At 63.1% G+C, this 56,394-nt stretch carries 52 protein-coding genes and 8 pseudogenes (2 of these 60 running past the window's edge); 31 read left to right on the forward strand and 29 right to left on the reverse strand.

All coding sequences use genetic code 11. The annotated features are described in order from the left end of the window. Positions 1–219, reverse strand: partial view of an ABC transporter ATP-binding protein gene (locus P1Y20_RS15420; protein ID WP_304449596.1) — the 5' portion only. The gene continues 522 nt to the left of window position 1, outside the view; 219 of the gene's 741 nt are visible here — the first part of the coding sequence; its start codon is at positions 217–219; its stop codon lies off the left edge, out of view. A gap of 178 nt (positions 220–397) precedes the next feature. Between P1Y20_RS15420 and P1Y20_RS15425 the strand changes: the two genes are divergently transcribed. Continuing rightward, a complete protein-coding gene (locus P1Y20_RS15425) occupies positions 398–1,171 on the forward strand; it encodes an SDR family oxidoreductase (protein ID WP_304449597.1) in 774 nt (257 codons plus the stop codon). Here P1Y20_RS15425 and P1Y20_RS15430 read toward each other — a convergent pair. Further along, entirely contained in the window at positions 1,133–1,363 is a 231-nt protein-coding gene (locus P1Y20_RS15430) for a hypothetical protein (RefSeq protein WP_304449598.1), read from the reverse strand. The genes P1Y20_RS15425 and P1Y20_RS15430 overlap by 39 nt on opposite strands. A 208-nt stretch (positions 1,364–1,571) precedes the next feature. Between P1Y20_RS15430 and P1Y20_RS15435 the strand changes: the two genes are divergently transcribed. The 8 genes from P1Y20_RS15435 to P1Y20_RS15470 all read left to right on the forward strand — a co-directional run bounded on the left by P1Y20_RS15435 (position 1,572) and on the right by P1Y20_RS15470 (position 9,809). Further along, complete coding sequence (locus P1Y20_RS15435) at positions 1,572–2,576, forward strand: LLM class flavin-dependent oxidoreductase (protein WP_304449599.1); 1,005 nt, start codon at positions 1,572–1,574, stop codon at positions 2,574–2,576. 71 nt (positions 2,577–2,647) lie between these two features. Then, complete coding sequence (locus P1Y20_RS15440) at positions 2,648–3,316, forward strand: isochorismatase family protein (RefSeq protein ID WP_304449600.1); 669 nt, start codon at positions 2,648–2,650, stop codon at positions 3,314–3,316. Continuing rightward, entirely contained in the window at positions 3,313–4,704 is a 1,392-nt protein-coding gene (locus P1Y20_RS15445) for a dihydroorotase (protein WP_304449601.1), read from the forward strand. Before P1Y20_RS15440 ends, P1Y20_RS15445 begins: the two co-directional genes overlap by 4 nt. 142 nt (positions 4,705–4,846) lie before the next feature. Continuing rightward, the gene (locus P1Y20_RS15450; RefSeq protein ID WP_368662187.1) at positions 4,847–6,052 is read left to right on the forward strand and encodes a CaiB/BaiF CoA transferase family protein; all 1,206 of its coding nucleotides are present in this window, start codon (positions 4,847–4,849) and stop codon (positions 6,050–6,052) included. Further along, a complete protein-coding gene (locus tag P1Y20_RS15455) occupies positions 6,053–7,000 on the forward strand; it encodes a hydroxymethylglutaryl-CoA lyase (RefSeq protein WP_304449603.1) in 948 nt (315 codons plus the stop codon). Between the two features lie 61 nt (positions 7,001–7,061). After that, entirely contained in the window at positions 7,062–8,387 is a 1,326-nt protein-coding gene (locus tag P1Y20_RS15460; protein WP_304449604.1) for a 3-isopropylmalate dehydratase large subunit, read from the forward strand. Further along, entirely contained in the window at positions 8,384–8,902 is a 519-nt protein-coding gene (locus tag P1Y20_RS15465; RefSeq protein WP_304449605.1) for a 3-isopropylmalate dehydratase small subunit, read from the forward strand. The genes P1Y20_RS15460 and P1Y20_RS15465 overlap by 4 nt, the downstream gene beginning before the upstream one ends. Positions 8,903–9,041: 139 nt before the next feature. Next, positions 9,042–9,809 carry an SDR family NAD(P)-dependent oxidoreductase gene (locus P1Y20_RS15470; RefSeq protein WP_304449606.1) on the forward strand — a complete coding sequence of 256 codons (768 nt, stop codon included), beginning with the start codon at positions 9,042–9,044 and terminating at the stop codon, positions 9,807–9,809. A gap of 68 nt (positions 9,810–9,877) precedes the next feature. Here P1Y20_RS15470 and P1Y20_RS15475 read toward each other — a convergent pair. Continuing rightward, a pseudogene (locus P1Y20_RS15475) lies at positions 9,878–10,012 on the reverse strand (DUF7970 domain-containing protein); the annotation flags it as partial. A 620-nt stretch (positions 10,013–10,632) separates the two neighbouring features. After that, positions 10,633–10,890: pseudogene (locus tag P1Y20_RS15480) on the reverse strand (hypothetical protein); the annotation flags it as partial. Positions 10,891–11,046: 156 nt separating this feature from the next. Here P1Y20_RS15480 and P1Y20_RS15485 point away from each other — a divergent pair. Continuing rightward, positions 11,047–11,385 carry a DUF6788 family protein gene (locus P1Y20_RS15485; protein ID WP_304449609.1) on the forward strand — a complete coding sequence of 113 codons (339 nt, stop codon included), beginning with the start codon at positions 11,047–11,049 and terminating at the stop codon, positions 11,383–11,385. A 436-nt stretch (positions 11,386–11,821) separates the two neighbouring features. Further along, positions 11,822–12,250, forward strand: a pseudogene (locus P1Y20_RS15490) (cell division control protein Cdc6); the annotation flags it as partial. Positions 12,251–12,542: 292 nt separating this feature from the next. On the opposite strand, the pseudogene P1Y20_RS15495 reads toward P1Y20_RS15490, so the two are convergent. The 5 genes and pseudogenes from P1Y20_RS15495 to P1Y20_RS18795 all read right to left on the reverse strand — a co-directional run. Then, positions 12,543–12,953, reverse strand: a pseudogene (locus P1Y20_RS15495) (AAA family ATPase); the annotation flags it as partial. A gap of 273 nt (positions 12,954–13,226) precedes the next feature. Next, positions 13,227–14,033, reverse strand: a complete 807-nt coding sequence (locus P1Y20_RS15500; protein WP_304449612.1) for an ABC transporter permease — start codon at positions 14,031–14,033, stop codon at positions 13,227–13,229. Positions 14,034–14,062: 29 nt separating this feature from the next. Continuing rightward, positions 14,063–15,115 (reverse strand): ATP-binding cassette domain-containing protein, encoded by a 1,053-nt coding sequence (locus P1Y20_RS15505; RefSeq protein WP_304449613.1) that lies wholly within the window; start codon positions 15,113–15,115, stop codon positions 14,063–14,065. A 292-nt stretch (positions 15,116–15,407) separates the two neighbouring features. Then, a complete protein-coding gene (locus P1Y20_RS15510) occupies positions 15,408–15,788 on the reverse strand; it encodes a DUF1428 domain-containing protein (protein ID WP_304449614.1) in 381 nt (126 codons plus the stop codon). Between the two features lie 254 nt (positions 15,789–16,042). Further along, a pseudogene (locus P1Y20_RS18795) lies at positions 16,043–16,159 on the reverse strand (MBL fold metallo-hydrolase); the annotation flags it as partial. Between the two features lie 100 nt (positions 16,160–16,259). Between P1Y20_RS18795 and P1Y20_RS15515 the strand changes: the two are divergent. Continuing rightward, positions 16,260–16,622 (forward strand): hypothetical protein, encoded by a 363-nt coding sequence (locus P1Y20_RS15515; protein WP_304449615.1) that lies wholly within the window; start codon positions 16,260–16,262, stop codon positions 16,620–16,622. A 41-nt stretch (positions 16,623–16,663) separates the two neighbouring features. Here P1Y20_RS15515 and P1Y20_RS15520 read toward each other — a convergent pair whose 3' ends face one another. Together P1Y20_RS15520 and P1Y20_RS15525 are read right to left on the reverse strand one after the other, a co-directional pair. Next, on the reverse strand, positions 16,664–17,530 hold the full coding sequence (locus tag P1Y20_RS15520; RefSeq protein ID WP_304449616.1) for a beta-keto acid cleavage family enzyme: 867 nt from the start codon (positions 17,528–17,530) through the stop codon (positions 16,664–16,666). Between the two features lie 81 nt (positions 17,531–17,611). Continuing rightward, positions 17,612–18,397, reverse strand: coding sequence for an enoyl-CoA hydratase/isomerase family protein (locus P1Y20_RS15525; RefSeq protein ID WP_304449617.1), 786 nt, complete (start codon positions 18,395–18,397; stop codon positions 17,612–17,614). A 271-nt stretch (positions 18,398–18,668) separates the two neighbouring features. Between P1Y20_RS15525 and P1Y20_RS15530 the strand changes: the two genes are divergently transcribed. Further along, positions 18,669–18,860, forward strand: coding sequence for a hypothetical protein (locus tag P1Y20_RS15530; RefSeq protein WP_304449618.1), 192 nt, complete (start codon positions 18,669–18,671; stop codon positions 18,858–18,860). An 827-nt stretch (positions 18,861–19,687) separates the two neighbouring features. Continuing rightward, positions 19,688–20,431, forward strand: coding sequence for a DUF2270 domain-containing protein (locus tag P1Y20_RS15535; RefSeq protein ID WP_304449619.1), 744 nt, complete (start codon positions 19,688–19,690; stop codon positions 20,429–20,431). A gap of 550 nt (positions 20,432–20,981) precedes the next feature. On the opposite strand, the gene P1Y20_RS15540 is transcribed toward P1Y20_RS15535, so the two are convergent. Together P1Y20_RS15540 and P1Y20_RS15545 are read right to left on the reverse strand one after the other, a co-directional pair. After that, complete coding sequence (locus P1Y20_RS15540) at positions 20,982–22,334, reverse strand: mechanosensitive ion channel family protein (RefSeq protein WP_304449620.1); 1,353 nt, start codon at positions 22,332–22,334, stop codon at positions 20,982–20,984. A 223-nt stretch (positions 22,335–22,557) separates the two neighbouring features. Beyond that, positions 22,558–22,962, reverse strand: coding sequence for a CopG family ribbon-helix-helix protein (locus P1Y20_RS15545; RefSeq protein WP_304449621.1), 405 nt, complete (start codon positions 22,960–22,962; stop codon positions 22,558–22,560). Between the two features lie 105 nt (positions 22,963–23,067). Between P1Y20_RS15545 and P1Y20_RS15550 the strand changes: the two genes are divergently transcribed. Beyond that, positions 23,068–23,937 carry a sulfite exporter TauE/SafE family protein gene (locus tag P1Y20_RS15550; protein WP_304449622.1) on the forward strand — a complete coding sequence of 290 codons (870 nt, stop codon included), beginning with the start codon at positions 23,068–23,070 and terminating at the stop codon, positions 23,935–23,937. 489 nt (positions 23,938–24,426) lie between these two features. On the opposite strand, the gene P1Y20_RS15555 is transcribed toward P1Y20_RS15550, so the two are convergent. Continuing rightward, complete coding sequence (locus tag P1Y20_RS15555; protein ID WP_304449623.1) at positions 24,427–24,726, reverse strand: hypothetical protein; 300 nt, start codon at positions 24,724–24,726, stop codon at positions 24,427–24,429. Positions 24,727–24,789: 63 nt separating this feature from the next. After that, entirely contained in the window at positions 24,790–26,178 is a 1,389-nt protein-coding gene (locus tag P1Y20_RS15560) for an FAD-binding oxidoreductase (protein ID WP_304449624.1), read from the reverse strand. A gap of 139 nt (positions 26,179–26,317) precedes the next feature. Between P1Y20_RS15560 and P1Y20_RS15565 the strand changes: the two genes are divergently transcribed. Both P1Y20_RS15565 and P1Y20_RS15570 read left to right on the forward strand, forming a co-directional pair. Next, positions 26,318–26,455, forward strand: coding sequence for a hypothetical protein (locus P1Y20_RS15565; protein ID WP_304449625.1), 138 nt, complete (start codon positions 26,318–26,320; stop codon positions 26,453–26,455). A gap of 185 nt (positions 26,456–26,640) precedes the next feature. Further along, entirely contained in the window at positions 26,641–29,361 is a 2,721-nt protein-coding gene (locus P1Y20_RS15570; protein ID WP_304449626.1) for a PEP/pyruvate-binding domain-containing protein, read from the forward strand. A 542-nt stretch (positions 29,362–29,903) separates the two neighbouring features. Here the strand turns inward: P1Y20_RS15570 and P1Y20_RS15575 are convergent. Both P1Y20_RS15575 and P1Y20_RS15580 read right to left on the reverse strand, forming a co-directional pair. Continuing rightward, positions 29,904–30,326, reverse strand: a complete 423-nt coding sequence (locus P1Y20_RS15575; protein ID WP_304449627.1) for a hypothetical protein — start codon at positions 30,324–30,326, stop codon at positions 29,904–29,906. A gap of 339 nt (positions 30,327–30,665) precedes the next feature. Further along, positions 30,666–33,506, reverse strand: coding sequence for a M14 family zinc carboxypeptidase (locus P1Y20_RS15580; protein ID WP_368662184.1), 2,841 nt, complete (start codon positions 33,504–33,506; stop codon positions 30,666–30,668). Positions 33,507–33,954: 448 nt separating this feature from the next. On the opposite strand from P1Y20_RS15580, the gene P1Y20_RS18910 reads away from it, so the two are divergent. The 5 genes and pseudogenes from P1Y20_RS18910 to P1Y20_RS15600 all read left to right on the forward strand — a co-directional run bounded on the left by P1Y20_RS18910 (position 33,955) and on the right by P1Y20_RS15600 (position 35,854). Beyond that, entirely contained in the window at positions 33,955–34,092 is a 138-nt protein-coding gene (locus P1Y20_RS18910; RefSeq protein ID WP_465261621.1) for a DUF8118 domain-containing protein, read from the forward strand. Positions 34,093–34,168: 76 nt separating this feature from the next. Beyond that, positions 34,169–34,384 (forward strand): annotated as a pseudogene (locus tag P1Y20_RS15585) (DUF8069 family protein); the annotation flags it as partial. 406 nt (positions 34,385–34,790) lie between these two features. Continuing rightward, entirely contained in the window at positions 34,791–35,189 is a 399-nt protein-coding gene (locus tag P1Y20_RS15590; RefSeq protein WP_304449629.1) for a group I truncated hemoglobin, read from the forward strand. A 172-nt stretch (positions 35,190–35,361) separates the two neighbouring features. Continuing rightward, positions 35,362–35,535 (forward strand): annotated as a pseudogene (locus P1Y20_RS15595) (copper-containing nitrite reductase); the annotation flags it as partial. Between the two features lies 1 nt (position 35,536). Continuing rightward, positions 35,537–35,854, forward strand: a complete 318-nt coding sequence (locus P1Y20_RS15600; protein WP_304449631.1) for a CGCGG family putative rSAM-modified RiPP protein — start codon at positions 35,537–35,539, stop codon at positions 35,852–35,854. Positions 35,855–36,096: 242 nt separating this feature from the next. On the opposite strand, the gene P1Y20_RS15605 is transcribed toward P1Y20_RS15600, so the two are convergent. The 5 genes from P1Y20_RS15605 to P1Y20_RS15625 form a co-directional block, all read right to left on the reverse strand. Further along, on the reverse strand, positions 36,097–36,954 hold the full coding sequence (locus P1Y20_RS15605) for an MBL fold metallo-hydrolase (RefSeq protein WP_304449632.1): 858 nt from the start codon (positions 36,952–36,954) through the stop codon (positions 36,097–36,099). Between the two features lie 117 nt (positions 36,955–37,071). Beyond that, positions 37,072–37,920: a bile acid:sodium symporter family protein gene (locus tag P1Y20_RS15610; RefSeq protein WP_304449633.1), complete on the reverse strand. Its 849-nt coding sequence runs from the start codon at positions 37,918–37,920 to the stop codon at positions 37,072–37,074. 291 nt (positions 37,921–38,211) lie between these two features. Beyond that, positions 38,212–38,685: a redoxin domain-containing protein gene (locus P1Y20_RS15615; protein WP_304449634.1), complete on the reverse strand. Its 474-nt coding sequence runs from the start codon at positions 38,683–38,685 to the stop codon at positions 38,212–38,214. Positions 38,686–38,809: 124 nt separating this feature from the next. Next, a complete protein-coding gene (locus P1Y20_RS15620) occupies positions 38,810–39,469 on the reverse strand; it encodes a helix-turn-helix domain-containing protein (RefSeq protein ID WP_304449635.1) in 660 nt (219 codons plus the stop codon). A gap of 120 nt (positions 39,470–39,589) precedes the next feature. Next, positions 39,590–39,850, reverse strand: coding sequence for a DUF2249 domain-containing protein (locus P1Y20_RS15625; RefSeq protein ID WP_304449636.1), 261 nt, complete (start codon positions 39,848–39,850; stop codon positions 39,590–39,592). 151 nt (positions 39,851–40,001) lie between these two features. Between P1Y20_RS15625 and P1Y20_RS15630 the strand changes: the two genes are divergently transcribed. After that, positions 40,002–40,322 carry a CGCGG family putative rSAM-modified RiPP protein gene (locus P1Y20_RS15630; RefSeq protein WP_304449711.1) on the forward strand — a complete coding sequence of 107 codons (321 nt, stop codon included), beginning with the start codon at positions 40,002–40,004 and terminating at the stop codon, positions 40,320–40,322. Positions 40,323–40,456: 134 nt separating this feature from the next. Next, on the forward strand, positions 40,457–40,801 hold the full coding sequence (locus P1Y20_RS15635) for a hypothetical protein (protein ID WP_304449637.1): 345 nt from the start codon (positions 40,457–40,459) through the stop codon (positions 40,799–40,801). A 381-nt stretch (positions 40,802–41,182) separates the two neighbouring features. Here the strand turns inward: P1Y20_RS15635 and P1Y20_RS15640 are convergent, their stop codons facing one another. Both P1Y20_RS15640 and P1Y20_RS15645 read right to left on the reverse strand, forming a co-directional pair. Further along, entirely contained in the window at positions 41,183–41,488 is a 306-nt protein-coding gene (locus tag P1Y20_RS15640; protein ID WP_304449638.1) for a cupin domain-containing protein, read from the reverse strand. 2 nt (positions 41,489–41,490) lie between these two features. Then, positions 41,491–41,871 carry a cupin domain-containing protein gene (locus P1Y20_RS15645; protein WP_304449639.1) on the reverse strand — a complete coding sequence of 127 codons (381 nt, stop codon included), beginning with the start codon at positions 41,869–41,871 and terminating at the stop codon, positions 41,491–41,493. A 200-nt stretch (positions 41,872–42,071) separates the two neighbouring features. On the opposite strand from P1Y20_RS15645, the gene P1Y20_RS15650 reads away from it, so the two are divergent. Further along, positions 42,072–42,557 (forward strand): hypothetical protein, encoded by a 486-nt coding sequence (locus P1Y20_RS15650; RefSeq protein ID WP_304449640.1) that lies wholly within the window; start codon positions 42,072–42,074, stop codon positions 42,555–42,557. A 435-nt stretch (positions 42,558–42,992) separates the two neighbouring features. Here the strand turns inward: P1Y20_RS15650 and P1Y20_RS15655 are convergent, their stop codons facing one another. Genes P1Y20_RS15655 through P1Y20_RS15665 form a run of 3 tightly spaced genes read right to left on the reverse strand, consistent with a single transcriptional unit; the run spans position 42,993 to position 46,323 of the window. Next, positions 42,993–44,075 carry a sugar ABC transporter permease gene (locus P1Y20_RS15655; protein ID WP_304449641.1) on the reverse strand — a complete coding sequence of 361 codons (1,083 nt, stop codon included), beginning with the start codon at positions 44,073–44,075 and terminating at the stop codon, positions 42,993–42,995. After that, complete coding sequence (locus P1Y20_RS15660) at positions 44,072–45,037, reverse strand: carbohydrate ABC transporter permease (RefSeq protein ID WP_304449642.1); 966 nt, start codon at positions 45,035–45,037, stop codon at positions 44,072–44,074. Before P1Y20_RS15660 ends, P1Y20_RS15655 begins: the two co-directional genes overlap by 4 nt. 8 nt (positions 45,038–45,045) lie before the next feature. After that, complete coding sequence (locus P1Y20_RS15665) at positions 45,046–46,323, reverse strand: extracellular solute-binding protein (RefSeq protein WP_304449643.1); 1,278 nt, start codon at positions 46,321–46,323, stop codon at positions 45,046–45,048. 243 nt (positions 46,324–46,566) lie between these two features. On the opposite strand from P1Y20_RS15665, the gene P1Y20_RS15670 reads away from it, so the two are divergent. After that, positions 46,567–47,694, forward strand: a complete 1,128-nt coding sequence (locus P1Y20_RS15670; protein ID WP_304449644.1) for an ABC transporter ATP-binding protein — start codon at positions 46,567–46,569, stop codon at positions 47,692–47,694. Positions 47,695–47,742: 48 nt separating this feature from the next. Here the strand turns inward: P1Y20_RS15670 and P1Y20_RS15675 are convergent, their stop codons facing one another. Next, positions 47,743–49,818 (reverse strand): DUF7997 domain-containing protein, encoded by a 2,076-nt coding sequence (locus tag P1Y20_RS15675; protein WP_304449645.1) that lies wholly within the window; start codon positions 49,816–49,818, stop codon positions 47,743–47,745. A 104-nt stretch (positions 49,819–49,922) separates the two neighbouring features. On the opposite strand from P1Y20_RS15675, the gene P1Y20_RS15680 reads away from it, so the two are divergent. From P1Y20_RS15680 to P1Y20_RS15690, 3 genes are all read left to right on the forward strand, one after another. Next, a complete protein-coding gene (locus P1Y20_RS15680; RefSeq protein WP_304449646.1) occupies positions 49,923–52,079 on the forward strand; it encodes an alpha-amylase family glycosyl hydrolase in 2,157 nt (718 codons plus the stop codon). Positions 52,080–52,269: 190 nt separating this feature from the next. After that, a complete protein-coding gene (locus tag P1Y20_RS15685; protein ID WP_304449647.1) occupies positions 52,270–53,334 on the forward strand; it encodes a TrmB family transcriptional regulator in 1,065 nt (354 codons plus the stop codon). Beyond that, positions 53,331–53,753, forward strand: coding sequence for an acetyl-CoA hydrolase/transferase C-terminal domain-containing protein (locus P1Y20_RS15690; RefSeq protein WP_304449648.1), 423 nt, complete (start codon positions 53,331–53,333; stop codon positions 53,751–53,753). Before P1Y20_RS15685 ends, P1Y20_RS15690 begins: the two co-directional genes overlap by 4 nt. 767 nt (positions 53,754–54,520) lie before the next feature. Here P1Y20_RS15690 and P1Y20_RS15695 read toward each other — a convergent pair. Continuing rightward, entirely contained in the window at positions 54,521–54,991 is a 471-nt protein-coding gene (locus P1Y20_RS15695; RefSeq protein ID WP_304449649.1) for a metal-sulfur cluster assembly factor, read from the reverse strand. Between P1Y20_RS15695 and P1Y20_RS15700 the strand changes: the two are divergent. Further along, positions 54,989–55,219, forward strand: a pseudogene (locus P1Y20_RS15700) (SDR family oxidoreductase); the annotation flags it as partial. The gene P1Y20_RS15695 and the pseudogene P1Y20_RS15700 sit on opposite strands and share 3 nt — an antisense overlap. A gap of 36 nt (positions 55,220–55,255) precedes the next feature. Further along, positions 55,256–56,394, forward strand: the 5' portion of a protein-coding gene (locus tag P1Y20_RS15705; RefSeq protein WP_304449650.1) for an aldehyde ferredoxin oxidoreductase family protein. It continues 535 nt past the right edge of the window; 1,139 of the gene's 1,674 nt are visible here — the first part of the coding sequence; the start codon lies at positions 55,256–55,258; its stop codon lies beyond the right edge, outside the window.

A 56,394-nucleotide genomic window follows, 5' to 3' on the forward strand; every position in this document is an offset into this window, starting at 1 on the left:
GGAGGCGAGCCGCGTTACGTCTTCGCCGTCGAACGTCACCGTCCCCCCGTCTGGCTGGTAGAATCCGGTGACCGTGTTGAAGAACGTCGACTTTCCACTGCCGTTCGGCCCGATGATGCCCCGCACTTCGCCGTCCTTGACGGAGAGGGAGATACCGTCGTTCGCGACGAGCGCGCCGAACGTCTTGCGCAATCCGTCGGTCTCAAGAAGCGGTGCCATTGACCAGGGTGATGCAAGGTACCAACTTAAGCGTTGGTACACAGTTGCACGCACAGTCACTTCGCCTGGGGCGCGATTCACTCGACAGTGGAGAATCCCCTAACGATGCACAACGCATCCGCCTGCAGGCACTCCGCCGTGGCGAAACACACAACGTGTCTTACTGCGATGTGGTGGCATGGATCAGCTTCTGGGCGACCGGACGGCAGTCGTCACCGGCGCGACCAGCGGAATCGGGCGAGCCATCGCGCGACGGTTCGCCGCTCACGGCGCGGACGTCGTCGTCGCGGACCTGCGCGAACAGCCTCGTGAAGGGGGTGCGCCGACACACGAGCGTATCGCCGACGAGACCGACCGGCGGGCGCGGTTCGTCGAGTGCGACGTCCGCGACCCGACCGCCTTGGAGCAGGCGGTGGCGGCCGCCGACGGTTTCGGTGGTGTGGACGTGATGGTGAATAATGCGGGCGTCTTCCGCGCTGAATCATTCCTGACCGCCGACGAGGCGGAATTCGACCGCGTGTTCGAGACGAACGTGAAGGGGACGTACTTCGGATCGCAGGCAGCCGCCCGGCGGATGGTCAATCGGGGTGGCGGGAGCATTGTCAACCTCTCGTCGACCGCGGGGCTGTACGGCGTGGGCGACTACGTCGCGTACTCGGCGTCGAAGGGCGCGGTGCGACTCATGACCTACGCACTGGCCGACGCGCTCGGGTCCGACGGCGTCCGGGCGAACGTCGTCCACCCCGGCGTCGTTGAGACGGCGATGACCCGCGAGGACAGTCGAGTCGTGGGCACCGACGCGGGCGAGGCGTTCAGAGACCGCATCCCGCTCGGCGCGTTCGGCCGGCCCGAAGACGTCGCCGATGCGGCGCTGTACCTCGCGAGCGACCTTGCACGCTACGTCACGGGGGAGTCACTGGTCGTCGACGGCGGCATCCACTCGACAGGGTGAGTCCGTGTCGACGTTCTCACCGGTAGCTCCTCTTGAATGAACAGTGTCCGCGCGGTGCCGTTGCGGTGGACCCATCAGACCTGGAAGCAGGGAATCTCCCGCGAAGTCTAGCTCTCGGTCGCTTGCCGGTAGCGTCACATCCGCAACAACCTCGACGACAGTGCCGTCGTCGCAGGCGACTTCACTCTGCATCGTCCACCCTCGGTGACGCGGGCGTTCAGAACGGCCAGGTCTACGGTAGCGTGAGGCATGTATCGGAGTGCGGGGGTCGCTCGCAAAAGTGTAGCGGGGGCGCGACAGCTTTACCACCCCGTGAAGTGCACTCGTATGACATGGACTGGACGGCACGACCGAACCGTGAGAGGCGACCGACGAACGCGGCGGCTTTCCGGAGGCCGGCGTGACGACCGACGAAAATCGGACGGGGGTATTGTTCGCCCTGCGTGACGACCCAGCGCTGGCGGCGCGGGCGGAGGCGCTCGGCTACGACTCCGTGTGGGCGGCCGAGGGTCAGGGGATGACCGCGTTCGGGAAACTGGAGCGCTGGGCAGTCTACACCGATGAGATTCGTCTGGCGACGGGTATCGTCAACGTGTTCTCGCGGACGCCCGCGGCGGTGGCAGCCGCGACGGCGACGCTCGATCGGCACTCGGGCGAGCGAGCCGTCCTGGGCTTAGGGGTCGCTCACCCGGGCGTCGTCGAGACGTTCCACGGCGTGGAGTTCGACCGACCGCTCGCCCGAATGCACGAGTACGTCGAACTCGTCCGACGGTACCTCCGTGGGGAGGCGGCGGGGTTCGACGGTGAGTTCTATACCCCCGAGCGGACGAGTTTCTGGGCGGCGTTCGAACCCGAACGGGCGTCGGTCCCCATCTATAACGGGGCGCTCGGCCCGGCGAACGTCCGGCTGACCGGCGAGGTTGCCGACGGCTGGCTGCCGAACCTCTACCCCCACGGGCGCTTCGAGGAGGCGATGGGATGGCTCGCCGAGGGGGTGGACCGTGCTGACCGCGACCTTGAGGACATCGACGTGGCGATGTACGTGTTGACGTCGGTCCACGAGGACCCGTCCGTCGCATACGAGGCGGCGGCCTACCACGTGGCGTACTACCTCCGGGACGTCCCCGGCTACTACGGCCGGGTCGCCGAGGAGGCGGGATACGGGGCGGCGGTCGAGGCCGCCTGTGACGCCGAGACCACCGAGGAAGCCGCACGGCGTCTCCCCGAGACGTTCCTCGACGTCGTCGGCCTGGTGGGCACGCCAACATCGGTGCGCGAGCGACTCGAGGCCATCCGTGAGATGGGTGTCGACCTGCCCGTCGTTCGCGCGCCGGCGGGGACCGACGAGGCATGGGTCGAGCGGACGCTGGAGGCGTGCGCGCCGGGCGAGGCGAACACGCAGTAGCGTTCGACCCCCCTGGTGCGCAGGTGACGAAATTTTATACCGGTGGCCACCCCAGCCGTGTGTGAGAGATAATGACAGAGCGCATCTGGGAAGATCTGCTTTCCGAACGTGACAAGCAGGTCATCACAGCAGCCGGCTACGACAAGGAGGGTGCTTCCTCGTGGGAGTCCCGCGGCCTCGGGGAGAATCCGCTGGTCCTAGTCATCGACATGCAACGCCTTATCGTCGGCGACGACATCCCCATCCTCGAGGCAGTCGAGGAGTATCGGACAGCAATGGGCGAGGTCGCGTGGAGCGCCATCGACCACATCGAACCGTTTCTGGCGTTCGCCAGGGACCGGGGGCTGCGGGTGGTATACAGCCGGGTCGTCCCGTCGAGTTACGACGACCCCAACCACCCGGATCTCGACATCGTCGACCCAGTCGCTCCCGAGGCCGACGAGACAGTTATCGACAAGACATACGCAAGCGTCTTCTTCGACACCGAACTCGACGACCTGCTGCGTGATGGCGACCACGACTCGCTCATCGTCGTCGGCAACTCCACGAGCGGCTGCGTCCGTGCGACGGTCGTCGACGCGACCCAGTATGGTTACGGCGTCGTTCTGCCTCAGGAGTGCCTGTTCGACCGTATCGAGGCTTCGCACAAGGTCGGCCTGCTGGATATGTGGATGAAATACGCCGAGGTGCTAGAGACCGCCGAGGTCCGTGACTACGTCGACAGCCTGGTGTCCGCATGAGCCACGACCTCGTCATTACCGGCGGCACCGTCGTCACGCCCGAACACGGTACGTTCGAGGCCGACGTGGCCGCGACCGACGGCGTCGTCAGTGCCGTCGCGCGGCCGGGGAGCCTCAACGCCGACCGTGAGATAGACGCCACGGGTAACTACGTCCTCCCGGGTGCCATCGACCCCCACACCCACCACGGGATCTACCGGACGCTGGCAGAGGACGCCGAGAGCGAGTCGCGGTCGGACCTCGTCGGCGGCGTCACCACCATCGGGAACTACTTCCGGCGTCCCGGCTCCTACGCGGAGATAATGGACGACTACTTCGCACAGGCCGAACCCAACTACTACCACGACTACTTCTTCTCGCTGGGCTTGCTCTCGTTCGAGCACGTCGAGGAGATACCGCATATCGTCGAGGACCTAGGCATCACCTCGTTCAAGTGGTACATGAACTACAAGTATGCCGCCGAGGAGAAGTTCGGCGTCGACTGTCAGATGCTCGACGACTTCGGCGACACGTTCGTCCGGTCGCTCGCAAAGCAGGACGTCCCGACGACGCTCGGCTATCACTCCGAGAACGTCGAGATAACGAACTCGCTGGGCGACAACCCGTACTTGGAGGTCGAACGCGACGAGGACCAAGAGTACCGCGACTACGACGCCCTCGTCAAGCAGTTCCCGGACTACGCGGAGGCCCAGAGCATGATTGCGGGGGCCGCGCTGGCGCGCCAGCACGGTTATGGCGAGAACTTCTACGCCGTCCACGTCTCCTCGGGGCGGACCGCCGACGAACTCGCCACGCTCAAGGCAGCGGGCTGGGGGTTGACCGGCGAGACCTGCACCCACTACTTGACGCTCACCAGCGAGGAGGCCGACGAGCGCCACAACGTCAATCCGCCAGTCCGCTCGGCGACCGACCGCGAGACACTTTGGAGGCGGGTCGCCGACGGCACAATCTCCTGTATCGGTACCGACCACTGCTGCAACATGGCCGACGAGAAGATCGGTGATGACGTCCCCGACAGCCTTCCAGGGTTCCCGAGCACGGCAACGATGCTCCCGCTCGTCCTTTCGGAGGGGGTCGACCGCGGGCGTATCTCGCTGGAACGGGCCGTCGAGGTGACCTCGACGAACACGGCGAAGGCGTTCGATCTCTACCCGAAGAAAGGCACCGTCCGCGTCGGCAGCGACGCCGACCTCGTGGTCGTCGACCTCAAGGAGACGAAGACGGTCACACCCGAATTACTGAAGAGTGCCGCCGACTACTCGCCGTACGACGGCCGCGAGGTGACGGGATGGCCGACTCATACCGTTGTGAAGGGCCAGGTGGCCTACGAACGTGGCGAGGTCGTCGGCGACCCCGGCCACGGCACGCACATTGACCGCCCCATCTGACGATCGATCACGATAACGAGACATCAACGACCACGACATCAATCATGTACGCCACGACACACACGCGACCGATCGACCGCGAGGCCCGTCTCCTGGGCCGCTACCGACTGCCGGAGGCCACATGAACGGCCTCGAGACGACGATGGACGACGAGTCGGCGGGCCCACTCACGGGCCTGACGGTCGTCGAGGCGGGGACGATGATATCGGCCGGGACCGCCGGCCGGTTTCTCGCCGACTTCGGGGCTACGGTCATCAAGGTCGAACACCCCGAAACGGGCGACCACCTGCGCCAGTTCGGTCCACAGAAGGAGGGGACCGGTCTCTGGTGGAAGTACCTCGGGCGGAACAAGCAATCGGTCACACTGAACCTCGGCATCGAGGACGGCCAGGTCGTCTTTGAGGACCTCGTCTCGGAGGCCGACGTGCTCATCGAGAACTTCCGACCGGGGACGCTCGAACGTTGGAACCTCGGTTACGACCGTCTTTCGGAGCTAAATCCGGGGCTCGTCATGTGCCGGCTCTCGGGGTTCGGGCAGACCGGGCCGTACGCCGAGCGCCCCGGGTTCGGCACGCTCGCTGAGGCGATGAGCGGGTTCGCCTACCTCAATGGCTACTCCGACCGGGAGCCGCTGTTGCCACCGACGGGGCTTGCCGACGGCATCGCCGCGCTGTTCTCGACGTTTGCGGTCATGTTCGCGCTCTACCACCGCGACGTCCACGGCGGCAGTGGCCAGTATATCGACACGAGTCTCACCGAGCCCATCTTCTCGCTGCTCGGTCCACAGCCACTACGCTACGACCAGCTCGACACGATCGAGAAGCGCTCGGGCAACCGCTCGACGTCCTCGGCCCCGCGGAACGTCTACCGCACTGGCGACGACCGCTACGTCGCCATCTCTGCGAGCGCCCAGCCGACGGCGATGCGCGTGTTCGACGCTATCGACCGGCCGGACCTGAAAGACGACGAGCGGTTCGTGGACAACGAGCGTCGACTGGAGAACGTCGACGAACTCGACGGCCTCATCCAGGAGTGGATGGATGAGCATAGCCGCGAGGAGGTGCTAGCGGCGTTCAACGACGCCGACGCGACTATCGCACCCATCTACAACGTCGAGGACATCTTTCATGACGAGCAGTACCGCGCCCGGGACGCCGTCGTCACCGTTGAGGACGACGACCTCGGGCCGGCGCGGGTTCAGAACGCGTTTCCCCTGTTCAGCGAGACTCCCGGAGAAGTCTGCCATCTCGGGCCGGGACTCGGCAAGCACAACGAGGCGGTGTACGGCGGCGTGTTGGGGTACGACGAGGAGACTCTCGCGTCATTAGCCGAGGAGGGGGCGATCTGAGTGGCGCTTGACTTCCCCGAGGACGTCGCACTCGTCGAGATGCTCCCGCGCGACGGGTTCCAGCGCCTCGACGAGTTCGTCCCAACCGACGAGAAGGTCGAGATGATCGACCGCCTGTCGTCGACCGGCGTCGACGAAATCGAGTTCACGTCGTTCACCCACCCGAAGGCCGTCCCGACACTCCGTGACGCCGACGAGGTGGCCGCCCGCATCGACCGAAACCCCGACGTGAGCTACCGAGCGCTGGTGCCGAACGCGGTCGGCATGGAGCGTGCGCTCGATGTTGATGTTGATAAAGTGAACGCACTCGTTACCGTCAGCGAGAGCTACAGCCGGAAGAACCAGAACATGACCGTCGAGGAGATTCTCGACGAGGTACGCACCATCGTCGACCTCGCCGATGGGACAGACGTCGCGGTCGAGGCCGGCGTCGGCACTAGCTTCTACTGTCCCTACGAGGGGCGCATCGCTCCCGAGGCGACGCTGGAGGTCGTCGAGGCGGCGGTCGAGGCCGGCGTCGACGAGGTGACGCTGGCGACGACGATGGGACTGGCCGACCCGAGACAGGTGACCGACCTGTTCACCACGGCGATGGAGCGCTGGCCGGACATGGAGTACGGCCTGCATCTTCACAACACGAACGGGATGAGCCTCGCGAACACGCTCGCTGCGATGCTTGTCGGCGTCGACCGGTTCGACAGTTCCGTCTGTGGCCTCGGTGGCGGCGTCGTCCTCCCCGAGGGGATGACCGGGGTCGGCAACACGCCGACCGAGGACCTTGTCCGGATGCTCGCGGCAATGGGTGTCGAGACGAACGCGGACCCAGATCGAGTGGAGGCGGTGGCCCGCCACGTCAGCGAGGCGCTGGGGCTTGGCGCGACGAGCCACGTCCTCATGGGCGGCACCGTCGACCGGGTGCTGGAGACGGTCGAGGAGGCAAACAATTGATGTCGTTTCGTACACAACGGCCACTGTTGGCCGGGCAGCAAGCGGTCACACGGATTCGACCATGACTGGAAAGACATTCGCGGAGAAACAGCTCTCGGGGAAGTCCGGGCGGGACGTCCACGCCGGCGACTATGTCGAGGCGGAGATAGACGTGGCGATGGCCCACGACATCACGGGACCGCTCGCCTTCCAGACGTTCGACGAGGTGACCGGCAGTGACGGGGCACTGTTCGCGCCCGACCGAACCGTCTTCACCATCGATCACCACGCGCCAGCAGACGGCGTCCAAGCGGCGAACAACCACAACGCACTCCGGGAGTTCGCCGCCGAGCACGGCGCCCACCAGTATGACGTCGGCGACGGCATCTGCCATCAGGTGCTCGTCGAGGAGGGCCACGTCGGCCCAGGCGACCTCGTCGTCGGTGCGGATTCTCACTCGACGACGTACGGAGGCCTCGGCGCGTTCGGCACGGGCGTCGGCTCGACCGACCTCGGGACGGCGATGGCGACTGGCGACCTCTGGTTTCGCGTCCCCGAGACCCGGCGGTTCGAGGTCGAGGGTGACCTCCCAGAGGCCGTCTACGCCAAAGACCTCGTCCTGAAGTTCATTGGTGACGTCGGCTTCGCAGGGTGTACCTACATGGCCGCGGAGTACGCCGGGAGCACCGTCGCGGCCCTACCCCTCCACGAGCGGTTCGTGCTGGCGAATATGGCCATCGAGATGGGCGGGAAGGCGGGTATCGTTGAGCCCGACGAGCGAACCGCACGATATCTCGAGGCGCAGACGGGGCGCGCTCCAAGTACTGATGTCGACGACCCCGCGCTGCACGCCGACCCGGACGCCGAGTATGTGGACGTCCACACCTACCGGGCCGAGGAGATTGCGCCGCAAGTGTCGACGCCCTCGAACCCCGAGAACGCAGTCGACGTGGGGAAGGTAGAGGGGACCGAGATAGATCAGCTGTTCGTCGGAACGTGCACGAACGGCCGCTTCGAGGACATGCAGGTCGTCGCCGACGTCCTCGAAGGCGAGGAGATCGCACCGAACGTGCGGATGGTCGTCGTTCCCGCTTCGGGGGCTGTCTACCAGCAGATGCTCGAGACAGGCGTGCTGACGACGTTCGTCGACGCCGGCGCAGTCGTCCAGAGCGCGGGATGTGGTCCCTGCGCGGGCTACCACCAAGGCGTCCTCGGCGACAGCGACGTCTGTCTGGCAACGGCGAACCGTAACTTCCCCGGACGAGAGGGGTCGATGAAGTCGTCGGTGTACCTAGCGAGTCCGGCGACGGTCGGCGCGTCGGCGCTCTACGGGGAAATCACCGACCCACGGCGTGTCGACACCTCGCGGTATGACGATGTCGCGCTAGCGAAGGGGGCCCGCTCATGAGCACGGGTGATGACCCGGACCCCGCGACGCCGGCGCGCGCGTGGGTATTCGGCGATGACATCGATACCGACCAGATCATCCCTTCGCGGTTCATCGTCTCCAGCGACCCCGAGGAGATCGCACAGCACACGTTCGAGGACCTTCGCCCCGAGTTCTCCGAGTCGGTGCGTGCCGGCGAGTTCGTCGTCGGCGGGGAGAACTTCGGTAGCGGTTCGTCGCGCGAGCAGGCCCCACTCTCGCTGCTCGGTGCCGGTGTGGCGGGCGTCGTCGCCCAGTCGTTCGCCCGCATCTTCTTCCGGAACGCAATCAATCTCGGCTTGCCGGTGCTCATCAGCCCGGAAGCCGGACGCATTCGCGATGGCGACGAGATACACATGGAACTCGACACCGGCACCATCGTCAACCACACGCGCGACGAGCGTTACGAGGCCGAACCGCTCCCTGAGTTCCTCCAGTCGATCGTCGAACGAGGGGGACTGAAACCTTACACGAAGGCCAAACTCAACGAGCAGTAACCGTCGAGTATCCCGGGGCCATATCGGCCAATACTTATCACGGCCCTTGCGTAACTGGTAAAACGTGCGACTACAACACACGATAGAGTCTTGGCTTGGTGTTCTCGACTCCAGACGAGGGTGTGAAGGGAGGAACTGAATGGAGATTGATCTCTCTGGTCGGACCGCGGTCGTTACCGGAGCGAGCGCTGGTATCGGACGAGCCATTGCCACGTCGTTGGCGGAGGCTGGTGGAAACGTCGTTGTCGCCGATATCGAACGAAGCACCCCACCAGATGCCGACCGAACCACCGTCGAACACATTCGGGCGATATCCGGTGAGGCCCACTTCATTGAGGTCGACGTTGCCGATGGAGAGAGCGTTGCAGCGATGATTCGGACGGCGGTCGACCGCTATGGAGGACTGGACGTTCTTGTAAATAATGCGGGAATCTCACACAAGGGAACGATCGAGGAGACTGCCCCGACAGAGTGGCAGCGGGTGATCGATGTTAACCTCACCGGAGTATACAATGGGGTCCATCACGCTGTCGAATACCTCCGAAAGAGCCCGGCACCACGCATCCTCAATATCGCCTCACAGCTCGCCTTCGTCGCTCAGCCTCGAAAGCCGGCGTACATCGCCTCAAAAGGTGGAGTCGTCTCGCTCACGAAGTCGCTCGCACTCGACTACGCCCACGTACCGATCCTGGTCAATGCAATCTGTCCTGGTGTCGTTGAGACCGAATTGACACGTGAGGTACTAGCAGATGAGCAACGGCGAAGGGAACTGGAGTCTTGGACGTCACTCCCATATCTCGGTCAGCCCGAGGATATCGGTAGCATGGCGACGTTCCTCGCATCGGACTACGCCCGATTCGTCACGGGACAGCAATTCATCGTAGATGGTGGATACGTAATCAAGTGATGAATTATAGTGGTGAAACGCTCGTCACGCGTATCCGATGTCGTCCATAGCTCTGTTTCATTCGAACGTCAGCCCATACCCCAGGTCCGGAGCTGCGCTTCGACCTCGTCGAGATGACCGAGTCCGGCGAGGACGAGCGCCTCGCGGAGGTCGGTCAGCGAGACGTTGTCGTAGAACAGGTTTTCGAGGTCGTGGAGCGCGTCGGGCGTTCTTTTGAACCCGATCGGGACGGCTGCGAGCACCCGACGTTGACGTCGAGTTGCTCTTCGAGCCACGCACCCAGCGCGCCGTTAACGAAGCGATAAACGTCTCGCTACTTCGAAGGTGGTCGCTACGAGGTGCAGTCCACATCCAAGAATCGGTATGAAATCGACGTCATCAAGGAGTCGTATACCAGTCCCGACAGACAGCAACGAACAGGGAAGTTGCGACCACACCCCGTATAGCAGGGCTGTGATGCGTGGTTTCGACCGAACCGACGACTGGATTCAGCTTGGATGCCGTCCTGAGCGGACGAGATGTGTTGCTGAAACGATTACTTCATCACTCACTCGGGAGTCTGGTCAGCGCCGCCGCTCATTATCGAGGCAGTCGGCGCGCTGCTGGTCGGTCAGCCGATCCCAGTCGCCTTCTTCAGCAGCGTGAGCAAGTCGTCGTCGGTCACCATCGACGAGTGGTCGTACCCGCCGGTTGCCTCAATCAGAGACCCATCTCAGAGCAGCGTATGCATCGAGAGTCCTAGTCGCAACTTGTGACGAACACCAGAGGGTGACTGCAAGCATATGCGTCAGGTGGATCACGAAATCAAACGGGGTCGAGTCCCTCAACCAGATGGCCGACTCCTCTCAGCGTAGGAGTCACCCCCGGAGTACTCCACCGGACTGACTGTTTCGCCATCGCGGCGAACTCGCTCGAACTTGGCCAGATACGTGACCCGATTGCAAACCTCGTCGGTACCCAGCTCCAATTCGGCGACTAGTTCGTCGATGGTCACCGCCTTATCGAGTGTCTGGAGCACTTCGAGCCCACGATAGTATCGTGTCGTCAGCTCCTGGACGCGGTCCTCGATCAGCGTGGACAACCAAGGCTTCGTTCGCGAGATTAGTACGAAACTTGTATATAGAAAAGAATCGAGCAGGATTACAATCAGTGGAACACTGACGGGAGACCTGGCGCTATCTTAACCAACAAAACTATGTTTTTGGCGTCCTCGTTGGTTAACACGGGTTGAGTCAAGATGTCCTACGAACCACCAACGTCACCAGCGGACCTCCCGACCGACATCATCGACACACTTGACGACTACTCACCCGAACTCCTGCGTCATGTCGCCACCTACGCTAATGAACTCACAGAATATCGTGAGCGAGAGGCACGACTAGCGGAACGCGAAGAAAACGAGAAAGTCGAAGAGCGCCCAGAGAACCTTCCGGATGACGTCCCATCGAAGGCGACGATTACGGTGAAAGAAATCAACGACAATCGCTACTACTACTGGCAGTGGAGAGATCGCGAGAAAATAAAATCGAAGTACATGGGGCCAGTCGATTCGGGTAATTCGTCCTCGTTTAGGTAGGTGGGACTGAAAGACGGTCGTTTTACTGGAAATAGCGGTGTAGTGGCTGGTAATATTGGTCTCGGTGGTTCGTCGATCTCGAGCGGGAATCGGTTCTCCTCACGATTGGTTATTAACCAACGGGGAACTGATTCCACGTCGCGTAGGTTAACTTACCCCGTATGTCTGACAAGTGTCAGACCCCACTATTTCCGCTAATACACTTATATGATGAAAGTTGACGGTTACACCTACTCACTCTCCCCCCCACTATTTCCAGTAAAACCAGGGACGAAGGCCTCCCGGACTCTGTTGTTGCTTCCTTTCACCAAAATTCATTCCCGAAAGCAACAGCACTATAGCTCTCCTACGGGCTAACTCAATTGCTATCGTTATAAACTTTCCTCTAGTTTAGAGTTCTTTTCTCGCTAGGTGGTTATCTCTCGTAGTGCTTTTTACGACCGACCACGTCGAACGCGCTCAAGAGAAGCTTGAGGCACAGCAGAGCATGGACATCATGCGGGACCTCACCGAACACGAACAACACACACTCTATGCGCTTACCACGCTCGCTGCCGAGGACGCTACCCCTGCCCGGTCGCGGATCGTTTATCAACGCTACAAGGAACTCTGTGAATTCCAGGGTCGGGAGCCCCGTACAGCCCGCCGGATGCGCAGCTTTCTCTCCGACTTCGAGATTCTCAATCAAACGCTCTCGTACATGGAACACCGCGGTCAAGCCGGTGGAACGTACCGCGAACATGAACTCAATCGCGACATCGCGACTGTCGTCGACGCCCTACAGACGATTATCAGCGAATACGGTGCTCATCGGAGTATTATCGAGTACCTCCCTGACTCTGGTGAAGAGTTCGCTGCGATGTAGCGCAGAGGTACGTCTTATTCGTCACCATAATCGCCGAGTTCTTCGCATGTTATTCCGACCGATTTCTGTAGTCGCTCGTTGAATCATCTTCGAACTCTGTGTGGAGGGATTCATCGTACATCCGCAGAGTATGACCATAACGGTGAGGTCATCGCCGTCGTACCGGACGTCACCTGCGTCTTCGAGCCAGGCGACTGTCTGACTGGCTCGTACGGTGTGTGGAGGTGCGTGCGACGCGACGGATGGAGTTGCCTCTCTCGATAGTGAGTGTGGTCTGAGCCGTCGTGTCGTTGAGCACTTCGTAGGCGTCGTCCCCGAACGAGTCGTAGCGATCGCCGGTACCATAGACGAAGTTGAACCAGAAGCGAACGATGTGGTCGCGGATGCGGTATCGACTCCGCTTGGTCCGTTCTTTCCGCTCGGTGATCGGGACGGCTTGCTCGACGAGCCGCAACCGCGCGAGTCGGTTGAGGTACTTCGAGAGCTGGTCGTACGCGATGCCGGTCGTTCCGGCGATCTCGTTCCGGCTCGTGCTTCCTCCGGCGATTGCCTCGAGGATCGAGAAGTACCGCGTCGGTTCTCTGAGTTCCATCCGGAGGACGTAGTCGGGTTCGTTGCGGAGTGTGCCGTGTCGTGAGAGGATCGTCCGCTGGATGTTCTCACCGAGCGTTCGGTCCGGGTCGACCTCCTCGAGGTAGTACGGGGGGTGACGAAGGCGGTTCTGGAGACCGACGACCATACCGCCGTGCTACCACTGAGAGTGGTGCCGACCACCGTCGCAAGCAACGCGAGGACGCCAACACTACCACCGAGGAGCCCCCCGAAGAAGCCTGCTGCGTCCAGGTCTGCCGAGCGTGTCGCTTCGCTGCCGTCGGCAATGAGCGCGCCGACGATGACGAACACATCGCCGATAGTCGCCTCCGAAGTGGACAGCCAATTCACGACGACTACGTGGGGGGTGAGGCGACCGCTCCGATTACCGCTCTTTGCGGTACATGTGAAGCGACAACGGTGCGAACACCGCGACGAGCAGCGCGGAGGCGACGAGCACCCACAGCACGTCCACAGGAGTGACGCTGCCGTGCATGAGACCCCGAGAGGCGTCGACGAGGTGCGTGACGGGATTCACACTGACGACAGTCTGGAGCCACCCCGGCATCGTCTTCGGATCCACGAAGATGTTGCTCACGAACGTGATCGGAAAGAGCAGGAGGAAGCTCATCGCCATGACCGATTCGGGGGTGTCGACGAGTAGCCCGACGACGATCCAGATCCACGAGAGGCTGAACGCGAAGACGAGCACGAGTGCGAGCGCGGCGAACAGTCCCACGACTCCGGCTTCGGGGCGGAAGCCGAGGACGATACCGAGCCCGACGACCATCAGCGCCGCCACCGAGTAGCGGAGCACGTCGCCGAGGAGCGCCCCGACCAGCGGCGCGGGCTGCCAGATAGGCAGCGACTGGAAGCGGTCAAACAACCCCTCGTCGATGTCCGTGTTGAGGCCGACGCCCGTGTAAACGGTGATGAAAACGATGGCTTGCACGAGGATGCCCGGAAGCAAGAACTGGATGTACTGCTGGGGGGAGCCAGCGAGCGCGCCGCCGAACAGAAACGTGAACAGGAGCGTACTCATGAGCGGAAACGCCGTGACGTCGATGAGCTGGAACGGCACGTGTTTGATCTTCAAGAGTGCCCGCCATCCGAGCGTGAGCGAGGCAGCGACCGGTCCGGAAGGGGGTGGCCGCTCAACCCGCGAGAGCACGTCGCCGAGTTCGTTCTCCACGACGGCGCTCGATGACGCGGTCTCGTTGTTCATGTGGTCACCTCCTCGGTCGTGTCGTCCGTCGGTTGGCCTGTGAGCGCGAGGAACACCTCGTCGAGACTCGCCTGACCGAGCGCGAACTCAGTGACCTCGACGTCAACGGCCGAGAGCGCCGTCAACACCGACGTCGCCTCCTCGTCGTGCGGGATGCTCACAGCGAGGGTGCCTCGGTCGGGTCCATGCTCGACAGCCCCACGGGTGACGTCCTGTACGAGGGCTTCCGCCTCCGCTTGACGACCCGGGTCTCGGAGTCGAACGTGGAGGGTACTGGTACCGACGGCAGCCTTCAGTTCTTGGCTCGTCCCCTCCGCGATGACCTGCCCGTCGTCGATAACGGCGAGTCGGTCGGCGAGGCGGTCGGCCTCGTCGAGATACTGCGTGGTGAGGAGAACGGTGGTCCCCTCGGCAGCGATTGCCCGGATGATCGCCCAGACCCGATTCCGACTGCGTGGGTCGAGGCCCGTCGTCGGCTCGTCGAGGAACAGCACGTCAGGCGTGACGACCAGGCTCGCGGCGATATCGAGGCGTCGCCGCATGCCGCCAGAGTACGTTCGTACCTGGCGCGTGGCGGCGTCTTCGAGGCCGAACGCCGACAGCAACTCGTCGGCGCGTCTCCGTGCACCGCGCCAGGAGAACCCGAGCAAACGCCCCATCAGAACGAGGTTCTCATGGCCAGTGAGATCCTCGTCGACCGAGGCATACTGTCCCGTGAGACTCACCCGTGCGCGAACGTCGGCCGCGTCCCGGACGACGTCGTGCCCGAGTACGGTCGCGGTGCCGGCGTCCGGTCGAAGCAGCGTCGCGAGTATCCGGATCGTCGTGGTCTTCCCGGCACCGTTGGGCCCCAGGAGCCTGTAGACCGAACCACGGGGGATTCGTAGGTCGACACCGTCGACCGCAACCGTGTCTCCGAACGACTTCGCGAGCCCCTCGGTTTCGATGGCGAACGCCGGTCGGTCGCTGGACGCCGACTCTCCGAGCGTCCGACTATGGGCGGCAGCGGGCGGCGACAAATCGTCTCCGTCCACCTCGACAGACGTCACGTCTGTATGCTCCGACGAGTTCGCGAGGTTCGCAGCGTTTCCTGGCCGGTGTCGTCCGTTCATTTACCTGCCTCTCTTGACTCATCTACGTCTGTGTGGTCTCTCATAACTCTCCACCTCCGTACCACTCTCACGCCTCGTGAGGGCTTAGCACTGAGCTATGGGTGGAGTGAAAGTGATCCGTCGATAGCTCTCGACACCACGGGTCTCTGAATCGACCGCTTTGGCACCGACGATCCCTACATAGAGTTGCGACTGGAATTGATTGCAGTGGCCGCTCAATGTTCGATTCTTACGTCTCGTGATCGACGATCGAGCGGAAACCGCCGTAGGCCATGCGCCCCGTGTCGAACGGTATCTCTTCCTCGAAGTTTTCCGGATCCATCGCGGGATCGTCCATCACCTTCGCGTTCACCTCGTCGCGGTGTTCCCGCGATTCGAACACGATGAACGAGAACACGACCGTCTCGTCGTCCCCGGCTTCGGCGAGCTGTGGGAAGGTCCGCATCGGCATGTCCCCCATGTCAGGGTCCACGTCGTCTCCGATGCCTTCGAAGTATTCGAGCGCGCCGTGCTCGATCCAGAGTTCGCCGCCCTCGGCCGCCATCTCGCGGTACGCATCCACCTGATCGTTCGGAACCGGAATCACGAATCCATCGACGTATCGTCCCATGGCGGAGAGAGGTAGAACGTCGAAGAAGATAATCTAGCAGTTGACACGAACACGGGGTAGTCAGCCGCTGAGAGAGGACCAATGCGTTACCTTCCAGCTACGTATAGTGATATACTCGTGGCACGCGTCGCTCACTCGTTCGAGAGACCCAGTGCGTGTCTCTATTGCCCATGCGGTCGACGAAAACGAGCACACGCAGCCAGTAAACGACCTGTCCACCGGAGAATTCTCCATACAACAGATTGTGTCGCCGGTTACAGCGTGACTTCTTCTCCGTCCTCGGGCACGACAACGTCCTGCGTTCTCGACCGCAGTTCGTCACGTGAGAGCAAGCAATGGTTGATCGCCTCCATGTGAACGACAGCAACACACGTGGCCAGCGAGATATAGATAGCGAATACCCACTTCACCTATCTAAAATTCCCGCTACTCCGGCTCAAGATAGGTGATTGCGAGTTTCATTATGCAAATTTGGTCGATGACCAGGGCTTCGAACAGGTGGACGAGCGGGTCGACGAAGAGATAGTCGTCGAGGAGACTCTCGAGATACGGCCGTCGGTCGAACAGGAGATCCAGGCGAAGGTGGGCGCGAACCATCCGGACAGGATGGTCGTCGCCGGCGAGGAGCGGGTCTACGGCGTGCCCCTCGAACAGGAAGAGTGCATTCGCGTGAGAGAGGAAGAGTTAGCATACATCAGTGCGCAGGCGACGTTCGGTACCCAAGAAGGGAGGCCAAGCGGACCCACGCGGTGGTCGAAGAGACGTGCGGACGGTGTGATGAGCGAGCAGTCGACCCCAAAGAGGAGCTGTCGAGAGCGGACCTTGGCGAGGTGAGGTGCTCTCGCGAGCGAGACCCTCCTAGCTCTGTAACCCGTTCAGGAGAGTTCGGTGCGAACGTCATTTGCGGTTGCGAGGGTACCGCCGCAGTCTTCGATCTGCTCGCACGCCCTCTCAACTAGCTCGACGTTCGTGTGTGCGGATTCGAGGGGTGCGTCCTCCAGACCAACTCGTACGTGCCCCCCACGACGAACGGCTTCTGGGATGAGCGGAGAGATATCGACACCCAACCCCGACACCATCCACGGCGCAGTGGTGGTTTCTGTCTCCAAAAGTGTCAGGCAACTGTCCAATGCATACGGTTCCGGCGGATAGCCGAACGTATACTTCTCTGAAAACATGAAGCGATAGATCGGCTGATTGAGGGTTGGATACTGCCGGTGTAGTGCGGCCCCTAGTCGGATGAACCCCGGTTCGTAGATGGCGTAGGCTGGTGTCGCCCCATGGGTAGTTGAGACAGACAGCCCGGCACGAATGTGGGCTTCTGGATTCCGGTAGACGAACCCGGTCATCCCCTGCTCGATATCATCGTACGTGCTGAAGTTGACACTCCCCGGGTCGACGACTGCCCATTCGAGCAGCTCAGCGTCGCCAAGTGCGTCTTGGTGAGCGACCCGTTCGTCGGGCGTGATCCCGTCGACACCTGGTTTCCCGAGTAAGGGGATGCTCGGGTACACGATTGCATCAACCTGATTTTGAATGCCTTCGATGATGTCCGCGTAAATGGCAGCATCGTGGTGCTCGGTGCCGTCGTCGTCGTAGGCGTGCAGATGGATGATTGCAGCGCCGGCTTCCGCACACGCGATTCCCTGCTTGATGCAGTCGTCGACGCTGATCGGGCTGTTCGGTTGGTGATCGGTTCCCCACGGTCCGTTAAGTGCGGCTTCGAGCCAGACGGTCGTCATGGTTCTTTGAGTGTGGTGAGGGGTCTGTGTGGTCAGAAAGGCGGTGTACTTGGTGGGTCGCCATCCGAGGCGGTTGCGGTGTTACCGCCCGCTGGGGAAGTCTGGTTCTCGTCCTTCGATGACGGCATCGATACCTTCGTGGAAGTCGGCGGTTCCAGAGACGACTTCGTGAGCGACCCCGTACCCCCACGTCAGGTTCATATCGTGTTGGACGTACTGGTTGAGGGTTTTTTTGGTGTACCGGACGGCGTTCTGCGCTGACGAAGCCAACGTATCCACGAGCTCATCGACCTCCTCATCGAGTTCCTCTTCGGGCACGACGCGGTTGATGAGGCCGATCTCGACGGCTTCCTCCGCAGGGATGGGCTTGCCCGTGAGGAGGTACTCTTTGGCGCGAGTGAGCCCGATCCGTCGCGGCCACATCACACAGCCACCGTCGCCAGCTGGCACGCCGAATCCCGAGACGTGCGGGTCACTGAACGAGGCGCCGTCACCAGCGATGATGAGGTCGCACGTGAGGGCGATAGAAGCGCCGAGGCTGTGTGCGCCTTGGCCGTTGACTTTGGCGATGATGGGTTGTTCGACATTGAGCATGCTCTCGAGAATTTCCTCGGCCTCCCGCATGGTGTTATCACGCCAGTAGTCGAGATCTTTCATCATCTTGAGGTACTCGGGGTCGTATTCAGTCGGCCCCATGAACGATTCACCTTTGCCAGTCACGACAACGACGCGGGTGTCGGCATCGTAGGCGGCTCGGAACGCGTCCCCGAATCCCTTGTGGACGGCTTCGTTGAGGTCTCCGATTTCGATGAGGAATACATCGTCCTGAACGGTCGCGTCGAGTTCGTCGACATCCTCTAATACCATGTCCCTCACTGTCTCAGTAGAGGACATAATATTAACTATTATTTATGATATAGTGTCGCTTCCGATAATATTGCGTACATACGTGTGTTTGCCGTGTGGGATACGAACCGCTGTGGCTTGGGTCTCCTCTGGAGTCTTGCGTTCCATCCTCGATGACGAACAACCGTCTTCAATATCCCCGCTTTGCTCCCCTTCAACCGTACCGCGCGGTAGTGTTTCTCGCCCCCAGAGGAATGCGGGGTGTTCTACAGCGTGCCTCGCGAGACCAGTTATGTCGATTCGAGACATCTACGCGACGAGCTTCGACGAGCAGCGAGCAATCGACCACACTAGCGGGGCGTGCGAGGAGTATCGCCGTCGCGTCGAGAACCCGAAAGCCGACCGCACCGTTCGAAAGTACCTCCAGAAACTCGCTCGCTACAGCCTCGTTCGCATCGAGGGGGCGAGTCGCGACCGACACTAGTGCCGTGTCGAGTACTGACTGCTGGCGGGTGTGAAGAACCAGATTTCGGTGCTCAGTCGGACTGTGACGAAACGTGAGGAGATCGAACGCTTGACAGACGAACGTCAGTTGTGGTGATGCTAACCAGGACTGGTTATATACGACCCACGTATAAGAAAATTTATAGAAATATATACATATTGGTACACTCCCGTGTAGGGAGGGGGCGCCTCGCTGGGTGAGACAATCGCGCTTGGCTTCCTCTGACAGCATTCGAGTCGCTTTGGCCATGCACAGTGGGGAATTATGCGAGGCACCCTCACGCCCTTCCTTAGGAGATCGCACGTGGCGCCATCCTCTCTTCAGAACGCGAAATCAATACGACAGTGAGTCTCCCGTTCACAGAGGCGTAATCGTATACGCACTCACCTCGACTGCTCCTATCTGCTCACTTTCGCAGAGGGGAATCACTCGGAGACACGGAGAGGGTCCGGTCAACACAGAGGGCGTGAGGCGTACACAGGTGGGAAAAAGGGAAGCGTGCAATGCCATGCGTACCATCGGAGGTGGGTCCACCGATCGCATCCGTCGTGTGGGTTCTCGATGGTCGCTTCCCTTTCGGTCGGGTGGAACCATACCGGCCGGGATAGGTTCCTTCCTCAAGCATCAGCCGGAGCGTGATAGTTAGTCGTCACAATATCGTACAGTTCTATGCCGTAGAAGGAGTCGAGAAGCATCCTACCGCGAGGTGCTCACATAGCTATCCTGGTCGCACCTGTGCCCCCGACGAGCCGTCACACGTGAACTGTTTTGCTACCATCTGCCGTCCTCCACCCGAGGAACGACTAATGACTGACAACGACGAGAGCGATACCAACGACTACGACGTCGACCCCGAAGCGCGCGACCAGCGCGAAATCGGACGTGAGATGGTCGACGAGAGTACCGGCCTCGGCTCGGTGATGGCACACGCCTACCGGGGCGAATTAGATCAAGCGACCACCTGGCGACAGCGACTCGACCAGACGACCACCTGGTCGGTCACGATCATCGCCGCGTTGCTGACGTGGGCGTTCTCGAACCCGGATAATCCACACTACATCCTCCTGATTGGGATGATCATCGTGGCCATCTTCGTCGGCATCGAAGCGCGGCGATACCGCGATTACGACGTGTATCGCTCGCGGATTCGGCTCCTCCAGCAGAACCTGCTCGCGAACGCCCTCGACCCGTCTCAGGGCGTCGTTCATCCCGACTGGCGCGTCGAACTCGGTCGTGATTACCGGACTCCAACGTTGAAGGTCTCGCTCGGTGAGGCGCTCGCGAATCGGCTCCGCCGCGTCTATCTCGCCCTGCTCGGCATCTTGCTCGCGGCGTGGGTCTTCCGAATCACGGCCTTCACACCGAGCCAGGAGTGGCTCACCAGTGCTCGCATTGCAATCGTTCCTGGAAGCGTGGTGACCGGTCTCGTCACGCTCCTCTATACCGTCGCGGTCGCGGTCGCCGTCTGGCCGCGAGAACGGCGTGCGAAGGGTGAATTTCGTGAGGGCAATCCCGATGCCTGGAAGGACGACCGAGATGACGGCGGGTAGGTGACGGCAGTCTCGCGGTAACTCACCCATCCACTCGTGTACCAGTTCGGTTACGCCAAACGAAGGAAGGGGTTCATGAGGCTCACCCCGCACCGTGCAGTCCGCTGATGGATACTGCTAGTATCGAGTTGATGTCGAGGTGTATTGTACACTATCGAACCTATACTGCTATCAAATTCGACGTCAATGTAAAAACGCAAAAAGGCGCACACGCTGTCTAACGACGGTAGCTGTGCACCGAGTCCGTTTCGTGGCGACCCGCAGAGACGTAGCTGTGAGACGCGTGCCGCGAGTGTTACGCGGTGGTTCCTACCGGAGGGGATTGATTCACTATCGTCTTACGGCCGATAGACACCCCAACCCGCACCTCCTCCCGTCGCTGTACGCAAGTGTCCCCCCTGGAACATCCGAGGAGCCCGCGTTGCTCGAACTGAACGACGTAGTTGAACGCCCGTCGCAGGTCGTCTTCCGACGACCGGCGATGGAACGGACACACGTCGTGTAAGTCCGTTCACCTGTGACGCGAAAAAACGCCGTGAAGCGACGTCTATTAGTCGTCTGTTCCGGGGGAATCGTCTCCGTATGATTCCCGGTTCTCGGTGCCAGTTCCCGTTCTCTGGCTCCCACTCTCGCGGAGGTCGGAAGCACTGCTACGTGCACGCGACATCCAGTCATCGATGTTTTTCGCCACGTAGTCTTTGCTTCCCCAGCCGATTCCAACCCCGATGGCTAGCGCGAGACCGAGACCGAGCGCACCGAAGAAGGCCACGATGACCGCGTTGAACAGGTTCGTCAGCACGGTCGTATCGAACCCAGCCGTGTCGAGGGCGAAGACGATGACGACGTACGAGACGAACACCTGGACCCCGAGACCGACTAAGTCGGTTGCCCGTGTCCTGTCGAAGCCCGCCACGATGTCACCGAGCAGGTCGGCCACGTAGAGACCGACGAGTAGGACGATTACCCCACCGATGAGGAGCGGGATTTGCCCGACGAAATCACTCAGCGGGTCCGAGAGCGCGGGAAAGCCGAGTGTGTCGACTGCAGCGACGAACGCGAAGAAGTAGATGAGGTACTCGACAGTCTTTCCGACGGCGGCGGCGACTCCACCGACCGACGCCGTCGCATTCGCGATGGGTGTATCGCTAACGTATCTGTCGAGACCGAGTCCAGCGACCACACCGGTAACCAAGTCACCGACGGCTCGGCCGATGGCGATACCAACGACGAGAATGGCGGCAGCGACGATAATCTGCACCACACCACCGGCAATACCGGTCAGGAACACACCCGGGAGCGCGATACCAGCGTAGTCGAGTGCGATGAGAAGTGCGAGGAAGTAGATGAGATACTCTGCGAGTTTGCCAGCAGCACTTCCGATACTACTAGCTCGACCGGCAGCGTCATCCACCGGTGCGCGACGGGCATACCTGTCGAGACCGAGTCCGTTGACGACGTTCGTGACGAGCCTCCCAACGGTTCGGCCAATGGCAACCCCTGCGACGAGAATGGCGAGGGCCACAACGAGTTGCACGACACCGGCACCGAGGCTCGTCAAGAATGCGCCAGGGATGGCGATACCAAGGTAGCTGAGTACAGCGATGAGCGTGAGGAAATAGACGACGTACCTGGTCAGATCGCCGAGTGACTGTGCGAGACTGTCGTCGGGGTCACTATCGGGTTCAAAAGGTGTTCCAGTCGCGTACTGTGACGGACGAACCCGCCTGACGACACGTTTGACTGCACCTCCGAGGATTCGACCGAAAATCCACCCGACGAAGAGGATGACTAGTGCGCCGAGAATGAGCGGAATCGACACAAGGAGTCCGTCAACCAGCGGCTGGATACTCTCGGGAACCGCCTGTAGGGGTGCTTCTACTAGTAGTCCGTTTGTTTCTGTCATGTTGTAACTCACACCAACGTCCATTACAGCGCCTATTGACGTTGGTACCGACATGCATCAATACCTATTGAAATAACACTTGGCCAAAAAGTATTTACTTAGTGACGTCGCTGCACTCACAAGTCTGGGCTTCCACGGTACTCTCTGAATAAGTGTTGAATGAACGTCATGTGTGGTTGGCTGATGATTTGCTGCGGTCCACCCTCCTCGCTGCAATCACCTGCTAAGTCGCTCGCGAACGCTCTGTCGGAATGAGCATGACGCGGACTCGACGCACGCCGTCGAAGTCCCGGAGTCGGTAGGTCAACGACCGAATCTGTTCGGCATCGCCTCGACAGAACACCGCTTCCAGACACCAGTCGCCCTGGTGGGTATGGCTCATGCTCTGGATGACGTCCTGGTACTCGTGGTGGACGTCGTGGAGGTCGTGGATGACCTCGTCGTGCTGGTAATCGTATCCGAGCAGCGCGACGATTCGGCCACTCGTCGTTTCGAGGCGCGAATGCGCCTCGATGTACTCCAACATCGCCTCCCGGACGCCTCTGGAGCGTGAATCCAGTCCCTGTTCCTGCCACACACGATCGAAGTCCTCGACCACCTCGTCCGGAATGTTGAAACTCGTTCGCATACGTCGTTACAGCGCCACGGGTCGTAAACGGGTGTCGTATGACGACGGGCCGGTTTCGGTATTAACAACCGCTAACTTCGTCCTCGACGGAGGCTCCGGTGTCGAATGTTCCCCGACGGTACCATCGGACTCTTCGCCGGTGCAATCCTCCTCGGCGCGATCCACGGTATCGAACCGGGGCACGGCTGGCCGGTCGCCGCGTCGTACGCCCTCGACCAGTCGAACAAGTGGCTGTACGGCTTCGCGGCGAGCTTCATCCTCGGGGTCGGGCATCTCGTCAGCAGCATCGCGATGGTCGCCGTGTTCTTCTATGCGAAAGCGTACTTCAACCTCACACAGGTCAACGAGCCGATCCAGCTCGTGGAGGGAGTCTCCATCGGCGGACCGGTGAGTCTCGTCGCCGGAGGGTTACTCATTCTCCTCGGGATTCGTGAGTACACCCACGGTCACGCCCACAGCCACGGGGGTGACGAACACGGCCACGAGCACACTCGTGGGCACGAAAAAGGGGAGCACGTCGCTCCACGCCGATTCGTGACGAGTGTCTATGCACTTCCGCCCAGCGCCCGTTCGCACGACTACCACGCTGCGCATTCGTCCTCGAACGACGGCTGGCTGGCTCGAATCACGCAGGCCCTTCCGTTCGGCGGCGGGCACTCCCACGACCACGAATCGATGGACGAACCGACCGACCGGGGGCTGCTCGGTATCGCGTGGTTCGCGTTCCTGCTCGGGTTCGCCCACGAAGAGGAGTTCGAGATCATCGCCCTCTGTGCGGGCTCGGACTACTGTCTCGAGTTGATGAGCGCGTATGCGGTGACCGTCATCGTCGGTATCGTCGGACTCACGATGCTACTCATCGCCGGATACGAGCAGTACGAGGAGGAAGTCGAGAAGTACACTCCCTATCTCCCGATGCTCTCGGCCGCGGTCCTCGTTCTCATGGGTGCCGGCTTCATCCTCGGCCTCTTCTGAGTGGTCGGCGGATATCCGAGCGACCCCCCCGCGAAACGAGCGGGAGGAGGGGAGAACACCCCCGGTCTCAGGGTCGAAACTGGGAAAAATAGACGTCGGCTGTCCGTTTCGAACACACTCCACCTTCGAGAAGGACACGTACAGCTCTTGTGTCGCGTCCAGCGTGACTGCAGAACCGGACGCTGACGGGTGCCTCACGATTCACTCCGGTGGCGTCCCGACCAGCCGAACGTCCTCTACACCCCCGGAGGGTGGTCTTAATTCGTCCGGCTCTGGGTCGTTCACGTATGACTCGACCACCGCACGTAGAGGTGGAGCCAGCGTCTGTATCCCCCGGCGGTGAGGTGAGGGTTCTCGTCGTGGTGTCGAACGTCACCGAGGCGGAAATCTGGCCCCAGCGAGAAGGTGGGGAATCGAGTGCGAAGACATCAGCCCCGCGCCGAGGGTCACCTACAAGAGCCAGCCCCCGATCCGGCGATGGCACTCAATTCAACGAAAAGCTACCATCTCCATGGACACGGAGAGTTCGCCTCTTCGCCAGTAGAACCATCCACAAACCGAGACGTAACCGACGAGCACCCCCGGAATCACCGTTGAGCCTCCAGTGGGGTGCCACAGCTCGGGCGCCGTGAGTTCTGGCCGAATAACGGTGGGGAGTGCTGGTCCTCCAGGTGGTTCGACGCCGAAGAACACGTTGTTCGCGGCGTCGTTCAGTGCGAAGTGCAGGCCTATAGGGGACGCCAATTCCCCCGAAAGAACGTACGACAGTCCGAGGAGTCCCCCGAGCATCGTCCAGACCACGAGCATTCCGACGAGCGATGCGTCCCCCGGAACGGTCCCGAGCGGAGCGACTCATGGCGCCGGTTCGATGTTCTGGTTCACGTGGAAGAAGTTGTCCGGATCGTATTCCGCCTTGACCTCCTGCAGTCGTTCGTAGTTGTCCCCGTAGGTGGCTCGAATCCGATCCCGTCCCTCCTCCATCATGAAGTTCACGTACGCTCCGCCGGCCGTGTGCGGATGGACCGCCTCCCAGTAATCGCGGGTCCACTCGGTGATCAGGTCGCGGTTGGCCGGGTCCCCATCCACGCCGAAGATGACCATCGACCAGTTGACGTCGCGGTGGCTCCAGGCGGTCTCGTCCCCGTCGACGCGGTTGACGGCGCCGTCGACGGGGTAGAGGTGCATCCCCGACTGTCGCGTCGGCACTTCGGCAAAGCGCTGATGTTCGGCGATAGCCTCGTCGGTCAGGTCGCGCACGAAGTCACCTTTCCAGTACCACTGATCACCCGGCGGCAGGATCTCGTCGAACAAGCTCTGGAGCGCCGGGTACGGCATCGGTCCGACGTGGTCGAACATCGGTTCGGCGGCGTCCCGTGCCGATCGGAGTGCGGCTTCGGTCTCCGCTTCCGACCCGAGACAGCACCACACGAGCCCGCAGAACTTCTCGCCGTGAAGCTCCTCCGGGAAGGGATCGCCCGGCACCTCGCCGGTCACGTAGGCGGCGTAGACGTCCTCCGGTTGCTCCGGCAGCCACTCGCGGTACCACCGCATGGTCTCTTCGAGGGCGTCGATCGGCCAGAACAGCGGCCCGGCGGTGACCGTCTCCACCGGATAGAGTCGGAACTCGAAGGCGGTGACGACGCCGAAGTTCCCGCCGCCGCCGCGCAGCGCCCAGAACAGGTCGGGGTGCTCGTTTTCGCTCGCGTGAACCAGACGGCCGTCGGCCAGCACGACGTCCGCACTGAGCAGATTGTCGATGGTCAGTCCGTACTTTCGAGTGAGGTAGCCGTGCCCGCCGCCCAGCGACAACCCGCCGACGCCAGTCGTGGAGACCACCCCACTCACGGTCGCCAGCCCGAAGGCGTGCGTGGCGTGGTCGACGTCGCCCCACGTGCAGCCAGCTTCGACGTGGACGGTTCTCGCTTCGGGATCGACGCGGATACCGGTCATCTCCGCGAGGTCGATGACCAGTCCGTCGTCGACCGTGCCCAGACCGGCACCGTTGTGGCCACCGCTACGGATCGCTGTGTCGAGTTCGTGGTCGCGTCCGAACGTCACGGCCGCGATCACATCTGCGACGTTCGCACACCGCGCGATCAGCCGTGGATGCTTGTCGATCATCGCGTTGTAGATGGCGCGCGCGTCGTCGAATCCCGAATCGTCGGGCAGGATCAGGTCACCGCGAAGCGCCCCTCGTAGCTGTTCGACCTCCGCTTCATCGTCTTTCGCTGCTGTTGCCATGGTTTCTTCCCCCGTCCTCCGCTATGGAGAACACATCCCCGGTCCCCGGTACCACGTACAGCGGTACCGAGGGCCACGATAACTACTATCGAGCGTGTAATGTAGGCATCTGGTGGCGGTTCGCCGAGGACTGGTCGCTATGCAGACGATGCACGTCGGTCACTACCTGCAACAGACCGTCGCCGACGAAGCAGAACGGAACGCGCTCGAAGCGTCGAGCGACAACTCGAACGAGCGGTCGCTGCCTGCCCGAGCGTCGACGAACCGCGTCCGCTAATTCCGACAGCGAAGTCAGAGCGACTCGTACCCGATCGGATATCCGCTGGAACCATCACTCCGGTCGCTCGATGGACCTCCAGATTAATGCGCTGAACTCCCGACCCCACAGTATGAAACTGGTACTACACGACCGGCATCCCTCGTCACGTTCCCCGAAACGTGTCGCGGTCGCGGCCCGTATCGATGCGTGACCGCGAACCCGCTGACCGGTCTGGGGCGTACGTCGTCACGCTCACCGACACCCGAGCGACCGACCCGCGGCTGACGGGCGGGAAGGGTGCCAACCTGTCGCGTCTCGCGCGCTCGGGCATCCCGGTCCCGTCGGGGTTCTGCGTCACGACCGTCGCGTACCGCCACCTCCTCGACGACGAGTCGGTCCAGACGGCGATTCGCGACCTCTCCGAAATCGACCCGGCCGACACCGCGGCGGTCGGCGCGGCAGGGGCGACGCTCCGCACACGTATCGAAGCCCTCGAGATTCCGCCCGCGATTCGAGAGGCGATTCAGACCGCTCTCGGAACGTCGACGGCCGCCTCCGATTCGACGTACGCGATCCGGTCGAGCGCGACGGCCGAAGACCTTCCAGAGGCGTCGTTCGCCGGGCAGCAAGAGACCTTCCTCAACGTGCACGGGACCGAGGCGGTCGTCGACCGCGTTCGAGACTGCATGGCCAGCCTGTTCACCGATCGTGCGATCACCTACCGAGCGAAGAACGATATTCCGCATGAGGACGTCGCACTCGCCGTCGTCGTCCAGGAGATGGTGACGCCCGACGCGTCCGGGATTCTCTTCACCGCCGACCCGGTCTCGGGGAACCGTCGCGTCACCGCGATCGAGGCCGGTCGGGGACTGGGGGAAGCGTTCGTCTCCGGCGAGGCGACCCCCGACTCGATTCGCGTCGACACCCACACCGGGGACCTCCTCGACTACGACGTCGGCGACCAGCGCGTCGCGGTTCGAGCACGCCCCGAGGGGGGAACCGAAACCGTCGAACTCTCGTCGTCCGTTCGGACGGCCCGCGTCCTCACCGACGAACAGGTCCGAACGCTGGTGGCGCTGGGAGCGAGAATCGACGCGCTGTTCGACCCCCCGCAGGACATCGAATGGGCACTCGAGGACGGGACCTTCTCGATTGTCCAGTCGCGGCCGATTACGACCCTGTTTCCCGTGCCGTCGCCTGCGCCGACCGACGACCGACTCCACGTCTACTACAGTGTCGGGCACGCACAGGCGTTCCCGGAGGCGATGCCGCCATTGGTCAGAGACGTCTGGCTCACGTATACGCAGGCAGCACTCGGGGCGTTCGGCCTCACTTCCCGCTCGCCAGTCGGTGTCGAAGCCGGCGGTCGAGTGTACGTCGACATCACGGGCCTCCTGCGAATCGATGCACTCCGGGACGACGTCCCAGACATCTTGGCGGAGGTGAGCGAGCCGATGGGTGCAGCGGTCGAGGACGTCCTTCGTCGGCGCGGTGACGAGTTCCGAACCGAGCGGACCACACGCGAGCGACTCACTGCACTCCCTGCAGTCGTCAGAATCGTGTGGAAGAGCGCTCGAGGACTCCCGTTCGTGTGGCGGGCGATGAGCGGCTTCGTCAGGGCGTTCGTCGGCGCACCGAACCCACCCGAGTACGAAGAAGCCCTCTGGACCGACTGGGGCGAGGAGATGGCATCGCAGGTGACCGGTCACGGGACGCTCGCCGAGCGGGTACACGCGCCCTTCGACCTCATCGGGACCGCCGCGGCCGTCACGAGCTTTCCCCGAACCGGGCCGCTCTTCGCCGCGTTGGTCGCCGACGCGTGGCTCCGAACGCGCTTCCCGGACGCACCCGAGGACGTCAACGCAGTCGGGCGGGGATTCCCGCGAGAACTGGTGACCCGAATCAACCTCGGGCTCGGTGACCTCGCGGACGTGGCACGCGACCACCCGGCCGTTGCGGACGCCCTCCAGCAGGGAGCGTCGCTCGACGAGGTCGAAGCGTGCGAGGGGGGAGACGTCTTCCGAGAGGCGTTCGAGGCGTACCTCGACGAGTTCGGGCATCGCGCGACCGGCGAACTCGACCTCAGTCGCCCTCGCTGGCGCGAAGACCCCTCGGGGTTGCTCGCGACGATTCGAGCGAACCTCGAACACGGCGATGGTGAGTCGGCGGACCATCGACAGCATATCCAGCGGATGGAACGCGAAGCGCTCGCGGCGGCCGACCGCCTCGAACAGCGAGCGAACCGCGGGCTCCTCGGGCCAGTTCGTGAGCGGCTGGTCCGGCAGGTGATCCGCACCTATCGCGGGTACATCCAGACCCGAGAGTACCCCAAACAGGGGGCTGCCCACCTGTTCACGGCGTGGCGTGACGTGTTGCGAGCGGGGGGCGAGGTGCTCGCGTCGGAGGGACAGCTGGCGACGAGTGACGACATCTGGTTTCTGCGACGAGACGAGTTGCTCTCGGCACTGCGTGGTGAACCACTGGCGGTCGATATCGATCGGCGCCGCGCCGAGTTCGGACGGCACGCCTCGATGACCGCCCCCCCAGTGGTGACTAGCGAGGGCGAAGCACCCCGACCTGAGATCGACCGGACTGACGTCCCGGACGGGACGCTCGTCGGGACGGGCGTGTCGGGAGGGGTCGTCGAGGGAGTCGCACGCGTCGTTCGCGACCCGAGCGAGGAGACGATCGAGAAGGGCGAGATTCTCGTCGCACCGTCGTCCGACCCGGGCTGGACGCCCCTGTTCCTGAACGCCGCCGGGCTCGTCTCGGAAGTCGGCGGTCGGATGAGTCACGGCGCACTTGTCGCCCGTGAATACGGCCTGCCGGCCGTCGTCTCGGTGCCGGATGCCACCCGCCGAATCACGACCGGTCAACGCGTCCGCGTCGACGGGAGCACTGGACGTGTCGAGCTCATCGAGTGACTCACGGTGCAGCACGACCACCCGCTCTTCGCCACAAATCGACTCGCAAATACAGAACGGCGTTCCCGGCCCGCCGTCCGTCGTCGAGGCGAGTGGGTCCGGTGACGGTGGTGGTGCAGGAGTGCTCTGGGCCGTGGTCCTGTGCTTAGTTGCTGTCGCTACGCTCGCGCCACTGGTGCTGTTCGGCTACCGGGGATGCCGATACCGATCAGTAACCAACGCCAGCAGTACCATCTGCAGGGGTGGCAGTTCCGGAGCCGTCGAACTCGTCCGCGTCGTCGTCGCGCAGTCGCAGATACGCCGCCGCCATCAACCCGTAACCGAACAGTGCAAATAAATTCACATGACGCTCCGGATGGGTCACATCCGGTGTGAGCGGTCACCCCTCGCTCCTGCAGACGATACGAGTCGATCCGAGTTCTACGGAGAACGGAAACCCGCCGGGACCGATTCGCCTGTACGAGCAGAGTTCACTGACGATGATTTGCTGAAGCCGTTCGTCCCGAACTGCGACCACACGTCCGCATCTCGTCGGGAGTGACTCACAGACGACCGCTCCCGACGTACGCGAGACCGAGACTGCCGAGAACGATCAGACCACCCAGCACGATGTCCGGGAGCGAGAAGAAATACTCCCCGACCGACCCGAGTAGTATGCACCCCACTGCGACCAGAGCGGCGAACGGATGCGATCGCAAGTGTCGAATCAGGACACGGAGCGACCAGTAACTCATCTCCAGTGCGGACGTGATAGTCGCCCTGAGTGGACGGTTTCCGTCCGGATTTTCGGCCGGTTCGAATCGATCGAACTCCGCAGCGTCGACGGTGATGAGAGCACCCGTGTGGACCCGTTGTCCGTCGACGTCCCCGACTCGAAGCAGTGTCACCGCCTCGCTAGTCGTACCGACCACCCGATACGTCCCTGCTCGATGGTCGGTGTCGGTCGGTCGGTAGTGCTCGTACATCGAAGGTGAGGACATTCCTGGCAGTCGTTCTACAGTGGTTATCTTAGTTGGGGTAGTAGTCGACGCTCCACGGTGGCTGTACGACCGCTACGCACGTCCCTGCGATGAGTGCTATACTCGTGGCACGAAGCCGTTAGAAGCGTGTCACGTGTCTTGTAGTCTCTAGAACTCTGAGGAGGACGCCTGCCCCTGAAGTCAGGGGACACTCACACTCGGGGGGATTTCTCGTCGGCGGAGGGAGGCTTCACTGACGAGCTCGCCGCTTCAGCGGCGGGGAGTTGACGACGGGTGCTGGAGCAGGAGTCGACGATAAAGATTGCTCTCTTCTCGTGGCCGGAGCTATCGAACCTCGCCCCACGTGCCGACGAGTTCTCCCTCGTAAAACCGGCGTTGCTGGAATCCGAGCGCATTGCAGATCATCGTATGGCCCATGAACGAGACGGCATAGTCGGCCATCCCGAACGGGTGGAGTTCACGTTGATTCGCCGGCGGCAGGATAGAGCCGAGGAGGTTGATTTCGGCGTCACCAGCCTGGAGTGAGCCGGCTCCGACGCCCCCCTCGTCCCCCGCCTGCATCCGCCCGGCGATTTCGCCGCCAGCAGCCGTGAAGGCATCGTCGTCGATGACCGTCGCCGGTTGGTCGTTCACGTTGGGAACGTACCCGATCTGTGGACTCTTCCACATCTCGCGCTGGAGCGGCCGAATGTCGTCGAGGAGGTAATGCTCGAAGTCTCGATCGACTACGTTCGCGATTCCGACCTCGATGGTCTGGAGGTCATCGGCAGCTATCGCTTCGGCGGCACCGATATCGAGTTCGGCAAGAAGGTAGAGGCCCCTGTCCGTCAACACGAGGTCGCCGCCCGCCTCGACGAACTCCGCGATCGCCGCAACGTACTCGTCGCTGTCACGACCGACGTCATGGGAGACGACGAGTTTGTCGTACCGACGCTTGCCGGAGTTGCCACGCATCAGACGGCCGATTCGCACGTCTTGGACTCGCAGCCCCTCCAGGCTCCCCGACTCTAAGTTCGGTTCGAGGTCGGCGAAGAACTGCATCGGATTGACGACGTATTCCTCCTGTGAGTACCCGAAGGCCTCCTCCGGGTCTGGGTGTTCCTCCTCGCTGTCGATGGTGACGACATCGGTCTCGACCTCTCCATCGCCGTCGAACTCGATCGACCAGTCGCCTGCTGCTGGGCTCGGGACGTAGAAACTCCGGTCATCCGTCTCGGCGAGGTCGATGGTTCGAACGACTTGCCCACCGGGATTGACCAGTTTCACGACCCCTTCGTTGATTCCGTTGTCGTGGAGTCGGACGGCGAGCGAATGTGTCTGCCCCTGTGAGGAGACAGCAGACCTACCCGATGGCCCCGGTTGTACCGTTTCGTGGCGGGTCTGGACCGCGGTCGCTCGACCCTGGCCCGGCCCCTTTCCTTTGCCAGGGCTCTCGTCAGTGTGGGACAACTCCGCCGATGTGCGGGTGAGCTCCGAAGCCGTCACATAGGCGGTGTCCTGGTCTCCTGTCGCGACTGTCGCGTTCGTGTCCGCTGCACACATCTCGGCGAACTCGCGCATCGAGATTCGATACGCCGTCGCCAGGTGACGCTCGATGTACGGGCGCCAGTTCACCCACGCCCGCATGGCGAGTTCTGGAGCGACCGTGACAGCGCCGAGGCCGCCGAACTCCTCTGGTTGGCCCGCCCAGCCGAGCAACCCGCCGGTGATATTGTAGCCTAACGAGTCGTAGATCGAGCCGTAGTCGAGCAGTTCGTCCGGAACGTAGTCGTTGGGGTCGCCGAAGATCGTGTCCGTTCCAGCACGGATGGTGTCGGGAGCGATCGTCTCGGGGCTGCCCCACCGGTCGGTCATCGCCGCGTCGATGCGCCTGTTCACCTCATCGAGGTTGTGTGTGCCGTTGTGTTCGTACGCGGCGTTGGACTCGAGGTTCAACACCATCGTGTCCGAGAACCCCATCATGTGGTAGTCACAGAGGTACTCGATGTTGTCGTACCCACGAAGGTGGCCGACCGTCGCCAGTGCGTCCGGGACGACGTCGTCGTACCCCACGTCGTAACCGGGGCGTACATCCGGGGCATTCCCGTGGTCGGCCGGCCAGAACGCGGGATTCGCCCACCCAATCGTCGGGTACTGCCGGTTGGTGTCGACTTCCGATGCGTTCCCCCGGTAGTGGCCGTAGTGTGGGTCACCGAAGAGGTCAGCGTACGGGTTCGGTCCAAACTGTGGCTTACGTACGGTCCAGCCGTCCGGGTTGATGTAGACCCAGATAATGACGATGTCGTCGAGGAGATCACTGAACTCCTCGGCTTCGCCGTTGACAGCGTCCTCGATGATTCGGCTCCCGGCCTCGACGCCGGCACGCTCGTTGCCGTGGATACCGACGATGAAGACGGCCTTGTCCTTCTCCTGGAACGACGCCTCGTCCTGAATATCGTTCGTGAGTTCTGCGACGTAGATGTCCTGTGGGTCGGGATCTTCACCGGTGAAGAAGTTCTCCCAGCCAGGCCCCTGACCGATTCGATGCACGCGAACCATGTCGGGATACTCCGCTGCGAGGTGGTCGAGCGCTTGGCCCGCCTCCGGATGCGAGATCCAGTCGCGCGCGTTTTCGACGTCCGGGAAGACGCTGTCCGTATAGGAGTCGTCCAGTCTCCAGAACGGATTGGCACCCGGTGAGAAATCGACGTGGTCGATGCCACCGATTTCGTCGAGCGCGAATTCGAGTTCCTGTGCCGTGACGTGGGCGTGTGCAGACGGGTTGGGGGCGTCACGTGTGACGACCTTCGGCGCCCGATCGTCCTCGTCGACATCCCAGTCGGGTTCGCCGTACTCGTCGTAGAACGCGTCCAGTGACTCGCTATCTGCGAACTCGAGCACGAGTGCAGCCTCGTACTCCGCGGGTGTCGAGTTGACAACGAACTCCGCGAGATCCGTCACGGAGTCATCCGTGACGGCTGATTGAGCCACCTCCTCGCCAGCGACCGTGTTCGGAAGCGAGAGTGCCGCTCCGGTCACCGCTGCGACTCGGAGGAACGTCCGTCGGTCGATCGAACTCCCTTCGAATGCATCATCGGCCAGTGCCACTGCTTCTCGATAGGTGTACTGTGACCGGTCACCGTCTCGTTCTCTCGAAGTGCCGTCGTCTGTGTCTGGTCGTGTCATTAGATATCGTGGGTGTCGCCACCAAGTATTGAATCAATACCCTCGTCAAATAAGTATATTCATTAATATAAGTGTAATAGAGTTTCTCTATGTCTACAATAAATACCTTCGCATCTGAGTTCCTCGCTGCCGAACCATTCGTACTGGGAGTCGTAGCCCGTGAGCCGAGGCCTCCGTCGTCAAAGCCGTAGTGAGATGACTACGTCTAGATTTCGAACCCACCCCAGAGCGATAGACGCACGCTCTCTGTCTATCAATACCGGCAGACGACGTTTGGCCTCGTCAGCGACGATTCTCCACTAGTTGGTCGCCACCTCGGTCTGCATCGCTCACCGCGCCAGCCGGTGGTGTCTATCGTCCCCTGGGGGGGTGCGAGGGTGTTCGTGAGCACGCTCACATGGTGATGAACGAGTTAGAGAGCCATTAGAGGACGAACAGCGATGCGACCATCACCGGGCCGCATCCGGAGTACGACTGTTACGGCCGGTCGACCGGTGTGGTGTATTATTGGTGTTCGGGCAGTGGTATCGAAGCGTGTCGGCGCGCGGACGTTCGCGAGCAGTGTCTGTGTGGTGACCAGCGGTGAGCGTTGAGCGTCGAAAGCCGCTGGCGATGACGTCCCGGCGGGGCGTCCGAGCATTGAGCGACCTCCTCGCACAGGACGGGATACTGCTCAGGTATCGACGGCGGACGTCGACGAGACGACGGCGCAACAGCTCGTCAGTGCCCTCGTCGACGACGGGGTCGTGATGGCGGTCGCCGACCAGCGAGTACTAGTTCACGAGCCAAGCGGCGAAGCCTTCGACTCGATTCGGCAGGTAGCTGTTTTCCATCGTGGATGGACGGCTGCCCGTGAAGCTGGTGAGGCCGACGGATGATGCAGTAGACGCTCTTCGGGTGTGGCTTCTGTGAAGCAGTCCCTGTGTCCGCGGCAGGCACGGCACATAGGTGGGGAGTGACGAGCGCGTCACCCACCAGATCTGTGCCGACTGTCTGTCTACGCCTGAAGGACAGTACGTTCCCAGCCCTCAGCACGGCCGTCTGTTCGGAATCGAGGTGCCAGCCAGTCGACGAGCTAGAGTAGATGGGCGGGAGGGTCCCTCATCGAATACGCGTGGGTCACCATTCATTGCAATTAATTCCTCCAACTTTTGAGAGTGATAAACAAGTCCATTTTCGGATGATGTCACATGATACGAACGAGGAGGTACGAAGGCTGCTGTCTCGCAATCCCTGTCCTCGATCACAACTCCCTTGATCGTCTCGCTAGAAGCCAGTCACGTAATGAGTGAGGACGAAACGGTGTTCGACCGCCTTGGCGGTCACGAGGCAGTCGAGAGCGTCGTGAACGATTTCTACGACCGTGTGTTAGACGACGAGCGCGTCGTTCACCACTTTGAGGATAGCAACACGACGGAGCTCCGGGCTCATCAGGTACAATTCATCTCAGCAGTAACCGGCGGTCCTGTCGAATACTCCGGGGACGATATGCGCGCGGCTCACAGCGGGATGGGTATCACCGATAGCGAGTTCACCGTCGTGGCAGGACACTTGGATACTGCCTTGGCAGAAAACGGTGTCTCCGACGAAGACCGTGAACGAGTCCTCGAAACAGTCGAGGAACTGCGTCCCGAAATCGTGGAGATCACCGAGAGCAGCGAAACTGGTTCGGCGACTTCGTAAGCGTTCGTACCTCTGAACCGCTCGTTCACGTGTTCTCCCTGCGGTTCAGTGAATATCGCTTGTTCGAAAAACGTGAGCGGACCCCCTTCGGTCACCCTCCGCGGACAACCGGTCGGAGGCCCGGGGTGTCCCAGGCCTTGATGACGGTCTTTCATTCAACAGGGCCTACGTTCAGACGACGCCCGTGCTCCCCGGCAGCGCGACGGTCGTGACGGCCCAGTTCCCAGTGCCGGGCGACTACAAACTGGTCGACCACGCACTCTCACGTGTCGCCCGGAAGGGGGCGCTCGCGGTCATCAGTGCCGACGGTCCGGCAGACGACGAACTGTTCAATCCGGAGGACTGAGATGAACGATCACACACCCATCGACGCCGAACTCGTCACCGACCGCATTCATCACAGCTCGTGGTCCGCAAATCTGGAAAAACCCGTTCACGGCGAACGGCTCTCCGCGGTCGTCACGGGAGCCATCGAGGCGGTCGACCACACAGCACCGGGGTATCACGTGACCCTCGTCACCCACGGCGCACACGGCCGGCCGGACTCGTCTCTCGGTCCGGTACTCCACGAAACGTTCGGCGACGGCATCGACTGGTCCTACGTCAAGCAGTGTGGCGGGCACGTTCTCCGTGTTCGTGTTCACGACGGTCGTGAACATCGATAGGAACGCAGAGACGTTCGCCCGATTGAGCGCCGTGCGAAGGTTCGCTACCGTACTGGTACTCATCTCGAATGGATGGTTGCAAGGACTACTCCCGATAGATCGACACCGTCGCCGGAGTCGACGCTGCGGTTGACCTCGCCAGTCGCGGGGCGTCCGGGAACTCACCCTCTCGTGCACTCAGGACCGTCGTCCAATCCGAGTGCCGTTCTACTCGACACATACCTGATTCAAGGAACTGCTCTCTATGGAGCGATGGCCTGCCCGTCTTCGGCCAGGATGACGTCTCCGTCGAATACTGCCTCGGCATCGCGTCGCATCGATTCGAGATCACGGTACGGCATGATGTGTGTGAGAACCAACGTCTCGACGCCGGCGTCCCGAGCGATTTCACCGGCGTCCGTCGCATCACAGTGGTTGGCAGTTAACGTGGCCCTATCCAGACCTCGTTCGCCGTCCGCGTGTTGGTGCCAGACGAACTGGTCGTCCTCGTCCGGCACGCGGTCTTCGTCGACCGGGGCGGTATTGCAGTCCTGCACGAGGACGTCTGCGCCGGCAGCGAACTCGGCGAGTGACGGTATCTTCCGCGTATCGCCGGAGAAGACGAACGACGAACCCGTATCGGATTCCTCGAACCGGTAGGCGTACGTCTCGATGGAGTGTTCGACCGCGAGTGCGTCGACCTCCCAGCCGTCCATCTGGCGGCTGAACTCGTCCGTCACGAGTTCGGTTTCGATGTTCGAGATGCCATCGGTCGGATAGATGTCTCTGCGGTACTCGATGTCTTCGGCGTAGACGTCGTACAGTGCCTCGACGAGGCGGTCGGTGCCGTCGGGTCCGTAGACGTTCAGCGATTCTCGGCCTCCCTCGGTCCAGCTCGTGAACGCGAAGTGGAAGAACGACGCGTTGTGATCCAGGTGATGGTGGGTGAAGAACATCGTCTCGATCTCTCCGAAGGCGACTCCCGCGTCCATGAGGCCATAGACCGTCCTGGGGCCACAGTCGACCAACACGCGTTCGTCAGCGATGTCGAGGGCGATGCTCGTGCCACCACGTTCGGGAATCGGGACGGGGCTTCCAGTACCGACGAGGGTGATCTCCATGGTCGTTCTACAGGACAACCCCGTTTGTACGTTCGGACGGTCGCTCGGATCACAGGGTTCGTTCGCTACATACGATGGCCGATTCGTTCGATAGACAGGTACCCCTGCTGCAGCGGGTCACGACTCGTTAGACCGGTCCCAGAGACTGGCGACCGGCCCAGAAACGACGAGACTGACGAGCCCGAACGCGACGATGATCGTGAGGACGCTCGGGTCGTCGAAACTCGTCGTGGCGATGAGCAACGCGATGGCAACGTTTCGCGCGGCGGTCGTCGTCGCGAGGACTTCCCGCGTGCTTCGATTCGGTCCACCGAGGACGTATCCAAGGAGCAACGCACCGACGACGACAACGGCCGAGATGAACAGCGTTCCAGTACCGACGAGCTGGACCATTTCGCCCGCATACACGATCGTCAAGAGGATAATCAGAAGGACGAGCGAGTACGTCGAGAGTCGCTGGACCGGCGGACGCAAGCGAGTTGCAACCGGCTGATAGCGCGCCTTGACGCCGAGCCCACCGATCAGCGGAAGGAGTTGCGTGACGACGACGATCCGGGCGATACCGACCGGATCAGCGGCGACGTCGCCGGGCATGAGGAATGCCACCGTAACCGGGATCGTAGCGACGGAGACGACACCCAGGACGGCCATCAGCCCACTCGCGAACGCGACGTCACTCTTCGATATCTCGGCCAGTTTCGGACCAAACGGTGCACCCGGTGCCATGGCGATCAACAGGAGCCCGACGACGTGACCGGTCTCCATCGGAATAACGAGGACGAACGCGAATGCCAACAGCGGGACGAGTACGAGATTCGCCAGCAGTGATCTCGCCAGCAGTCGGTGCTGTCCGAGTGCCCCGAGGATTTCGTCGACCGTCAACGCGAGCCCCATCGAGAGCATCGTCGCGAGCACGAAGACGACCGTGACGAAATCGATGACTGCGGTGGCTGTTATCGGTCCCATTCGTCTATGACCCCGTTTCGTAAGTCGGAGAGAAAAGTGGCCTGTATGTCGATTATCGCCGCTTTCTACCGATGAACGACGCGTTCACTCAAACCTGCTTGGATACCTTCTCTGACGAATCGGAGATCATCGATTTTCGAATTCACCCGTTCGGATCGTCGGCGGCGTCGAGGGCGTGGCCGACCTACTCGCTGACCTTGATCACACGTAGGCTCTTGAAAGCCTGTACGTCCATTTCTGAGGACTGAAGCCGTGAGTGGAACTCGGAACCTGTCCAGGTTCGTCCGAAAACTACGCGGCTCTGACAGCCTCGACCAGGTCGTCGTAGTCGGGTTCGTTCGTCGGATCGTCGGCGACCCAGTCGTAGGTGACCGTCCCGTCCTCGTCGATGACGAACACCGCCCGATTCGCGACGCCGTAGAGCCCGAGCGGTTCGATGTCGATCTCGAGATCGTATGCCCGGATAGCGTCGCCGGCCATGTCGCTGACGAGGTCGAACTCGACCCCGTGTTCCTCGCGGAACGCACCCTGAGAGAACGGGGAGTCGGCGCTCACGCCGAAGACGGGTGCGCCAGCCGCCTCGCACTCGTCGATTCGTTCCTGGAGCGCGACCATCTCGTTCGTACACGGCGGTGTGAATGCCCCTGGAAAGAAGGCGAGAACGATAGGACCCGTCACGACGTGGTCCTCGAAGTCGAACGGGTCGTGGTCGCTCGTGCCGAGCGTTGCAGTGAACGTCGGTGCGGTGTCGCCCTGTGAAACCATCGCGATTCGTTTCGAGCCGTCGATCGAAAAATACTGACCCGAATATACTCCGTACGAGTTCCGTTCGGGGAGTACACCTGCTGCCAGCACGGTAGCTGAAAAGCAGATGGCAGTGAGGTGGCCGTCAGGCGGTCTGTCGGGGCGCAGTACGGTCTGATTCGGTTCCGCGCTCGAACGACTTGACGATTCGTTCCTCGGCGCGGTGCAGGATCTCCGAACACGTCGACTTCGCCATATCCAGTGACGCCGCCAGTTCCTCCTGTGTACACTGTCGTGGAGAGTCGTAGTATCCCCGTCTCAGGGCCGCCTCGATCAGTCGTTGCTGCGTGTCGGTCAGGACTCGGTCGAACTCGGGCTTTGCGTGGATGTGCTCGACGACGTAGCCGACCTCCGACTCGTCTAACGCCGACCCAAGCGTCGATAGCCTGTTTCGAGTCGTGGTCAGCTCCCATTCGACCTGAGCGTTCTGGATCTCGAAGGGCATTTCCACCGGGACGCCCGCTCTGTCGAGGACGTCCAGGAGAATCGGTTTGTCCGCCTCGATCTGGATGAGGGCTCGGTCCGGCTCTTGGTGGAACACCTCCACGGTGTGAACGGGACCGAACGACCGGATCGACTCGATGATCTCCGTTGGCTTCTCCGCCAGTAACTCGACGAATCCAACGCCGACGCCGTGGGCAGATTGAGCGGATCGGACACGGAACGTCGCTGTGGGATGGTCTCGTGAGACGGTGCTAATCCAGGTTCGCTTCGGGATCGTCAGGGTCAGTGAAGCACACACCATTTTAGGTAAACCTAAACTCGGTTGGCTATTAAAAGCATCTCCGAACATGTGCTGTCAGTTGTACGGTCAAAGTTGGTCGGTACAAAGGCGCTCTCTGGGGGTTCGACTGAACGAACGCTATTATCGCCAGATAACGGTGACGACCTGCTCGTCGCCGTCGATCGTCCCGTACGTGTAACCTCGCTCGTCCAGTTGCGGATAGAGGTGCTGGGGTGCGCGGTCGTTGCGCTGGACGAGTACCACCTCGTCGTCGAGGTCAGCAAGCCGTTCGAGCGTGTTCTTCAGTGGTTGTGGCGGCGGTAGCTCCCTGGCATCGAGCGTTTCGATTGGTCGGTCAGCAGGTGCACCGACCTCCTCGATGTACGTGGCTATCTCCGGCATACCTGCTGGTCGGGGCGAGACGGACAAACACCTTGACCCGAATCCATCCGAGGCGGTCGATAGACGAGTGGGAGACCACGTATCGGTCCTGACACGAGAGGATTCGGCCAGGCACTTATGCGGTCTGGCCCCCCATATCTGAATGGAAACGATGTCTCGTACCCACGACGACCACGATCACGACCACGACGCACAGCCCGTCACAGACCGGATTCACGACAACTCGTGGTCAGCGAACCTCGAGAAACCGGAACACGCCGACGATCGGCAGCTGGTGGTCGACCAGGCCCTTTCGGCGATCGAACACACCGCGCCCGGCAACCACGTGAACCTCGTCACACACGCCAACCACGGTCATCCGGAGGGCTACCTCTACGACGTATTAGCGAGCGAAGGCGGTGACGACGTCGAGTGGGAGTACATCGAACAGTGTGGTTGCGGGGGGCACGTCGTCAGAGTTCACGTTTCGTAGCGCTCGTCGGCAGCGATCGTTCGACCGGCTCGACCGCTCTATGAACCGCCTCGGGGTCAAGCCCCGGGACACTCGGCGTGCTTCGCCTGTGGCCGACGGGTGAGTTACGCCGGATTTCCTGTCCGAATCCACCCGTGGCGATGGCGGCGTGGGTCCTCGCGACCGTTCCCGTATGGATCGGCGACCCGGTCGCGCCGGCGACTCGATTCGGAGCACCGGGGACCACACACCTGTTCGGACTCGACGTGATCGGTTTCGTCGTCCTCGGAACGATCTACCACATCGTTCCCTTCAGCGTGTGGGTGCACCACTACAGCGACCGCCTCGGCTACGAGGCTGTGCCGATGATCGACGACCTCTACGACGACAGGCTGGCAGCCCTCGACCTCGGTCTGTTCACGCTCGGCGGCCTCGTGGCTCTCGCGAAGGTGGGGTCCATCGGCGCCCTCGGCGGTGCCGTCGAACGGTGCCCCGTGTAGCGACCCTGTTCCCTCATCGACGACGTCTGCGACCCCGGAGCGAGCGGTCCGTCGTCGGCGGAGACCGACCCGGCGGTGGCTGTCGATGGCGACCGTCATCGATTCCGATATGGCCGTGGACGATCGGGGTCGTGACTGTGTGAGTGACGTCGCGTGCGCTCGGCGAGCACCTCGCCGACGGAACCATCCTCGTCGTGACGCGCACACGGACAACCGTACCCGAACGGGGTATCTCCCGCTGGCAGAACAGACGTCCCACGCGTCGATGGTAGTCACGAACGATCGAACCGGGTCGTTCAGGACCGCGTCAACGACGTGTCTTCGCATCCGCGAGACGTGACCTGTCCTCCGGCTCCCACCGGTCGAAAGCCGCGACCGCGATCAGTCGCTCGACCGTTCAGCGAGGACGATCAGTGCGACGCTCGATTCCGTCGCTCGTGGCGAGACCTCCCGGCGCCCGTCGAAACGGACCACGTCGCCCGCCGTCAGGTCGTACTCCTCGTCGTCGAGGGTGAGTTCGAGCGCGCCCTCGATCAGGTAGAGGAGGACCTCGCGGTCCGGGTGGTCGTGGGGTGCTACCGCTTCGCCCGCATCCAGCGTCAATCTGACCGTCTTCGGTTCGGCGTCGGGAAAGACGCTCGCGTGGGGGGTCCCCTCGAGTTCCTCGATGGATACGACTTCGGCCATCGTCACGCACCCCTGGGGTCGAATATCCCCCGGTTGATCCCCTCGCGAACGGGGTCGTGTTCGGCGTCCGTCGGCGGCGGAGCGGTAACCAGACATGCCTCGAGCCGACCATCCTCGTCAGCCTTGATCCCGCGGTCGGTGTCGGCTTCGACGACGACCACGTCACCGGGTTTGACGGTGTGTTCGAGGGTGCCGTCGCGAACGTGTCCGGTCCCAGAGCGAACGTGAATCGCGACGTCGCTCGACGGCGCGTGAACGGGGATGAACTGACCGGGCTCGAAGTACCCACAGACAACCTTCATTCGGTCGCTTTTGAAGTCCTCCACGGCGTTGAACGTACGGTCGTCGTAGGCCCGTTCGGCGTCGACGTTCGTCGCGGTCACAGCGACCACCTCGGCGGCCGCTCTGTTCGTCTCTCCGCCGAGCGAGATGAGACTGTATCGCGCATACGACTGGCGGTTGGTGTGTACGGACGAAGAGGTTTGGTCCGAATGTTTCCGACCGGCGACCCGTGGAGGTAGCGGTCGACTGGAGATGTTCGCCTCCATACCCACGGGGTTTGCCAACCAACGTCGAGGCGTCTATGGCAAAACACGCCTTCCTGCTCCTGTCCTCACCGGTGACGCCGGGGCGATTCGCCAGTCCGCTCACCTACGCACGTCAGTTCGACGAGGCGGGCCACCAGGTTGCCGTGTCCTTCGACGGCGCGGCGACCTACTGGTTCGACGGGATCGAGGACCACCCGGAACCCGCCGTCGTGGCCTACGAAGACGCCGAGGAACGGGGATTGATCGCCGGTGTATGCGACCACTGTGCGACGTTCAACGGCGTCGCTGACGCCGCCGAGGCCGGGGGTGTGAAATCCAGGGGACCGAACACACCCCGAACGTCGCGGGGCTCGCCGACGACGGATACGAGATACACGCCGTTCGAGGTTCGAACCGACGCTCGCGAGGGTACGGTGCTACCGACGACTACGCGCGGTGGTTTCGGCCGAGTGCGGCCGGGTCGCCCCCGACCCACTTCCTCCCGAGGGTGGGGTCATGCCGACGTCGGTCGACCCAGTTGACGACGCGAACCGGTCGACAGCCGCGCCGACCCCGGGGGAGTCACCGCGTTGCTCGGCCCGCATCACCCCCGCGACGAACCGCCGGAGCTGGTCGGACAGCTCCGAGCGCGTGCCGTAGTCGGTGAACTATACGTGTCGACCGGACCACTGGCGGCTCCGTAGGCGTACCTCCTGCTGTGACTGTTTACTGGCGTGTTCGCTGGTGGTGTCTATCTCCCCAGGAGGGGTGCGGGGGCACCCGACGCTGTGCAATCGACGGGGTCTGTCCGTGATGCCAGTGATGACCCGACAGCGCTCGACAGCCGACGGGACAGACCGTGTCTCGTTCAACGGGACCGCCGACAGAGCCGACCGAACGAGTGGTACCATCGACGAGTGGACCGAACAGTTTCGTGCGGGCGTCGAAAGTGCAAAGGGTGACCCGAGCGACCCCGGTTACCCTTCCATGCCGCTGAACGACAGGCCGCCCTCGATGTAGCGCTGGGCGAACAGGTAGACGAGCATGATGGGCGCGGCGAACGTCAGCGCGAACGCCGAGAAGCGCGCCCACGGGATGGAGTACTCGCTGACCAGCGAGAACAGCCCCACCGGTAGGGTGTAGTTGTCCGTTCCGAGCAGCGTCTGCGCGACGACGAACTCCGTCCACCCCGTCAGGAAGACGAAGATGAAGACGGTCGCCAGCCCCGCCGCCGAAAGCGGGAGGATGACCTCGGTGACGACGCGCCACGGCGGTGCGCCGTCGACGATGGCGGCCTCCTCGTAGGAGACGGGGATGCCGTCCATGTACGTCTTCAGGAGCCAGGTGTTGAACGGCACGGCCGTCGCCGCGTAGTAGACGGCGAGCGCGAGTTTGCTGTCGTTGAACCCGAGCTGGACGTACACCGCGTAGAGACCGATGAGCAGCGCGATGCCGAGGCCGCCGCCGACCTGCGTCAGCAGGACGTAGACGAACAGGATTTTCCGCCGGAAGATGAACTCGCGGCGCGACAGCGCGTACGACGCCGGCACGATGAGACACATCGCGATGATGACCGTCGGAATCGAGACGGTGAGGCTGTTCCAGAAGAACTGCTTGAACTCCGAGGTCCGCTCGACGCCGTGGTCGGAGGCGTCGAGGAACGTTATCTCGGGCGTGTTGAACACGACGGCGAGGTCGGTCAACGGGACGTTGACGCTGATGGTGTAGCCGGGGACGATGAGGTCGCCGACCACCCAGATGAACGGCTGCAGCGACGGGTTCTCCGGCAGCAGCCGCAGGCCGCCCGACGAGTAGATGGAGCCGCCCGAACCGGAGAGCGCCGCCATCAGGATCCAGTAGATGGGGAACATCAGTCCCGCGACGAGGAGGAGCGCCCCGAGCGTCGCCCCGACGCTCTTCAGCGGCTTCGAGGGGGGGATCTCCCCTCGCCGGACGCCGTCGACCGTGTACTTCGCGTCGCGGACTGCCTCGACCGGCGTCATCGCGATGTTGCGGGTGTCCTCCTTCACCTTCCGTGAGATACCGTCCAGGAGGCTCACGACTCGCTCACCCCGTCGGCGAGCCGACCGCGCTTGACGTTCAGCCACATGAACGCGCCGATGAAGGCGACGGCGATGATGGAGATCGCCGCCCCCTCGCCGTACTCGGCGAAGGAGAACGCCTCCCGGTAGCCGTAGACGACGACCAGTTCGTTCTGTCGCGCCGGCCCCCCCTCGTTGAACACGTAGGGGATGAGGAACTGCTGGAACGACGCCGCGGCGGTCAGAATCGCCGCGAACAGCACCGGTCGCTTGATCGAGGGCAGCGTCACGTGGAAGAACCGCGAGAGGTAGCTCGCGCCGTCGACCATCGCCGCCTCGTGCAGTTCGTCCGGCACGTCCTGCAGCGCGCTGACGGTGATGATGACCATGAACGGGTAGGCGAGCCACGCCTCGGTGATGTTGTAGGCGATGAAGGCCATCCACCGCTCGCTGAGCCACGAGACGGTTCCCATGCCGAGCGAACGCAACACCTGGTTGGCGAGACCGAACTCCGCGGAGCTGAAGATGCCGCGCCATACCGTGATGGTGAAGATGGCCGGCAGCCCCATCGGGAGGATGATGAGCGAGCGCATGACGCGCTTGCCCCGGACGCGGTCGCCGGTGACGACGAGCGCGATGCTGATGCTCACGACGAGTTTCAGCGTGACGCTCGTCGCGACGAACAGCCACGTGATGCCGAAGGAGTTCCAGAACTGCGGGTCAGTGAGGACGCTCACGTAGTTCTCCAGTCCGATGACCGTCGCCTCGCCGAACGTCAACACCGCCAGCGCGCCCTCGCCGGCGAAGAGGTTCGCCGGTTCGGCGTTCGTAAAGGAGATGCCGACGAGGTACAGCACCGGAAACAGCATGAACGCCGAGAAGACGAACAGTCCCGGGAGGACGAACAGCAGCGACGCGTCTCGTTTGTCGAGGAACGGGACGTCCTCGATGCGACGGGCGACGCGTGAGACGGTACTCATCTGTTCGCTTACTCCCAGTTGCTGCGGATCTGCTTTGCGGCCTGCTTCATCGCCGGCTCGGGCTCGGCGTCACCGTTGAACATCTTCGTGAGCGCGCTCTTCACCGGGTCCCAGACCTGATTCATTCGGGGGTCTGTCGGCATCGGAACGCCCTGCTCGACGGCCTCGGCGAAGCCCTGCACGGTGTCGGGGAGGTCGTCGCCCCCGACGAGGCTCTGGAGCACCGGGATACTGCCCTGCTCTTCGGCGTTCTCCAGGAGGAGCTCCTCGTTCGTGACGTACCACTCGATGAAGTCGCGCGCGGCGACGGCGTCGTCGCCGCCGTCCTCCATCGCCGTCGCGAAGTACCAGATGGTGATGCCCGTGTACGGCGTCGGGCTGCCGTCCTCCGGCGAGGGCAGCGTCGTGACCTCGTAGTCGACGTCCTTCTCGTTGAGCGTCGAGAGATACCACGGCCCGTTGATGGCGAAGGCGGCGTTACCCTCGGCGAACACCGACGCCTGCGGTTCGTACTGGGGGTCGTTCGGCATGTACGGGACGAAGTTGTCGACGGCGAACTGCGCGCCCTGGACGACCTCGTCGCTCGCGACGCCGAGCTCCTCGTCGGCTTCGGGGTCGAAGAGGTGGCCGCCGAACGCCTGCAGCCACGGGCTGACGAAGTACGGGTCGTTGAACGGGTAGCTCAGGCCGTACTGGTCGTTCCCGGGGTCGTGGAACTCCTCCATCGTCGACCGCATCTCCTCGATGCTCTCGGGGGCCTCGTCGACGAGGTCGGTGTTGTAGATGAGCGTCACCGTCTCGGAGTCGTGCGGGAGTCCGTACACGCCGCCGTCGAACTGGACTGCGTCGGCCGCGGCCTCGGTGAACTGGTCGAGTTCGACCTCCAACTCGTCACCCCGGTCGGCGATGAACCCGCGGTCGACGTAGTCGCCGATCCAGTCGTGGGCCCACTCGAACGTGTGCGGTCCCTGCCCGGCGGGGATGGCGCTCGTCGTCTTCTTCTCCATGTCGGAGATGTCCGAGTTCTCGATACTGTGGTTCGCCTGCTCCTCGAACCGCTGTATCGCCGCCTCGCGTTCGTCTTTCTCCGACTCCGAGAGCGAGTACCACACCGTTGCGGTGCCCGAGGGCCCGGAGTCAGACGACCCGTTGCCGGAGTCGTTCCCGCTACCGCCACCGGACGATCCGGGTTCCCCCTGCTCCTGTACACCGACACACCCCGCGAGCGCCCCGATACCGCTGACGACGCCGAGATTCTTCAGGACGGTCCTGCGATCCATTGTCATGGCTGAATATGAGATGAATAAGTAGTTCAAATATTAAACCTTCGGATATAGCACGAACGTTCCTGTAGTTCAGATTATCTACTCTGAACGCTCACGAGCCTCGGATTCTACATATTCCGCCGGCAATTCAAATGAATAAATAGAAGGGGCCTCCTTGCTCGGCAGAATATACGACGAATTCACACATCACAGATTCAGATTCGAGAACAAGAATTATAACATCGGCTCTCCACACGTGGTGCAATGGGCACTGTAACGCTCGATAATCTCGGAAAGAAGTTCGACAACGGCCGGATCGTCGCTGTCGACGACGTTTCCCTCGACGTCGCAGACGGCGAGTTCGTAACTGTCGTCGGTCCCTCGGGGTGTGGGAAGTCGACGACGTTGCGGATGCTCGCGGGGCTGGAGCAACCGACCTCGGGCCGTATCACGATCGACGGCGAGGACGTGACCGACGTCCACGCCCGCAAGCGCGACGTGGCGATGGTGTTCCAGAACTACGCGCTCTACCCGCACAAGACGGTCCGTCAGAACATGGCGTTCGGTCTCCGGATGAGCACCGACCTCTCGAAGGACGAGCGCGACCAGCGCGTCCGTGAGACGGCCGAGATGATGGGTATCGAGGAGCTGCTCGACGACCGCCCGAACGAGCTCTCGGGCGGGCAGAAACAGCGCGTCGCGCTCGGCCGCGCCATCGTCCGCGAACCCGACGTGTTCCTCTTCGACGAACCCCTGTCGAACCTGGACGCGAAGCTCCGGACGACGATGCGCACCGAGATCCAGCGCCTCCAGAACGACCTCGGGACCACCTCCATCTACGTCACCCACGACCAGGAGGAGGCGATGACGATGGGCGACCGTATCGTCATCCTCAAAGACGGCGAGCTCCAGCAGGTCGGCCGGCCGAAAGAGGTGTACCGAACCCCCGTCAACGCGTTCGTCGGCGGGTTCGTCGGTTCGCCGTCGATGAACTTCATCGACGTTCGGGCCAGCGTCTCCGGCGACACCGTGCGCCTCCAAGACGACTCGGGTCGCTTCGACTACACGGTCAGCGCTACCGACGTCCCGAACGTCGACGACAGCGACCGAATTCGGTTCGGAATCCGCCCGGAGGACGTGTCCGTCGTCGACGACGGGCCCGGCATCCCGACGACGGTCGAAGTCGTCGAACCCATCGGCAGCGACAACTACCTCTATCTCGACCTCGCAGCCGATTTCATCGCCCGCGTCGACTCCGACGTCGAACCCGAACCCGACGACGGCGTCACCGTCGCCTTCGACGAGTCGGACGTCCACCTCTTCGACGGCGAGACGGGCGAGTCGCTCACGTTCGAGCGGCGAACCGAGACCGTGACGACGCCGTCGGCGTAAGGAGCCAGTTCGTCGTTCCGGCTTGCGTTCCGAACCGGGTCCTTCCCCTCACTCCGCGGGTGTCGGCGCTTCCGTGCCCACGTCGAGACCGAGTTCGTCCGCCAGCGCGACCGTCGCCAACCGGAGCGCGTGCGGCCATCCCAGCGGCGTCGCGCTGTCGGAGGTGCCGTCGTCGAACACCTGTTCGGGCAGGTAGCCCGTCTCCATGCAGAGCGGACCGTCCGGCAGCACGAGCGACAGCACGTCGTCCGTCAGCGTCGCGAACGCACCGGCCCGGTCGTCGTCGTGCGCGCGGAGGAGCGCGGTCGTGTTCGCGGCGGCGTGTGCGCCCCACGCCGTCGAGACGGTCCAGATCTTCTCGTGGCCCTGTCCGCGCTGTCGCCACTCGTCGCCCTCGTAGCGGACGAGTCCGCGGACCTCGCTCCCGTTGGGGTCGTGCCAGAGCCCCTCGACGGTGTTCTCGACGTGCGTGACGAGTCGGTCGAGTCGGTCGCCGTCGACGTCGCCGACGCGAGCGTACTGTCGGTGTGCGGCCGCCAGCGCGAGCGTCGCCGAGTCGTAGCGCGGGTCCAGTTCCCCCGCCTCGAACCCCTCGGCTTCGTCGACACCTTCGCACTCGCGGAGCGCGTATATTTCACGCTCTGCGACCCAGAGGTCGTCGAGGGCCTCGTAGATGCGGTCGGCCTGTTCCGTCGCGTGCGCCGTCGTCGCCGCGTCGAGGTCGGCGTCGGCGACCGCCGCGTACGCTTCGAGGAACGTCGCCGCCGTGTGACTGAACCGCCCGTCCATGTTCTCCCAGGCGTTCTGACAGGCGATGGGCCGCCCGTCGTCGGCGAGCGTGTCGTCCAGTCCGTCGAGGGCGGCGTCGAGCGCCGCCACCACCTCCTCGCGGAGGTCGCCGTCGAGTTCGTCCACGACCGACGCGAGGAACGTGACGACGCTGCCGGTCTGGTCGGCCTGGTAGTCGACGCCGTCGCCGGCTTCGAGGCGGCCGTTGGCCCACCCGGGGGCGAGCGTCCCGTCGCGGGGCCAGACGCGGTGCGGCCACGTCCCGTCGGACTGCTGGGTGGCGAGGTAGGCCCGCGCGCTCCGCTCGGTCCACGCGTCGAGGTCGAGTCCGATGGAGTCGGCCGCCTCGTCGACGAACAGCGATATCTCGGCGTCGTCGCGGAACCAGGTGTAGCCGTAGCCGCCCGAGTACGCGTAGTACGGGTCGAAGTCGGGGCCGGCGATGCGGAGGCCCGTCTCGGCCGACAGGAAGCGGAGCACGCGGACGTCCGCCGCTACCGCGCCGGCGTGGGGGGTGTCGTCGGGCACCTCGGACGCCTCGGCTTCGGCGCTCCGGCGCAGCGCCGCGGCGTCGTCGTACGCCGTCGCGAGGTCGTCGAGTCGACCGAGCGCCGCCTCGCGAGTCGTCGTGTTCTCGTCGGTGAGCAGCGTCACGAGCGTCGTACGTCCGGACTCGACGGGAAGGAACGCGACGAGGTCGCCGCTGAGTCGGTCCTCCTCGTAGCGGTCCTCGGAGACGGGCCGGGGCAGTTCGACCGCCGTGTCGTCGAGCAGTTCGGCGAAGCGTGCCGGAACCTGTCCGTGGAGGTCCGAGACCCCGGTCGTGCTCCCGACGAAGTCGTGTTCGGTCGTGTGGTACACCTCGACGGCGTCCTCGTGTCGGAGCTGGCCGATCCGGGTGTCCTGTGCGTTCGGCGCGAACCCGACGTAGGTGACCACTTCGACGGTTCGTTCGTCGGCCAGCGGCGCGTCGAGTTCGACGTGCGTCAGGTGCGCGTCGCCGACGGTGAGGTCGTACTGCGTCACCGCTCCGACCGGCGTCTCGCGCTCGGTGACGACCAGCGCCGTCGCCTCGTGATAGCGCTGCGAGACCGTCTCGTCGGCCTCGAACCAGTGGACGTCGTCGCCGACGCGGAGACCGAGACGACTCCGGTCGAGCCCGTTGCGTCCGGTCAGCGGGTAGCCGAAGTCCCGCAGCGACCCGTCGCGTTCGACGTGGACGAGTCGGCCGCCGAGCCCCGAGAAGAGACCGGTCGTCGAGCGGCGTTCGCCCGGGAAACGTGTGTCGTGCCCCTCGTGTCGCTTGTAGTCGTCGAGGGCGTCGCGGAGTTGCATCGAAAGTGAGACGCCGCGCCGGGGTAATAACTCTTGGTGAGATTGTCGTTCACAGTTTTGAGCCGAAGCGGAACAGTGATACCCTATCACTCGCCTTCAGGGGTATGCACCATCCCGGCCCGCCGCGCTTCGTCTCGGTCGGCGAATCCGTCGAACTGGCCCCACGAACCCCGAACCCGGACGCCTCGTACCGGTGGTCGGTCGCCGACGCGCCCGACGCGAGCGCGTTCGAGACGGGCGACGCACTGTCGGTCGGCGCGCCCGCTGGCTCCCCGCCCCCCGACGCCCGCGAGGACGAGCCGGGACCGGTCGTCCACTTCCACCCCGACGTCGCCGGCACGTACACCGTCACCCTCGACGCGCCGGACGACACGCACGAACTGACGGTCCGCGCCTTCCCCGACGAGCGTCGCGCCGCGCAGTTCTCGGTCGCCGCCGCCGACCTCCCCGTCGAGGAGTCGGAACTGAACGACACCCCGATCTCGGTCAGCGGTCCGTTCAACAACCACTTGCTCGCGACGGAGCGGCCGCGACGCGTCGGCGACGACTACGTCCTCGACGTGCGGTTGCCGCCGGGCGAGTACACCGCCGCGTTCTCGGTGAACGACGACCTCGCCGAGGGCGTCCGCACCGGCGTCGAGGTCGACGGCCCCGGTCGTCCCCGACTCCGACTCGACGCGAGCGTCGCCGGCGACGAGGCGGTCGTCACCGCGACGCCGAAGGCCGCCCCCGACAGCGAGTTCTCCGACGCCGACCTCCCCGTCGAGTTCCACCTCGACGGCCGCGACGACCTCGGCGAGGAGGACGTGCGCATCGACGGCCGCGAACTCCGCGTCCCGGTCGAGGCGCTCCCCGACCGTGCGCGTATCCACGCCGTCACCGCCGGCGAGCGTCGTAGCATCGGCGACACCGTCACCCTCGACGTCGCCGACGCCGGCGGCGACGCAGTGTCCGTCGCCCGTCCGAACGACCCGCCGGAGTGGGCCGAGTCGCCGACGGTGTACGAGATCTTCGTCCGCTCGTTCGCGGGCGAGACGCTGCCGACGACGTTCGCCGAGATCGAGCGCCGCGTCGAGTACCTGGAGTCGCTCTCGGTCGACTGCCTCTGGCTGACGCCCGTGCTCGCCAGCCCGACCACCCACGGCTACCACATCACCGACTACTTCGCCACCGCCTCGGACCTCGGCTCCCGGGAGGCGTTCGAGTCGCTCGTCGACCGCTGTCACGAAGCGGGTATCGAGGTCGTCTTCGACCTCGTCATCAACCACACCTCGCGGGACCACCCCGCGTTCCAGTTGCACTCGGCGGGCGTCGAGGCGTACGCCGACCACTTCCGGCGCGTCGACGCCGACCGCAACGTCGTCGACGTGGGGTGGGCCGACGTCGGCGGGGAGGGCGAGGAGATACCCGAGTACTACTTCAACTGGCAGCGCATCCCGAACCTGAACTACGACTCGCTCTCGGTCCGCCGGTGGATGCTCGACGTGGTCGACGAGTGGGCGGGCGTCGTCGACGGCTTCCGCTGCGACGTGGCGTGGGGGGTCTCCCACGCCTTCTGGAAGGAGGTCCGCGACCGCGTCCCCGACGACTTTCTCCTCCTCGACGAGACCATCCCGCGGGACCCCGACTACCACGAGGGCGAGTTCCAGATGCACTACGACACGACGCTGTACGAGACACTCCGGGACGTCGGTCTGGGCGAGGAACCCGCCGACGCCGTCCTCGACGCGCTCGACGACGCGACGTGGGCGGGCTTCCCGGACGCGGCCGTTCACCTCCGCTACGTCGAGAACCACGACGAGGACCGCTACCTCGACGAGTGCGACGAGGCGTCGCTACGGGCGGCCGCAGCGGCCACGTTCACCGTGCCGGGCGCGCCGATGATCTACTACGGGCAGGAACGCGGCGTCCCGGAGCAGCGCGGCCCGATGCGCTGGTACGACGGCGACGCCGACCTCACGGCGTTTCACCGCGCGCTGTCGTCGCTGCGGGCGGAGACGCCGACGCTCCGCGAGGGACGCGTCGAACCGCTCGAGTACGAGGTCACCGCCGGCGATGAGGGGGCCGAGGCCGACGACGTGACCGCCTACGCTCGCGAGGACGAGAACGGTCGGTACGTCGTGGTCCTCAACTTCGCCGCCGACCCGGCGACGGTGTCGCTGGGCGAACCCGTCGAACCCACGGACCTGCTGTCCGGCGAGGCGGTCGTGGCCGGCGAGGAACTCCGCGTCGCCGACGCCGTCGTACTGCGAGCGGCGTAGTCGACGCCGGCCGGTTCGCCGGCGTTCGGTCACGACGACGCTCGGATCCCGCCGTCGACGCTCCGACTCACTCGGAGACGCGCTGGCCGACACGACGAGCGCCGACCGTGGCGTTTTCGCACCGGCACGGTCTCGGGGGCCAGATGGTCTATCACCGTGTCTTAAGTACCTTTCCGGGACTCATACACGTATGGACGACGCCGCACTCGGGGACGTGCTCCAGCAGTTCGGTCTCTCGGACAAAGAGATAGACACGTACCTCACGCTCTTGGAACACGGCGAGGCGAAGGCGAGTACCGTCGCCGACGCCGCGGGCGTCTCGAAACGCTACGTCTACAGCGTCAGCGAAAAACTCGAAGACCGCGGTTTCGTCTCGGTCAACGACCACGTCGTACCGACGACGATCCGGGCGAATCCGCCAGAGGAGGTCATCGAGTCGCTGACGGAGGACATCGAGACCATGCGCCCGGCCCTGGAGGCGCGCTACTCGAAGGCCGCCCCCGAGACCGAGCGCTTCGAGGTCATCAAGTCGCGCGTGACGGTGCTCAAACGCATCCGCTCGCTCATCGACGACGCCGACGAGGAGGTGACGCTGTCGCTGCCGGCGACGACCCTCGACGAAGTCGCCGACTCGCTCCGCGCCGCCGTCGACCGCGGGGTGTTGGTACTGCTCGTCGTCGCGGACGCCGACAGCGAGCGACAGACCGCACTGGAGGGTGTCGCTAGCGTCGCCCGAGCGTGGGGCGAACCGATGCCGACGATGCTCACCACCGACCAGCGTGTCGGGCTCGTCGCGCCGACGGAGATGATAACCCGGTCGAACAGCGGCGCGCGCGCCATCGCGTTCACCGAACCGCGACTCGGTCCGGTCATCGTCGGCTCGTTTCTCGGCAACTACTGGCCGATGGCCCAGCAGGTGTACGCCGCGGAACCGGCGACGCTCCCGAAAACGTACACGAACTTCCGCCACGCGGTGTTCCAGACGACGCTGCACCTCCGGGCGAACACCTCTCTTCGCGCCCGAATCCGCGGCCGCCGAACCCGCGGTCCGGACAGTCACGACGAGATCGTCGGCCGCGTCGTCGACGTGCGGCAGGGTCTCGCCGCGCCGTCGAACAACGCCTTCCCGGTCGAGAACACGCTCGTCGTCGAGACGAGCGAGGGGCTCGTCACCGTCGGCGGCGGCGGCGCGTTCGTCGAGGACATCGAGGCCGACAGCGTGACGCTCGAACGCGCCGACGTCGACGAGGCGTGACGAGGCGGGCGACTCCCGCCCGGTCGACCGCTCCCCCCGACCGCCAGCGACCCCCCGAACGCGACCAGTGCATCGCCGCTGAGCCACCTCGCATACGGTGCAAATCGCGGCCTGCCGCGTGCGGGTTCAGACGGCTCATCTGTGCACTCCCCTCGACGTTGAGAGGCGGTGAAGTGTCCCGGGTAGTGCCGACGACGTTCCACGTCGACCATACCGAACACGATGTCGACGTGTTCGTCACTGAACAGGGGGTTGCGGACGTACGCGGACTTTCGCCTGTCGAACGAGCCGAGCTCGTGATCGACCGCTGCGCTCACCCCAAATTCCGCCCGAGCCTGCGGGCGTACCTCGACGACGTGAAGGGACAGGAAAATCACATTCCCCACGGCATCGAGCGGGCGGTCCGGTGGCAGGAGTGACACTGTAACGTACCGTGAACTGTCGACAGACGGATACGGTCGTCGTACCGTCTCTCGTCCGGTACCATTGCCCCTCGATTCCGGTGTCTTCCGTGCTTCGGCTCTCTGCTCCGCAAGCTCAGGTCACAGATCGACGAAACGCGGCGCGAAGAGGGAGTCCCCCCGCAGTCGGACGGTCGACTCGCTCAGGCCCCGCCAAGAAAGTACATGTAAGCCACCAGACGTAGCCAGCGAGCAGCACCAAGGCGGTGAGCACCTCAAGCGCCGTGACGTACCGCGGCAGGCGTCCGGATATCGTAGAGGAGCGTTCCTCTCGAACCGTGTGGTCCACGGGTCAACCTTCGAAACGGTCATCGATGCGTACCACCGGAGTTATTGACGTATCGATGTCACTACCGGTCAGGGCGGAAGCCCCGTCTCGTACAGCACCGCCGTAACGATTTGTTGTTTTATCGGGGCGCTAAGGCTTCGTCGGTGGCCGTAGTAATTCGGAAATCAAGCACGACAACGTTCGTGTTTCGCTGTGTCCCCGCATGCGTCTACGTATATCTATCATATTTCTGATTCCCAATATACCATCTGGCCACTATATAATATATCTCAAAATATTAAAATTTTGCTATATTTGCAAACTTATCGCTAAATCTATCGAATTAAGTGTAGATATTTGACAATTAACTACTTCAGATAGTCGTGACAAATAACAGTCGTATTATGTCGAATAGTTATCTGGCCTGAAATATGGGCGCTATTTACTATGTAATAATTCACAATCTTACAATACTGCTCGGCGACGGCGTGATATCCGCGGCCTCCATACGCTCGGTGAACCGCTGGTGGCGTTCGGTACGCTCGCGCTCGGACATCCGTGCGTGCGTCCATATCTTCCCGCTCGTGTCCTGGCGGACTTCGACGTCGTCGACTGCTGGGAGCGCGGCGACACCCTCGCTGATCTCGTCGTGGATATCGAGAAAGTACGTACACCGTTGGGACGTCAGCAGGACGGTGACGTCGACCGTTCCGCCGTCGGCCTCGGTCGCCTCGATTAGACCGAGGTCTACGATGTTCACTGGGTGGTCACTCATACAGCGACAGGGGTCGAGCACCTCCAGTAACTGACCACGGACCGTCGCTTTCAGTCCGTTCGAGAACGGCTGGCCGGGAGTACTCGCCGTTGACGTGGTCAGTCGTCGGCCGTGGCTGTCGTCCAGGTATCGTAGGTCGAACAGGGCGAACACGGTATCCGTGTCAACGCCGTGACCCCCGGGTTCATCGAGACGGCCACGACGAGGGTGGACGGGGAGACGGCCGGCGGTATCCCCGAACGAACGCCGCTGGGTCGTGCCGGACAACTCGGCGGGGTCGCCGATGCGGTACGGTACCTCGCGAGCGACGAGTCGTCGTTCGTCACCGGACACAACCTCGTCATGGACGGCGGCTTTACGGCGTACCGCTCCTTCGCGTAGGAACGTTTATTGACCCTGCCACTGATTCTCAAGCGTATGCTATCCGTAGAGGGCCCTCTCTGTCGTGTCGACGTCGGCGCGCGGGAGGTACACACGGAGACCGTCGATTCGGTTCTGGAATCGTTCATCGGTGGGCGGGGAGTAGCTACGAAACTCGCACACGACCGGCTCCCCTTCGACGCCGACCCCCTCGGCCCGGAGAACGGCCTGTTCTTCACGACGGGACCGATGCAGACGTCGAACATGAGCTTCACTGGCCGGATGAACTGCACTGGTATCTCGCCGCTCACTGGCGGACTCCTCTCGTCGAACGCCGGCGGGTTCATGTCGCGGAACTTCGCCGATACGGGGTACGCAGCCGTCGAACTCACCGGACAGAGCGACGACCTACTGATCGTCCACGTCTCCGACCAGGAGGTAACGTTCGAGGCAGTCCCCAACCTGGTGGGCGCAACGGTTCCGGAGACGACCGACTACATCGAACGAGAACACGACCTCTCGAGCGAACACGTCGCGTGTATCGGCCCGGCTGGCGAGAACCGCGTCCGATTCGCCTCCATCATGACGACCGAATCCCGGGCGTTCGGTCGCGGCGGCCTCGGCGCGGTCATGGGGTCGAAGAACGTGAAGGCCGTCACCTTCCAGGGTGACTCCCGGCGTGACGTGGAGATACCATCGCTCCAGATGGACGTCCATCGAGAGGCGGCGACGGCGGACCACATCATGAAAGAGCAGGGAACGACCAGCGTCACCGACCTCGCGAACGAGGTGGGGGCGCTGCCGACCCGGTACTTCTCGGAACTACGCTTCGAGGGGGTCGAGGGGATCAACGGCGACCGTGTCGGCGAGAAGAAGTACCAGAAGGGGACCTGCTCGTCGTGTGCGTTCGCGTGTAAACTCCCGACGAGAGACGAGGAACGGGGCGTCGAAACCGAGGGGCCGGAGTACGAGACGGTGATGGCGTTCGGCTCCAACTGCAGCGTCGACGACATCGTCGACGTGATGCAGTCGAACGAACTGTGCGACCGCTATGGGATGGACACCATCTCGTGCGGGAACGCCGTCGCTGCCTACCTCGCGGCGACCGACGAGTTCGGGAACGCCGACCTCGTTCACGAGACCGTCGAGAACATCGCTCGTCGTGAAGGCGATGGCGACCTGTTGGCGGAAGGCAT

The organism is Halomarina ordinaria (assembly GCF_030553305.1).
In the GTDB taxonomy this organism is placed as follows: domain Archaea; phylum Halobacteriota; class Halobacteria; order Halobacteriales; family Haloarculaceae; genus Halomarina; species Halomarina ordinaria.

Bases quoted from the DNA above. Each gene is read 5' to 3' on its own strand.
- P1Y20_RS15425 (WP_304449597.1), top strand. From the start codon at position 398: ATGGATCAGCTTCTGGGCGACCGGACGGCAGTCGTCACCGGCGCGACC.
- P1Y20_RS15430 (WP_304449598.1), bottom strand. From the start codon at position 1,363: ATGCAGAGTGAAGTCGCCTGCGACGACGGCACTGTCGTCGAGGTTGTT.
- P1Y20_RS15440 (WP_304449600.1), top strand. From the start codon at position 2,648: ATGACAGAGCGCATCTGGGAAGATCTGCTTTCCGAACGTGACAAGCAG.
- P1Y20_RS15445 (WP_304449601.1), top strand. From the start codon at position 3,313: ATGAGCCACGACCTCGTCATTACCGGCGGCACCGTCGTCACGCCCGAA.
- P1Y20_RS15450 (WP_368662187.1), top strand. From the start codon at position 4,847: ATGGACGACGAGTCGGCGGGCCCACTCACGGGCCTGACGGTCGTCGAG.
- P1Y20_RS15460 (WP_304449604.1), top strand. From the start codon at position 7,062: ATGACTGGAAAGACATTCGCGGAGAAACAGCTCTCGGGGAAGTCCGGG.
- P1Y20_RS15465 (WP_304449605.1), top strand. From the start codon at position 8,384: ATGAGCACGGGTGATGACCCGGACCCCGCGACGCCGGCGCGCGCGTGG.
- P1Y20_RS15470 (WP_304449606.1), top strand. From the start codon at position 9,042: ATGGAGATTGATCTCTCTGGTCGGACCGCGGTCGTTACCGGAGCGAGC.
- P1Y20_RS15485 (WP_304449609.1), top strand. From the start codon at position 11,047: ATGTCCTACGAACCACCAACGTCACCAGCGGACCTCCCGACCGACATC.
- P1Y20_RS15510 (WP_304449614.1), bottom strand. From the start codon at position 15,788: ATGGGACGATACGTCGATGGATTCGTGATTCCGGTTCCGAACGATCAG.
- P1Y20_RS15520 (WP_304449616.1), bottom strand. From the start codon at position 17,530: ATGACGACCGTCTGGCTCGAAGCCGCACTTAACGGACCGTGGGGAACC.
- P1Y20_RS15525 (WP_304449617.1), bottom strand. From the start codon at position 18,397: ATGGTATTAGAGGATGTCGACGAACTCGACGCGACCGTTCAGGACGAT.
- P1Y20_RS15530 (WP_304449618.1), top strand. From the start codon at position 18,669: ATGTCGATTCGAGACATCTACGCGACGAGCTTCGACGAGCAGCGAGCA.
- P1Y20_RS15535 (WP_304449619.1), top strand. From the start codon at position 19,688: ATGACTGACAACGACGAGAGCGATACCAACGACTACGACGTCGACCCC.
- P1Y20_RS15540 (WP_304449620.1), bottom strand. From the start codon at position 22,334: ATGACAGAAACAAACGGACTACTAGTAGAAGCACCCCTACAGGCGGTT.
- P1Y20_RS15545 (WP_304449621.1), bottom strand. From the start codon at position 22,962: ATGCGAACGAGTTTCAACATTCCGGACGAGGTGGTCGAGGACTTCGAT.
- P1Y20_RS15550 (WP_304449622.1), top strand. From the start codon at position 23,068: ATGTTCCCCGACGGTACCATCGGACTCTTCGCCGGTGCAATCCTCCTC.
- P1Y20_RS15555 (WP_304449623.1), bottom strand. From the start codon at position 24,726: ATGCTCGGGGGACTCCTCGGACTGTCGTACGTTCTTTCGGGGGAATTG.
- P1Y20_RS15560 (WP_304449624.1), bottom strand. From the start codon at position 26,178: ATGGCAACAGCAGCGAAAGACGATGAAGCGGAGGTCGAACAGCTACGA.
- P1Y20_RS15565 (WP_304449625.1), top strand. From the start codon at position 26,318: ATGCAGACGATGCACGTCGGTCACTACCTGCAACAGACCGTCGCCGAC.
- P1Y20_RS15570 (WP_304449626.1), top strand. From the start codon at position 26,641: ATGCGTGACCGCGAACCCGCTGACCGGTCTGGGGCGTACGTCGTCACG.
- P1Y20_RS15575 (WP_304449627.1), bottom strand. From the start codon at position 30,326: ATGTACGAGCACTACCGACCGACCGACACCGACCATCGAGCAGGGACG.
- P1Y20_RS15580 (WP_368662184.1), bottom strand. From the start codon at position 33,506: ATGACACGACCAGACACAGACGACGGCACTTCGAGAGAACGAGACGGT.
- P1Y20_RS15590 (WP_304449629.1), top strand. From the start codon at position 34,791: ATGAGTGAGGACGAAACGGTGTTCGACCGCCTTGGCGGTCACGAGGCA.
- P1Y20_RS15600 (WP_304449631.1), top strand. From the start codon at position 35,537: ATGAACGATCACACACCCATCGACGCCGAACTCGTCACCGACCGCATT.
- P1Y20_RS15605 (WP_304449632.1), bottom strand. From the start codon at position 36,954: ATGGAGATCACCCTCGTCGGTACTGGAAGCCCCGTCCCGATTCCCGAA.
- P1Y20_RS15610 (WP_304449633.1), bottom strand. From the start codon at position 37,920: ATGGGACCGATAACAGCCACCGCAGTCATCGATTTCGTCACGGTCGTC.
- P1Y20_RS15615 (WP_304449634.1), bottom strand. From the start codon at position 38,685: ATGGTTTCACAGGGCGACACCGCACCGACGTTCACTGCAACGCTCGGC.
- P1Y20_RS15620 (WP_304449635.1), bottom strand. From the start codon at position 39,469: ATGGTGTGTGCTTCACTGACCCTGACGATCCCGAAGCGAACCTGGATT.
- P1Y20_RS15625 (WP_304449636.1), bottom strand. From the start codon at position 39,850: ATGCCGGAGATAGCCACGTACATCGAGGAGGTCGGTGCACCTGCTGAC.
- P1Y20_RS15630 (WP_304449711.1), top strand. From the start codon at position 40,002: ATGTCTCGTACCCACGACGACCACGATCACGACCACGACGCACAGCCC.
- P1Y20_RS15640 (WP_304449638.1), bottom strand. From the start codon at position 41,488: ATGGCCGAAGTCGTATCCATCGAGGAACTCGAGGGGACCCCCCACGCG.
- P1Y20_RS15650 (WP_304449640.1), top strand. From the start codon at position 42,072: ATGGCAAAACACGCCTTCCTGCTCCTGTCCTCACCGGTGACGCCGGGG.
- P1Y20_RS15660 (WP_304449642.1), bottom strand. From the start codon at position 45,037: ATGAGTACCGTCTCACGCGTCGCCCGTCGCATCGAGGACGTCCCGTTC.
- P1Y20_RS15665 (WP_304449643.1), bottom strand. From the start codon at position 46,323: ATGACAATGGATCGCAGGACCGTCCTGAAGAATCTCGGCGTCGTCAGC.
- P1Y20_RS15670 (WP_304449644.1), top strand. From the start codon at position 46,567: ATGGGCACTGTAACGCTCGATAATCTCGGAAAGAAGTTCGACAACGGC.
- P1Y20_RS15675 (WP_304449645.1), bottom strand. From the start codon at position 49,818: ATGCAACTCCGCGACGCCCTCGACGACTACAAGCGACACGAGGGGCAC.
- P1Y20_RS15680 (WP_304449646.1), top strand. From the start codon at position 49,923: ATGCACCATCCCGGCCCGCCGCGCTTCGTCTCGGTCGGCGAATCCGTC.
- P1Y20_RS15685 (WP_304449647.1), top strand. From the start codon at position 52,270: ATGGACGACGCCGCACTCGGGGACGTGCTCCAGCAGTTCGGTCTCTCG.